The organism is Parabacteroides sp. AF39-10AC (assembly GCF_003635405.1).
In the GTDB taxonomy this organism is placed as follows: Bacteria; Bacteroidota; Bacteroidia; order Bacteroidales; family Tannerellaceae; genus Parabacteroides; species Parabacteroides distasonis.
The window spans coordinates 57,672-115,342 of sequence record NZ_QTLP01000010.1 but is presented as its reverse complement, the minus strand read 5'-3'; the positions used below and the strand labels follow the sequence as shown (position 1 = coordinate 115,342).

The 57,671-nt window shown below is 46.1% G+C and carries 43 protein-coding genes, 6 tRNA genes and 1 riboswitch (2 of these 50 cut by a window edge); of the genes, 15 read left to right on the top strand and 34 right to left on the bottom strand.

Features of this window, described 5'->3' with window-relative positions:
- A protein-coding gene (locus tag DW033_RS11095; protein WP_005867250.1) for an N-acetylornithine carbamoyltransferase crosses the window boundary here: on the top strand, positions 1-914 show its 3' portion. Its footprint begins 49 nt before the window's first position; the window shows 914 of its 963 coding nt (coding positions 50-963); its start codon lies off the left edge, out of view; its stop codon occupies positions 912-914.
- Positions 915-1,113: 199 nt separating this feature from the next.
- On the opposite strand, the gene DW033_RS11090 is transcribed toward DW033_RS11095, so the two are convergent.
- From DW033_RS11090 to DW033_RS10985, 22 genes are all read right to left on the bottom strand, one after another.
- Positions 1,114-1,428: a DUF3467 domain-containing protein gene (locus DW033_RS11090; protein ID WP_005854225.1), complete on the bottom strand. Its 315-nt coding sequence runs from the start codon at positions 1,426-1,428 to the stop codon at positions 1,114-1,116.
- Between the two features lie 362 nt (positions 1,429-1,790).
- Positions 1,791-2,675, bottom strand: coding sequence for an AraC family transcriptional regulator (locus DW033_RS11085; RefSeq protein WP_005854224.1), 885 nt, complete (start codon positions 2,673-2,675; stop codon positions 1,791-1,793).
- A gap of 15 nt (positions 2,676-2,690) precedes the next feature.
- Positions 2,691-3,554 carry an endonuclease/exonuclease/phosphatase family protein gene (locus tag DW033_RS11080; protein WP_057326326.1) on the bottom strand — a complete coding sequence of 288 codons (864 nt, stop codon included), beginning with the start codon at positions 3,552-3,554 and terminating at the stop codon, positions 2,691-2,693.
- Between the two features lie 160 nt (positions 3,555-3,714).
- Positions 3,715-8,010: a DNA-directed RNA polymerase subunit beta' gene (rpoC, locus tag DW033_RS11075; protein ID WP_048927529.1), complete on the bottom strand. Its 4,296-nt coding sequence runs from the start codon at positions 8,008-8,010 to the stop codon at positions 3,715-3,717.
- Positions 8,011-8,086: 76 nt separating this feature from the next.
- Positions 8,087-11,899, bottom strand: coding sequence for a DNA-directed RNA polymerase subunit beta (gene rpoB / locus DW033_RS11070; RefSeq protein ID WP_122382753.1), 3,813 nt, complete (start codon positions 11,897-11,899; stop codon positions 8,087-8,089).
- Positions 11,900-12,006: 107 nt separating this feature from the next.
- Entirely contained in the window at positions 12,007-12,384 is a 378-nt protein-coding gene (gene rplL, locus DW033_RS11065) for a 50S ribosomal protein L7/L12 (RefSeq protein WP_005854220.1), read from the bottom strand.
- Positions 12,385-12,434: 50 nt separating this feature from the next.
- Positions 12,435-12,965: a 50S ribosomal protein L10 gene (gene rplJ / locus DW033_RS11060; RefSeq protein WP_005867245.1), complete on the bottom strand. Its 531-nt coding sequence runs from the start codon at positions 12,963-12,965 to the stop codon at positions 12,435-12,437.
- Between the two features lie 14 nt (positions 12,966-12,979).
- A complete protein-coding gene (rplA, locus tag DW033_RS11055; RefSeq protein ID WP_122382752.1) occupies positions 12,980-13,678 on the bottom strand; it encodes a 50S ribosomal protein L1 in 699 nt (232 codons plus the stop codon).
- A 15-nt stretch (positions 13,679-13,693) separates the two neighbouring features.
- Positions 13,694-14,137, bottom strand: a complete 444-nt coding sequence (rplK, locus tag DW033_RS11050; RefSeq protein ID WP_005867244.1) for a 50S ribosomal protein L11 — start codon at positions 14,135-14,137, stop codon at positions 13,694-13,696.
- A 67-nt stretch (positions 14,138-14,204) separates the two neighbouring features.
- Positions 14,205-14,747 carry a transcription termination/antitermination protein NusG gene (gene nusG, locus DW033_RS11045; protein WP_005854213.1) on the bottom strand — a complete coding sequence of 181 codons (543 nt, stop codon included), beginning with the start codon at positions 14,745-14,747 and terminating at the stop codon, positions 14,205-14,207.
- 11 nt (positions 14,748-14,758) lie between these two features.
- Positions 14,759-14,953 carry a preprotein translocase subunit SecE gene (gene secE / locus DW033_RS11040; protein WP_122382751.1) on the bottom strand — a complete coding sequence of 65 codons (195 nt, stop codon included), beginning with the start codon at positions 14,951-14,953 and terminating at the stop codon, positions 14,759-14,761.
- Between the two features lie 18 nt (positions 14,954-14,971).
- A tRNA-Trp gene (locus DW033_RS11035) sits at positions 14,972-15,044 on the bottom strand.
- 52 nt (positions 15,045-15,096) lie between these two features.
- Entirely contained in the window at positions 15,097-16,284 is a 1,188-nt protein-coding gene (gene tuf / locus DW033_RS11030) for an elongation factor Tu (RefSeq protein WP_005854209.1), read from the bottom strand.
- A 49-nt stretch (positions 16,285-16,333) separates the two neighbouring features.
- Positions 16,334-16,405: transfer RNA gene (locus DW033_RS11025), tRNA-Thr, on the bottom strand.
- Between the two features lie 10 nt (positions 16,406-16,415).
- Positions 16,416-16,488: transfer RNA gene (locus DW033_RS11020), tRNA-Gly, on the bottom strand.
- A 44-nt stretch (positions 16,489-16,532) separates the two neighbouring features.
- A tRNA-Tyr gene (locus tag DW033_RS11015) sits at positions 16,533-16,614 on the bottom strand.
- Between the two features lie 20 nt (positions 16,615-16,634).
- Positions 16,635-16,708, bottom strand: a tRNA-Thr gene (locus DW033_RS11010).
- Positions 16,709-16,801: 93 nt separating this feature from the next.
- Positions 16,802-17,101 (bottom strand): ribosome hibernation-promoting factor, HPF/YfiA family, encoded by a 300-nt coding sequence (gene hpf / locus DW033_RS11005; RefSeq protein WP_008778704.1) that lies wholly within the window; start codon positions 17,099-17,101, stop codon positions 16,802-16,804.
- Entirely contained in the window at positions 17,091-17,999 is a 909-nt protein-coding gene (locus DW033_RS11000; protein ID WP_122382750.1) for a tyrosine-type recombinase/integrase, read from the bottom strand. The genes hpf and DW033_RS11000 overlap by 11 nt, the downstream gene beginning before the upstream one ends.
- 73 nt (positions 18,000-18,072) lie before the next feature.
- Positions 18,073-18,264 carry a 30S ribosomal protein S21 gene (rpsU, locus tag DW033_RS10995; RefSeq protein WP_005854174.1) on the bottom strand — a complete coding sequence of 64 codons (192 nt, stop codon included), beginning with the start codon at positions 18,262-18,264 and terminating at the stop codon, positions 18,073-18,075.
- An 84-nt stretch (positions 18,265-18,348) separates the two neighbouring features.
- Positions 18,349-19,386, bottom strand: a complete 1,038-nt coding sequence (mtnA, locus tag DW033_RS10990; RefSeq protein ID WP_122145479.1) for an S-methyl-5-thioribose-1-phosphate isomerase — start codon at positions 19,384-19,386, stop codon at positions 18,349-18,351.
- A 14-nt stretch (positions 19,387-19,400) separates the two neighbouring features.
- The gene (locus DW033_RS10985; protein ID WP_122382749.1) at positions 19,401-20,258 is read right to left on the bottom strand and encodes a hypothetical protein; all 858 of its coding nucleotides are present in this window, start codon (positions 20,256-20,258) and stop codon (positions 19,401-19,403) included.
- A 401-nt stretch (positions 20,259-20,659) separates the two neighbouring features.
- On the opposite strand from DW033_RS10985, the gene DW033_RS10980 reads away from it, so the two are divergent.
- The 6 genes from DW033_RS10980 to DW033_RS10955 all read left to right on the top strand — a co-directional run bounded on the left by DW033_RS10980 (position 20,660) and on the right by DW033_RS10955 (position 27,590).
- Positions 20,660-21,295: an HU family DNA-binding protein gene (locus DW033_RS10980; RefSeq protein WP_005867237.1), complete on the top strand. Its 636-nt coding sequence runs from the start codon at positions 20,660-20,662 to the stop codon at positions 21,293-21,295.
- Between the two features lie 44 nt (positions 21,296-21,339).
- Positions 21,340-23,127 carry an aminopeptidase P family protein gene (locus DW033_RS10975; RefSeq protein ID WP_005867236.1) on the top strand — a complete coding sequence of 596 codons (1,788 nt, stop codon included), beginning with the start codon at positions 21,340-21,342 and terminating at the stop codon, positions 23,125-23,127.
- Between the two features lie 10 nt (positions 23,128-23,137).
- Positions 23,138-23,653: a gamma carbonic anhydrase family protein gene (locus tag DW033_RS10970; protein WP_005854163.1), complete on the top strand. Its 516-nt coding sequence runs from the start codon at positions 23,138-23,140 to the stop codon at positions 23,651-23,653.
- Between the two features lie 157 nt (positions 23,654-23,810).
- Positions 23,811-25,004, top strand: a complete 1,194-nt coding sequence (locus tag DW033_RS10965; protein WP_087342498.1) for a serine hydrolase — start codon at positions 23,811-23,813, stop codon at positions 25,002-25,004.
- A 36-nt stretch (positions 25,005-25,040) separates the two neighbouring features.
- Positions 25,041-26,159 carry a carbohydrate-binding family 9-like protein gene (locus DW033_RS10960; RefSeq protein WP_057326322.1) on the top strand — a complete coding sequence of 373 codons (1,119 nt, stop codon included), beginning with the start codon at positions 25,041-25,043 and terminating at the stop codon, positions 26,157-26,159.
- A 27-nt stretch (positions 26,160-26,186) separates the two neighbouring features.
- Entirely contained in the window at positions 26,187-27,590 is a 1,404-nt protein-coding gene (locus DW033_RS10955) for a C1 family peptidase (RefSeq protein ID WP_057317395.1), read from the top strand.
- 134 nt (positions 27,591-27,724) lie between these two features.
- Here the strand turns inward: DW033_RS10955 and DW033_RS10950 are convergent, their stop codons facing one another.
- Complete coding sequence (locus DW033_RS10950) at positions 27,725-28,960, bottom strand: 3-deoxy-D-manno-octulosonic acid transferase (RefSeq protein WP_008778706.1); 1,236 nt, start codon at positions 28,958-28,960, stop codon at positions 27,725-27,727.
- A 2-nt stretch (positions 28,961-28,962) separates the two neighbouring features.
- Positions 28,963-30,480, bottom strand: a complete 1,518-nt coding sequence (gene gltX, locus DW033_RS10945; protein ID WP_122382748.1) for a glutamate--tRNA ligase — start codon at positions 30,478-30,480, stop codon at positions 28,963-28,965.
- A 95-nt stretch (positions 30,481-30,575) separates the two neighbouring features.
- On the opposite strand from gltX, the gene DW033_RS10940 reads away from it, so the two are divergent.
- Positions 30,576-32,615, top strand: a complete 2,040-nt coding sequence (locus DW033_RS10940; protein ID WP_122382747.1) for an HD family phosphohydrolase — start codon at positions 30,576-30,578, stop codon at positions 32,613-32,615.
- A gap of 106 nt (positions 32,616-32,721) precedes the next feature.
- Here the strand turns inward: DW033_RS10940 and DW033_RS10935 are convergent, their stop codons facing one another.
- The 6 genes from DW033_RS10935 to mutA form a co-directional block, all read right to left on the bottom strand.
- Entirely contained in the window at positions 32,722-33,213 is a 492-nt protein-coding gene (locus DW033_RS10935) for a low molecular weight protein-tyrosine-phosphatase (RefSeq protein WP_005867226.1), read from the bottom strand.
- Positions 33,214-33,272: 59 nt separating this feature from the next.
- Positions 33,273-35,735 (bottom strand): primosomal protein N', encoded by a 2,463-nt coding sequence (gene priA, locus DW033_RS10930; RefSeq protein WP_005867224.1) that lies wholly within the window; start codon positions 35,733-35,735, stop codon positions 33,273-33,275.
- An 87-nt stretch (positions 35,736-35,822) separates the two neighbouring features.
- A complete protein-coding gene (locus tag DW033_RS10925; protein ID WP_005867222.1) occupies positions 35,823-36,431 on the bottom strand; it encodes a porin family protein in 609 nt (202 codons plus the stop codon).
- A 291-nt stretch (positions 36,432-36,722) separates the two neighbouring features.
- A riboswitch (cobalamin riboswitch) is annotated at positions 36,723-36,926 on the bottom strand.
- A gap of 19 nt (positions 36,927-36,945) precedes the next feature.
- Positions 36,946-37,800, bottom strand: a complete 855-nt coding sequence (gene coaW / locus DW033_RS10920) for a type II pantothenate kinase (RefSeq protein ID WP_005867220.1) — start codon at positions 37,798-37,800, stop codon at positions 36,946-36,948.
- Between the two features lie 129 nt (positions 37,801-37,929).
- The gene (gene scpA / locus DW033_RS10915; protein WP_005854126.1) at positions 37,930-40,077 is read right to left on the bottom strand and encodes a methylmalonyl-CoA mutase; all 2,148 of its coding nucleotides are present in this window, start codon (positions 40,075-40,077) and stop codon (positions 37,930-37,932) included.
- A 12-nt stretch (positions 40,078-40,089) separates the two neighbouring features.
- Positions 40,090-41,949 carry a methylmalonyl-CoA mutase small subunit gene (gene mutA / locus DW033_RS10910; RefSeq protein WP_005867218.1) on the bottom strand — a complete coding sequence of 620 codons (1,860 nt, stop codon included), beginning with the start codon at positions 41,947-41,949 and terminating at the stop codon, positions 40,090-40,092.
- A gap of 271 nt (positions 41,950-42,220) precedes the next feature.
- Here mutA and DW033_RS10905 point away from each other — a divergent pair.
- From DW033_RS10905 to DW033_RS10890, 4 genes are all read left to right on the top strand, one after another.
- A tRNA-Glu gene (locus DW033_RS10905) sits at positions 42,221-42,292 on the top strand.
- Between the two features lie 94 nt (positions 42,293-42,386).
- Positions 42,387-43,880, top strand: a complete 1,494-nt coding sequence (locus DW033_RS10900; protein WP_005867216.1) for an NAD(P)-dependent oxidoreductase — start codon at positions 42,387-42,389, stop codon at positions 43,878-43,880.
- Positions 43,881-44,006: 126 nt separating this feature from the next.
- On the top strand, positions 44,007-44,222 hold the full coding sequence (locus DW033_RS10895; RefSeq protein ID WP_005854120.1) for a winged helix-turn-helix domain-containing protein: 216 nt from the start codon (positions 44,007-44,009) through the stop codon (positions 44,220-44,222).
- 105 nt (positions 44,223-44,327) lie between these two features.
- Positions 44,328-45,176, top strand: coding sequence for a sugar phosphate isomerase/epimerase (locus DW033_RS10890; RefSeq protein WP_122382746.1), 849 nt, complete (start codon positions 44,328-44,330; stop codon positions 45,174-45,176).
- Between the two features lie 84 nt (positions 45,177-45,260).
- Here DW033_RS10890 and DW033_RS10885 read toward each other — a convergent pair whose 3' ends face one another.
- Both DW033_RS10885 and DW033_RS10880 read right to left on the bottom strand, forming a co-directional pair.
- A complete protein-coding gene (locus DW033_RS10885; RefSeq protein WP_122382745.1) occupies positions 45,261-46,466 on the bottom strand; it encodes an ectonucleotide pyrophosphatase/phosphodiesterase in 1,206 nt (401 codons plus the stop codon).
- Positions 46,467-46,547: 81 nt separating this feature from the next.
- On the bottom strand, positions 46,548-49,901 hold the full coding sequence (locus DW033_RS10880) for a TonB-dependent receptor domain-containing protein (protein WP_005867209.1): 3,354 nt from the start codon (positions 49,899-49,901) through the stop codon (positions 46,548-46,550).
- 436 nt (positions 49,902-50,337) lie between these two features.
- Between DW033_RS10880 and DW033_RS10875 the strand changes: the two genes are divergently transcribed.
- The gene (locus DW033_RS10875) at positions 50,338-53,628 is read left to right on the top strand and encodes a carboxypeptidase regulatory-like domain-containing protein (protein WP_008779970.1); all 3,291 of its coding nucleotides are present in this window, start codon (positions 50,338-50,340) and stop codon (positions 53,626-53,628) included.
- A gap of 60 nt (positions 53,629-53,688) precedes the next feature.
- Here the strand turns inward: DW033_RS10875 and DW033_RS10870 are convergent, their stop codons facing one another.
- A complete protein-coding gene (locus DW033_RS10870) occupies positions 53,689-55,692 on the bottom strand; it encodes a tetratricopeptide repeat protein (RefSeq protein ID WP_122382744.1) in 2,004 nt (667 codons plus the stop codon).
- A 135-nt stretch (positions 55,693-55,827) separates the two neighbouring features.
- Between DW033_RS10870 and DW033_RS10865 the strand changes: the two genes are divergently transcribed.
- Entirely contained in the window at positions 55,828-56,778 is a 951-nt protein-coding gene (locus DW033_RS10865) for an SPFH domain-containing protein (RefSeq protein WP_057326318.1), read from the top strand.
- 28 nt (positions 56,779-56,806) lie between these two features.
- The gene (locus tag DW033_RS10860; protein ID WP_005854106.1) at positions 56,807-57,007 is read left to right on the top strand and encodes an Arc family DNA-binding protein; all 201 of its coding nucleotides are present in this window, start codon (positions 56,807-56,809) and stop codon (positions 57,005-57,007) included.
- Positions 57,008-57,039: 32 nt separating this feature from the next.
- On the opposite strand, the gene DW033_RS10855 is transcribed toward DW033_RS10860, so the two are convergent.
- Positions 57,040-57,671, bottom strand: the 3' portion of a protein-coding gene (locus DW033_RS10855) for an SPOR domain-containing protein (RefSeq protein ID WP_122382743.1). Its footprint extends 412 nt past the window's final position; only the last 632 of its 1,044 coding nucleotides appear in the window; the start codon falls outside the window, past its right edge; its stop codon occupies positions 57,040-57,042.

Genomic DNA, 57,671 nt, shown 5'->3' with positions numbered 1-57,671 from the left:
TTAATGAAGCTTTCGAGATCAAGAAAGATCGTTTCCAGTTTAGTGAACTGGGAAAAAACAAGACGTTGTTGATGATATTTTTCAACTCAAGCCTACGTACCCGCTTAAGCACCCAAAAGGCTGCCATGAACTTAGGTATGAACACGATCGTTTTGGACGTTAACCAAGGTGCATGGAAGCTGGAAACAGAGCGAGGTGTTATCATGGATGGTGATAAACCGGAGCATTTGCTGGAAGCTGTTCCTGTAATGGGCTGTTACTGCGATGTGATCGGGGTCCGTTCTTTCGCACGCTTTGAGAATAAAGAAGATGATTATAACGAAAAGATATTGAGTCAGTTCATCGAGCATTCCGGCCGGCCGGTATTTAGCATGGAAGCGGCGACACGCCATCCGTTGCAAAGTTTCGCCGACTTGATCACGATAGAGGAATATAAGAAAACAGCTCGTCCGAAGGTAGTCATGACTTGGGCTCCTCATCCGAAATCATTGCCGCAAGCCGTACCAAACAGCTTTGCCGAATGGATGAACGCTACAGATTATGAGTTTGTTATCACTCATCCGGAAGGTTATGAGCTTGATCCTAGATTCGTAGGCAACGCTAAAGTGGAATACGATCAGAAGAAGGCTTTTGAAGGAGCGGATTTCATTTACGCAAAGAACTGGTCCGCTTATAAAGATCCGAATTACGGACAAGTAATCAGCACAGATCGTAGCTGGACCGTAGACGCAGAGAAAATGGCGCTTACGAATAACGCTTATTTCATGCATTGCTTGCCGGTTCGCCGCAATATGATCGTTACCGATGATGTGATAGAGAGCCCGCAAAGTATCGTAATCCCCGAGGCGGCAAACCGTGAGATCTCCGCACAAACCGTATTGAAGAAAATATTGATGGGATTATCTAATCTTTAGGATAGAGAGATAGGGTATTCTTTACGATGGGCATTCTTAGGTGTTTATAACAGGCATTCTTAACACCTAAGAATGCCCATTGTAAGCATCTAAGAATAGGCATCAAGGTTTTTCAATGTAAACGAGCCATCCCAACAATAAAAGAGTACTCCCCTACTCTTGTAGAAAAGTACTCTTTCTATGGCTGAAAACAAATCTATTAAGCCTCTCCTGTCGGACCTGCGAAGTCCTCAAAATTAGCTGTTTTGTTATTATTATTTCCTGCTTGAAGTTGCTCCCCAAATTTCTTGATATTGTCTTGCAAAGCGAATAACAAACGTTGAGCGTTATCCGGAGTTAAGATTACGCGACTTTTCACTTGTGCCTTAGGAGCTCCCGGAACCACCCGGATGAAATCTAGGATAAATTCAGAGCTTGAATGAGATATAATAGCCAAATTGGCGTAAGTTCCTTGTGCCATCTCTTCAGATAACTCGATCTGAATCTCGTTATTGGCAGGTTTGTTGTTTTCCATACTTTCTTCTTTTAAATTTATGGTGATTAAAAATTGCGAAGACAAATATACATATTTATTCCGGGTTACAAAGGGGTTGAAGACTATAAATGCAAAAACGACTACCTTCTCAGGCAGTCGTTTTCTAGTTGTGTTTTTAATTCTCAATTCTTTAGACCAATGTAAAAATACCTTTTGTGTTTGATATAATTGGTTTTGGCGTTTTAGTTAAGGTTTGTTTTGTCTAAGTGCTAATCTCTTTCACTTGAACTTTACAAAAGTAAGGGCTTTAGCAAAGACCACCAAATACTATATGTGCAATAAATAATACTATATCATCAACACTTGACACAAATCAATGTAAACATGCTTTAAATCATGTTTTAAATTATAAACCTCGAACGGGAATATTTTTCCCTGTACTCTGTAGGGGTACTCCCCCTACGCCGTTTGAATACCCGGTTGAAATTCGATAGATTATTAAAACCGCACCTGTAACATATTTCAGAAATACTGTCACTTGTATCGGTCAAACGGCATACCGCCTCGGCTACCCGGATCTCGTTCAAGTTATCGATAAATGTCTTTCCCGTCCACTTCTTCAAGAAACGCATCAATGAGGCATCGCTCATATTTGTTAACTTAGCCACTTCCGACAAGGTGATACGTTTTTGATAATTTTCGTGTAAATATAACATGATACTATCTAAACGATCGGTATCGTTATTATTATAGTTCTTTACCGTGTTCACGGCATTCAACCTACGGGCTGCTTTATCCAAAGATAGAATCTTAAGAATCTCGACCAAACGCAACAGGTTCTTGAAAGAATCCGGCTTGTTATCGTTCGACAACATTCTTAATTTATCTTGAATGCCAAGTATCATTTCCCGGCTGAAAACAAGACCACTGGAAGCGTTATCAAACATATCCTTCATGGTCTTGAAATGCCGTCTATTGATTAAGCTATCAAATAACGATTTATGAAATTGTATCGTTATCTCAAAGATCCCATTACACGGACACTTATGGTTCGAGTAAGCATGCTTCGTTCCTCCCGCGATCAACACCAAATCCAGATCATCGATTTCCTCGACCGAATCGCCAACTATCCGGATAGCACCAGCGGCATTCTCCAGATAGTTCAACTCAAACTCCATGTGTACATGTAACGGAAAATTAAACCCCGATTTCGGGCGTTGCATGACCAAGAAGCAATCTTCTGATGAAAGCGGGGTAGTTTCCTTCAATACGTCTACTTTCCCCATACACACAAAGCTTTTTTATTCGAGTATCAACGTACTGATTACCGGGCAATGGTCGGATGGGAACAGGTTATTCAACGTTTCAGTCAATACACCATGACGCAATACCTTGATATTCCCTTTCACGAAGATATAATCAATCCATTCACGCTTGTCGTAAGGGATCTTTCCAAAATCATGGAATGTCCATTCCGGGCCGTAAGTAAACCCTGCGATCGTGCGGGAATGAGTCAAATGACGAGGATCACTCGGATTAGTCAATACTTGTATCGGCTCATCAGAAGGCACGGCATTGAAATCGCCAGTCACGATTATAGGCAAATTCTCGGATAATTTCTTCGCTTGCTCCAGCACCAAAGAAGCTCCTTCATGACGAGCCACTTTCCCCATATGATCCAAGTGCGTATTCAAGAAAAAGAATTTCTTTCCCGTATTCTTATCTTTCAAGATCGCCCAAGTAGCAACACGCTCGCATGCGGCGTCCCAACCTTTCTTACCAACGGCATTTATATCTTCGGCTAACCAGAAATTACCGCTTTTCTCAACGGAGAAACGATCCTTACGATAGAAAATCGGAGTGTACTCCCCTTTCGTCTTGCCATCCTCACGACCAACACCCACATAAGCGTATTCCGGTAAACGATCAAGCAAATCATTCAGCTGATTATTCAAGACCTCTTGCGCACCGAACACATCCGCCTCATGGAATTTCACTAAATCAGCAGCGAAATCTCTTCTGAATTTCCATTGATTATCCTTATCACCCGAATTATCGTAACGGATGTTATAAGACATTACATTCATTTTCTCATCGTTGTTTTTAGCGAATAAGCAGCCAGTGGCAAATAAAGCCACCATTAAACAAAGTAAAATTCTCTTCATGATATTGATTATTATATGTTTCTTATATGTCTCAGTATTTATCTATGGTCTTTGTTACCTCGCAAAAATAAAGTTTATCCATTTATTAAGCAAATAAGGAAGAACAAAAAAGGCCGACAGATTGCTCTGCCGGCCTTTCTTTATAGTTTATTAAACGTTCCTATTCTTCATCATCTTTGTCCATGGCATTGAAATCAACCACGTTCTTGCGATTAGCGAAGATACGATCGAACTCATCCTTTGCGCCTACGATCAGCTTATCAAACTCACGCTGACCGGTACCAGCAGGAATCAAGTGACCACAGATAACGTTCTCTTTCAAACCTTCCAAACGGTCTACCTTTCCGTTGATAGCAGCCTCGTTCAATACTTTCGTCGTCTCTTGGAAAGATGCGGCGGACATAAAGCTGTTCGTCTGCAAAGCGGCACGTGTGATACCTTGAAGGATCTGGTTGGCTGTAGCCGGAATAGCGTCACGTACCTCGACCAACTTAAGGTCACGGCGTTTCAACATACTATTCTCATCTCTCAACTTACGTGCAGTCACGATCTGTCCGGCCTGCAATGTCTGAGAATCTCCCGGATCGGTAACAACTTTCTTGCCCCAGATACGATCGTTCTCGTCCATTACCTCCAACTTATCAACAATCTGCTGCTCCAAGAAGCGAGTATCTCCCGGATCAACCACCTCTACCTTACGCATCATCTGACGAACGATAACCTCGAAGTGCTTATCGTTGATCTTCACACCCTGTAGACGGTATACATCCTGAACCTCATTCACGATATATTCCTGTACAGCCGTCGGACCTTTGATCGCCAAGATATCCGAAGGAGTGGTAGCACCGTCTGATAGCGGCATACCCGCACGGATATAGTCGTTCTCCTGAACCAATAATTGTTTAGACAGAGGAACCATATATTTCTTAACCTCACCCAACTTAGACGTTACGGTGATCTCACGGTTACCACGTTTGATCTTACCGAATCCTACCTCTCCGTCGATCTCAGATACGACAGCAGGGTTAGACGGGTTACGAGCCTCGAACAACTCGGTTACACGAGGAAGACCACCGGTGATATCACCGGCCTTACCTACGGCACGAGGGATCTTAACCAAAACCTCACCAGCTTTCACTACATCACCATTGTCTTTCACGACGTGAGCGCCCAATGGCAAAGAGTAGTTCTTCAAGTAATTACCATTCTCATCCACGATATGAGCGGCCGGAGCCTTCGTCTTATCCTTAGACTCGATGATGATCTTCTCCTTCAAACCGGTAGTCTCATCACTCTCAACCTTGTAAGTTACGTTCTCTACCAAACTCTCGAACTCGATCTTACCGGAAACCTCTGATACGATTACGGCATTGAACGGGTCCCACTCGATGATCACGTCACCCTTCTTAATTGAGTCACCGTTGTTGAAGAACAACTTAGAACCATAAGGTATATTATGAGTCAACAACACGATCTTCGTGTTCGGATCAACAATGCGCATTTCAGCCAAACGGCTTACTACTACCAAATGTTTCTTTCCGCTCACCTCGTCTACCGCCTCAACAGCACGAAGCTCGTCGATCTCTAAAATACCATCATATTTAGATGTAATACTATTCTCTGTTGCGATGTTGGATGCGATACCACCGACGTGGAATGTACGCAACGTCAACTGTGTACCCGGCTCACCGATAGACTGCGCGGCGATTACACCGACAACCTCACCCTTCTGAACCATGCGGTTCGTAGCCAAGTTACGTCCATAGCACTTAGCGCAGACACCCTTCTTAGACTCACAAGTCAATACGGAACGAATCTCGACGCTCTCGATCGGAGAGTCTTGGATTGCCTTAGCGGCATCCTCACGGATTTCCTCACCGGAACGAACGATAACCTCGCCCGTAATCGGATGGATCACATCGTGAACAGATACACGACCTAAGATTCTCTCATACAAGGAAGCGATCACCTCCTCGTTATTCTTCAATTCCGTACAAACCAAGCCACGCAATGTACCACAGTCTTCCTCGTTTACGATCACGTCGTGAGAGACGTCAACCAAACGACGAGTCAAGTAACCGGCATCGGCAGTCTTCAAAGCGGTATCGGCCAAACCTTTACGAGCACCGTGAGTAGAGATAAAGTACTCCAACACGGACAAACCTTCCTTAAAGTTAGAAAGGATCGGGTTCTCGATAATCTGACCACCTTCTGCACCACTCTTCTGCGGTTTCGCCATCAAACCACGCATACCGGACAACTGACGAATCTGCTCCTTAGAACCACGGGCACCGGAATCCATCATCATGTAGATTGAGTTGAATCCATCGTTATCCGCCGTCAATTGCTTAATCAAGATATTAGACAAGTTACTATTAACGTGTGTCCAAGTATCGATAATCTGGTTATAACGCTCGTTGTTGGTAATGAAACCCATATTATAGTTAGCCATGATCTGCTCAACCTCCTCATATCCCTTCTGAACCAACGCGTCTTTTTCAGCAGGAATAAGCACATCAGCCAAGTTGAAAGACAGACCACCCTTAAATGCCATATAGTAACCCAAGTTCTTGATATCATCCAAGAACTGAGCGGTACGAGCTACGCCACAAGCCTTGATTACCCGACCGATGATGTCGCGAAGAGACTTCTTACCCAACACCTCGTTTACATAACCAATCTCTTTCGGCACGAACTCGTTGACCATCAAACGTCCAACAGAAGTCTCAACCATCGTCTTCACCAAGTTACCGTTCTCATCCAAATCCTCCACGTAAACATGGATCGGAGCATGGATATCCAACTTCTTCTCATTGTAAGCGATCGTAGCCTCTTCCGGACCATAGAAAGTCAAACCTTCGCCTTGTGTACCCTTGCGCAACTTGGTAATATAATACAAACCAAGCACCATATCCTGAGAAGGTACGGTAATAGGAGCACCATTCGCAGGGTTCAAGATATTGTGTGAAGCCAACATCAACATTTGAGCTTCCAAAACAGCCTCATTACCTAACGGCAAGTGAACAGCCATCTGGTCACCGTCGAAGTCGGCGTTGAATGCCGTACATGCCAACGGGTGCAACTGGATAGCCTTACCCTCGATCAATTTCGGCTGGAACGCTTGGATACCCAAACGGTGCAATGTCGGGGCACGGTTCAATAATACCGGGTGACCTTTCATTACGTACTCCAAAATATCCCAAACAACCGGTTCCTTACGGTCAACGATCTTCTTGGCAGATTTCACCGTCTTCACGATACCGCGTTCGATCAATTTACGGATAACGAAAGGCTTATAAAGCTCGGCAGCCATATTCTTCGGCAAACCGCACTCGTGCATCTTTAATTCCGGACCTACGACAATAACCGAACGAGCGGAGTAGTCTACACGCTTACCCAACAAGTTCTGACGGAAACGACCTTGTTTACCTTTCAAACTGTCGGACAAGGACTTCAACGGACGATTGGCGTCTGTCTTAACCGCGCTCGATTTACGAGAGTTGTCAAACAAAGAGTCCACGGCCTCCTGAAGCATACGTTTCTCATTACGTAAGATCACTTCCGGAGCCTTAATATCGATCAATCGTTTCAAACGGTTATTACGGATAATAACACGACGATATAAATCATTCAAGTCAGAAGTAGCGAAACGGCCACCGTCCAGCGGAACCAACGGACGCAGTTCAGGAGGGATCACCGGGATCACCTTCATGATCATCCATTCCGGTTTGTTACGACCTCTGGACGCACGAAAAGACTCAACCACCTGAAGGCGTTTCAAGGCCTCGTTCTTTCTCTGTTGAGATGTGTCCGTGTTCGCACGGTGACGCAACTCATAAGAAAGAGAATCCAAGTCCAAGCGAGCCAACAGATCATAAACAGCCTCAGCGCCGATCTTAGCGATGAACTTATTCGGATCCGTATCCTCTAGCAATTGATTTTCTCTTGGAAGGCTATCCAAAATATCCAGATATTCCTCCTCAGATAATAGGTCTAACTCACCGACCGTGTCTACGCAACCCGGCTGGATCACGACGTAGCGTTCGTAATAGATGATGGAATCCAGTTTCTTGGTAGGAAGACCTAGCAAGTAACCGATTTTATTAGGCAAAGAACGGAAATACCAAATATGGGCAACAGGAACCACCAAATGGATGTGTCCCATACGTTCACGACGAACTTTCTTTTCCGTAACTTCCACTCCACAACGATCGCAGACAATACCTTTGTAACGGATACGCTTGTACTTACCGCAATGGCACTCATAGTCCTTGATCGGACCAAAGATACGCTCACAGAACAAACCGTCACGCTCAGGCTTATACGTACGATAGTTAATTGTTTCCGGTTTCAAAACCTCACCGCTGGAGTTCTCTAGGATCTCCTCAGGGGATGCCAGACCGATGGTTATTTTTGAAAAGTTACTCTTTATCTTGTTTTCTTTTCTAAAGGCCATATTATTTATTTATAAAGAGTTATCAATAGATAAAGTAGACGGGCCGTAGCCCACCTACTTCTTTATTGTTATTGAATTAATCCAGAGTGAAACTCAAACCAAGTCCTCTCAACTCGTGCAATAATACATTCAGAGATTCAGGAATACCCGGCTGTGGCATCGGATCACCCTTCACGATCGCCTCATAAGCCTTCGAACGTCCTACAACGTCATCAGACTTAATCGTAAGAATTTCCTGAAGAACATGAGCGGCACCGAAGGCTTCCAGTGCCCAAACCTCCATCTCTCCGAAACGCTGACCACCGAACTGTGCCTTACCACCTAACGGCTGTTGCGTAATCAAAGAGTACGGACCGATTGAACGGGCATGCATCTTATCGTCAACCATGTGGCCCAACTTCAAGAAGTAAGTCACACCCACCGTAGCAGGTTGGTCGAAACGCTCACCAGTACCACCATCATACAAGTAAGACTTACCGTAGCGAGGAATACCAGCTTTGTCTGTCCATTCGTTCAAATCATCCAAAGTCGCGCCATCGAAGATCGGAGTAGCGAACTTAACGTCCAGCTCACGTCCGGCCCAACCCAACACGGCCTCAAAAATCTGTCCCAAGTTCATACGAGAAGGCACACCCAGCGGGTTCAAGCAGATATCCACCGGAGTACCGTCTTCCAAGAACGGCATATCCTCCTGACGAACGATCTTTGATACGATACCCTTGTTACCGTGGCGACCGGCCATCTTATCACCTACCTGAATCTTACGTTTCTTGGCGATATAAACCTTAGCCATCTGTACGATACCTGTCGGCAGCTCATCACCGATCGTCAAGTCGAACTTCTTACGTCTCAACTCAGCGTCAAGCTCCTTGTACTTCTTCAAATAATTCAAGATAACCTGTTTGATCAACTCATTCTTCTGAGCGTCTGCCGTCCACTTGCTTACTTGGATGGAGTTATAATCCAATTCTTCCAGAGATTTGCGGGTAAACTTAGCACCCTTAGCGATAATCTCCGTATTCATATAGTCTTTAACACCTTGAGAAACCTTGCCGTTTGTAAGCACTAACAACTTATCAACTAACAAAGTCTTCAAGCTAGCCATCTTTTCTTCGTATTCCTCGTCCAACTTCGGCAAGATCGCCTTATCAGTCAATCTGGATTTACGTTTCTTGACAGCCTTCGAGAACAAAGCGGTCTCGATAACCACACCGCGCAAAGACGGAGTAGCCTTCAAGGAAGCATCCTTCACATCACCCGCCTTATCACCGAAGATAGCACGCAACAACTTTTCCTCCGGAGATGGATCAGACTCACCTTTCGGAGTGATCTTACCAATCAAGATATCACCCGGCTCGATGCGAGCACCTACACGAACGATACCTCTCTCATCCAAATCCTTGGTAGCCTCTTCGCTGACGTTAGGGATATCGGAAGTCAATTCCTCCATACCACGCTTTGTCTCACGTACCTCAAGGATGTATTCGTCAACGTGGACAGACGTAAAGAAGTCCTCACGAACCATACGCTCGTTCAACACGATAGCATCCTCATAGTTATAACCCTTCCAAGGCATGTAAGCCACCTTCACGTTACGTCCCAAAGCAAGCTCGCCTTTCTGGGTTGAGTAACCCTCGGTAAGGATATCGCCGGCTTTCACACGTTGTCCGCGATGACAGGTCGGTTTCAAATCGACTGTCGTACTTTGGTTGGTCTTACGCCATTTCGGGATATTATATGTCTTAACCGCATCCTCGAAGCTAACGAATTCCTCGTCCTCCGTGCGGTCATATTTAATCTTGATACAAGTAGCATCAACGAACACAACCTCGCCCTCACGCTCAGCCATAATCTGAGTACGGGAGTCACGGGCAACCTGCGCCTCAATACCGGTACCAACAATCGGAGCGTCCGTACGCAACAAAGGAACTGCCTGACGCATCATGTTAGATCCCATCAACGCACGGTTAGCGTCATCGTGTTCCAAGAATGGGATCAAAGAAGCTGCGATAGAAGCGATCTGCTGCGGAGCCACGTCCATCAAGTCAAGCTCAGAAGGAGGAACAACCGGAAAGTCAGCCTCGAAACGAGCCTTCACCTTATCACGAATAAACTTACCGTTATCATCCAATGGAGCGTTACCTTGAGCGATTGTCAACTCTTCCTCTTCCTCCGCCGTGTAGTATTGCAAGCCTTCCTCAGAGAAGTCGACCTTTCCATCTGCCACCTTACGGTACGGAGTCGAGATGAAACCAAGATCGTTGATCTTAGCGTATACACATAAAGAAGAGATCAAACCGATGTTCGGACCTTCCGGGGTCTCAATCGGACAAAGACGACCATAGTGCGTATAGTGAACATCACGAACCTCGAATCCGGCACGCTCTCTAGACAAACCTCCCGGACCTAGGGCTGATAAACGACGCTTGTGCGTGATCTCCGCCAACGGGTTCGTCTGGTCCATGAACTGAGACAAGGCATTCGTTCCGAAGAAAGAGTTAACCACGGAAGAAATCGTCTTCGCATTGATCAAATCAATCGGAGTAAACACCTCATTATCGCGAACGTTCATACGTTCACGAACTGTACGTGACATACGAGCCAAACCAATACCGAACTGGTTATACAATTGCTCGCCAACCGTACGTACACGACGGTTGCTTAAGTGGTCGATATCATCCACGATAGCCTTCGAGTTGATCAACTCGATCAGGTACTTGATGATCTCGATAATATCTTCTTTAGTCAAAACCTTAACATCAGCGCTTGTAGTAAGGCCTAACTTCTTGTTGATCCTGTAACGTCCCACCTCACCCAGATCATAACGTTTCTCTGAGAAGAACAGGTTCGTGATAACCTCGCGTGCGCTAGCCTCATCAGCCGGTTCCGCATTTCTCAACTGTCTGTAGATATACAACACAGCTTCCTTCTCGGAGTTACTCAGGTCTTTCTGGAGCGTATTATATATGATAGCATAGTCAGACAGATTCTGGTCCTCACGATGCAACAAGATATTTTGCGTGCCTGAATCCAAGATAGCCTCGATATTGTCGCTATCCAGTACAGACTCACGGTCGATGATAACATCGTTACGTTCAATAGAAACCACCTCACCGGTATCCTCATCTACGAAATCCTCCACCCAAGTCTTCAAAACACGAGCGGCCAGCTTACGTCCGATAAACTTCTTCAGGTTTGCTTTCGTTACCTTAACCTCTTCCGCAAGGTTGAAGATTTCAAGAATATCTCTATCGCTTTCAAAACCAATAGCTCTCAAAAGAGTAGTTACAGGCAATTTCTTTTTACGGTCGATGTAAGCGTACATCACATTGTTGATGTCCGTAGCGAACTCGATCCATGACCCCTTGAACGGGATAATACGTGCGGAGTACAACTTCGTTCCGTTTGCGTGCGTGCTTTGTCCGAAGAATACGCCCGGAGAACGGTGCAGCTGAGACACGACAACACGCTCGGCGCCGTTGATCACGAAAGTACCTCTGTCCGTCATATACGGAATCGGACCCAAGTATACATCTTGGATCACCGTATCGAAGTCCTCATGATCCGGGTCCGTACAGTACAGTTTTAACTTCGCTTTTAAAGGCACGCTATAGGTTAACCCGCGAGCGATACACTCATCGATACAGTAACGAGGCGGATCTATATAGTAATCTAAGAACTCCAACACAAAATTGTTACGGGTATCCGCAATCGGGAAATTCTCGGCAAATACCTTATACAATCCCTCCTTCTTTCTCTTTTCAGGAGGAGTGTCAAGTTGAAGAAAGTCTTGGAACGACTTCAATTGAACTTCGAGAAAGTCCGGATACGGGAACTGATTCTTTATCGAAGCAAAATTAACTCTTTGGTTTTCAGCTGTTGAAGACATCTAGTAAGGAATTTATTGAACTTATTGAAATTATAGACACAAAAAGGTTAAGAGTCTTCGTAGTCGGAGACTCTTAACCAAATCACCTGGAAACCAGGTTATAAATACTATTTAAGCTCAACTTCAGCTCCAGCCTCTTCCAACTGTTTCTTCAATGCCTCAGCATCAGCTTTAGCGATACCTTCCTTGATTGCACTAGGAGCGCTATCTACCATATCCTTAGCCTCTTTCAAGCCAAGACCTGTTAATTCTTTAACTAACTTAACGATAGCTAATTTATTAGCACCAGCTGCTTTCAATACAACATCGAAAGAAGTCTTCTCTTCTGCAGCGGCAGCAGCACCACCAGCAGCAGGACCAGCAACAGCAACAGCTGCAGCAGCAGGTTCGATACCGTACTCTTCTTTAAGGATAGTAGCTAATTCGCTAACTTCTTTAACGGTCAAGTTTACTAATTGTTCTGCAAAAGCTTTCAAATCTGCCATTTTTGTATGATTTAAATGATTATTTATCTGTGTAATGTTTTAATGAAAAATTATCTTTCTTCCAAAGTCTTCAACAGACCATGGATAGTTTGTCCTGATGACTGAAGAGCAGAGATAACGTTCTTCGCCGGAGATTCCAACAATGCGATAACATCGGCAATAAGTTCGTTTTTGCTCTTGATATTTACTAATGCCTCAAGATTCTCAGCACCTACATAGAAGCTTTCTTGTACGTAAGCAGCCTTCAAAGCCGGTTTAACGACTACACCTTTTTTAGCGTCCTTAGTAAAATCCTTAATCAGGCGAGCGGGAGCATTAGCGACTTGTGAGAACATCACAGCCGTATTGCCTTTCAAAGCCACGTTAAGATCAGAGAAGTCACCTTCAATGTTCTCCAACGCTTTCTTAAGCAAGTTATTCTTTACAACGACTAACTTAACCTCACGCTTGAAACACTCTCTTCTCAATTTGCTGGTTTTCTCAGCGTCCAACGCCTCGATATCCGTCAAATAGAAATTAGGATATTCCTTTAATGTTTCAGTTAATTGACCTATAACAGTTCCTTTATCTTCCTTTCTCATTGTTCAATTGTTTTTTAGTTTTCTTCAACTGATTTGGGGTCAATTTTAATACCCGCACTCATAGTACTAGAAAGATAAATACTCTTTATATACGCACCTTTAGCCGCAGTAGGTTTCAACTTGATCAAAGTTGAAATAAACTCCTTAGCATTGTCACGAATCTGTTCCGGAGTGAAAGACACCTTACCAACAGATGTGTGAACGATACCGCTCTTATCTACCTTAAAGTCGATCTTACCTTGCTTAACCTCCTTCACCGCGTTTCCGATCTCATTGGTAACCGTACCGCTCTTTGGATTAGGCATCAAACCACGAGGGCCTAATACGCGACCAAGAGCACCGATCTTACCCATGATAGAAGGCATAGTGATGATAACATCAATGTCAGTCCAACCGCCTTTAATCTTATTAATATACTCATCCAATCCAACATAGTCAGCTCCAGCGGCAGTAGCTTCAGCTTCCTTGTCCGGAGTACATAATGCGAGAACCCTAACCTGCTTACCAATTCCGTGAGGCAATGAAACCACGCCTCTCACCATTTGATTGGCCTTACGGGGGTCAACACCTAAACGGACATCAACATCTACGGATGCGTCAAACTTAGTTGTAGTAATTTCCTTCACTAAAGCTGAAGCTTCTTTCAATGTATATGCTTTCCCAGCTTCAATCTTGCCCAAAGCCAACTTTTGATTCTTTGTAAGTTTACTCATCTCAATTGAAGTTTATTAATTATTACCCGGGAATGTCCCTTTAACAGTGATACCCATACTTCTGGCTGTTCCCGCAACCATTCTCATGGCTGACTCGACAGTAAAGCAGTTTAGATCGACTAATTTGTCTTCAGCGATAGCTTTCACCTGCTCCCATGTGATCTCAGCGATCTTAGCACGGTTAGGTTGAGCGGAACCGCTCTTCTTCTTAGTAGCTTCCAACAACTGGATTGCCACAGGAGGAGTTTTAACGACAAAGTCGAAAGACTTATCGGCATAGTAAGTAATTACAACAGGTAATATCTTACCAGCCTTGTCTTGGGTCTTGGCATTAAATTGCTTGCAAAACTCCATAATGTTAATACCCTTAGAACCCAAAGCAGGTCCTACTGGGGGAGAAGGGTTTGCTGCTCCTCCTTTAATCTGCAATTTGATTTGTCCAGCAACTTCTTTAGCCATTGTTTCTAAAATTTTTTAGATATATAACATCAATAACAGAAAGGTAGCACTTTTCGTAACCAGAGTACTATTCTTTCTCAACTTGCATATAACCCAACTCAAGGGGAGTCTTGCGTCCGAAGACCTTAACCATCACCTTAAGTTTCTTTTTCTCGGCGTTGACCTCTTCGATTATACCCGTGAAACCGCTGAACGGTCCAAAAGTAATCTTCACACTCTCGCCAACATAGAACTGGATATCCAGATCCTCTTGTTGTTCCTGCAACTCGTCAACCGTACCTAAGATACGATTCACTTCCGCAGGACGTAATGGCACGGGGGTATCAGAACCACCCAAGAAACCAATCACGTTCGGAATGTTCCGCAATCGATGAGCAACCTCACCGACCAAAGCGGCCTCAACCAGTACATAACCCGGCAAGTAAGCTCTTTCTTTCATGACCTTCTTACCGTTTCGTACCGTAAAGGTTTTCTCGGTCGGAATCAAGACTTGAGATACATATTCTCCCAGATCCGTATTCTTCAGCTCAGCCTCTAGATATTCCCGTACCTTGTTCTCCTTGCCACTGATGGCACGCAGAACATAAAATTTCTTTTGGATATCAGACATACCTTAACTGATTAGAAAATTTGGTTGTAGAAGAAACGCATAACACCCTCGAAGGCCCCGTCAACAACAAAGATCAATGCGGCGATGATAAGGGAAGCAAACATAACAACAACCGCACTATTGGAAAGCTCTGCTCTCGTAGGCCAAGAAACTTTATAAACAAGTTCGTTATAAGATTCCTTAATATAAGTAATTATCTTTTTCATCGAATCTATAGATTTTAGCACGGAAGGAGAGGCTCGAACTCCCGACACCTGGTTTTGGAGACCAGTGCTCTACCAACTGAGCTACTTCCGTAGAAATAGCCAGCCCTTAAAAAGACTGGCTATAACATTATCTAATGCTTGAATTAGTTCTCTAATTCTGTGATCTGGCCTGCACCTACTGTACGTCCACCCTCGCGGATAGCGAAACGAAGACCTACGCTACATGCTACCGGATAGATCAACTCAACCTCGATCGTTACGTTATCACCCGGCATTACCATTTCAGTTCCTTCCGGCAAAGTGATCTCACCAGTTACATCCAATGTACGGATGTAGAACTGAGGACGATATTTGTTGTGGAACGGAGTGTGACGACCACCTTCCTCTTTCTTCAAGATATAAACCTCAGCCTTGAACTTAGAATGCTCTTTAACCTGACCCGGGTGGCAGATTACCATACCACGCTTGATCTCATTTTTATCGATACCGCGAAGCAACAAACCAACGTTGTCACCAGCCTCACCTTGATCCAATAACTTACGGAACATCTCAACACCTGTAACAACAGATTTCTTACCAGCAGCGCCAAGACCGATGATCTGAACTTCCTCACCTACCTTAACGATACCTGTCTCGATACGACCTGTAGCAACAGTACCACGACCCGTGATTGAGAATACGTCCTCAACCGGCATCAAGAACGGCTTGTCGATTTCGCGCGGAGGCAGAGGAATCCAAGTATCACAAGCTTCCATCAACTCCATTACTTTATCTTCCCATTGAGCATCACCGTTCAATGCACCAAGAGCAGAACCACGGATGATCGGAGTGTTGTCACCGTCGAATTGATAGAATGAAAGCAACTCTCTCATCTCCATCTCAACCAATTCCAACATTTCCTCGTCGTCAACCATGTCACACTTGTTCATGAATACAACCAATCTCGGAACGTTTACCTGACGAGCCAAAAGGATGTGCTCGCGAGTTTGAGGCATAGGACCATCAGTAGCAGCAACTACGATGATAGCACCGTCCATCTGAGCAGCACCAGTTACCATGTTCTTTACGTAGTCGGCGTGACCCGGACAGTCTACGTGAGCATAGTGACGGTTTGCAGTCTGATACTCTACGTGAGAAGTGTTGATTGTGATACCTCTCTCTTTTTCTTCAGGAGCGTTGTCGATAGAATCGAATGAACGCAACTCTGAAAGACCTTTCTTTGCCAATACTGTTGTGATAGCAGCTGTCAAAGTTGTTTTACCGTGGTCAACGTGACCAATCGTACCAATGTTCACATGTGGTTTCGATCTGTCAAATTTCTCTTTTGCCATAACTTAATTGTTCTTTATTTGATTAATGATCATGTTCAATTTTCAATTGAGCCGGTGCCGAGACTTGAACTCGGGACCTCTTCCTTACCAAGGAAGTGCTCTACCGCTGAGCTACACAGGCAACTTATAAGAGCGGAAGACGGGGCTCAAACCCGCGACCCTCAGCTTGGAAGGCTAATGCTCTATCAACTGAGCTACTTCCGCAAGACCGAATGAACCAACCGATTCTCTCCTTTGTTTCATTCGTGTGGGCAGTGATGGATTCGAACCACCGAAGGCGAAAGCCAGCTGAGTTACAGTCAGCCCCATTTGGCCACTCTGGTAACTGCCAATTCCAATACATTTTTTTGAGCCTCTTGTCGGATTCGAACCAACGACCCCGAGATTACAAATCACGTGCTCTGGCCAACTGAGCTAAAGAGGCGATACTTCTAAAAGCAGCCGTTTCGTCACCACGGCGAAACGGCTGCAAATTTAGATATTATTTCTTACATACCAAATTTATCTACCGTTTTTTTTATTTGGCTCTGATTTTTTCTTTGAATTTAACCAGTTGCTTCTCCAAAGCCTCAACACAATCGTCTATCGCCCCTTCGAAAGTATCGTTTATTTTATCAGCGAAACATTCCCCGTTCTTCACGGACAACATTATACTGGCTTGCTTGTTCTTCACCGTCTCAGGCTTAACCACCTTCAATGTAACCTCTGCCAATATAATACCATCGAAGTATTGCTCCAATTTAGAAACTTTCTTCTGAATAAACGCCTCCAACTGTGCAGTTGCGTCGAAATGAATTGCTTGAATTCTAACGTCCATAATAACCTCCTTCTTTTTTTGCTCTTGGATGAGCATGATACACTTTTTTTAATTCCTCAAAGGTTGTATGCGTGTAAACACTGGTAGACGCTAAACTGCTATGACCTAATAAATCTTTCACAGCGTTCAGCTCGGCTCCGTTGTTTAACATACTCGTTGCAAATGAATGTCGTAACACGTGTGGACTTCGTTTCGCCAGCATGGGTATCTCCGACAATTGCTTTTTTACTATATTATAAACAATCCCCGTCGACAACTGGTTCCCGTTCTTTCGAACGAAAAACCATTCACCGGCTGCCTCAACCTCACGATCACGGACTTCCGTGTATGCAAGCATTAAGTTTTTTAAACCCTCCGCAAAAGGAATCAACCGCTGCTTGTTCCGCTTTCCGGTTACCTTGACCTGCATCGCCTCATAATCCACATCCACGTTTCGTATGCCGATTAACTCTGAGCGGCGCATCCCGGTATCGTATAGCATCTCAATGACCAACCGATTCCTCACACCTTCAAAATCCTCATCAAATCCGTCCCCGTCCAACAACGCCTCCAACTCGCTATCCTTAATAAAATAAGGTAAGGGTTTCTTCGTTTTCGGACCGCTCACCAATCTCAACGGATTCGCGGAGACAATCCCCCGTTTCATGAGAAACTTAAAAAAAGATTTCAAAGAACTTAATTTCCGGTTTACCGATACGGGAGAAAGCTTCTCGTCCATCAAACTGACGATCCAGCTTCTCACGAAATCCGAGTCGATTTCCCCGGGGTTGAATGCACCTTCTCGATGCTCTCTTACATACCTCTGGAATTGGTCCAAATCTTTCGAATAGGCACCAATCGTATAATTGGAATAGTTCCGCTCATACCTGAGATAGTTTAGAAAGTCATCGATCAGCATATTCTCGTTGCATCAACATTCATGCAACGAAAATAGGAATAAGAATTCAATAAAACAAGCCCGGAAGCTATAATTATTCTTCTACTTGTTGCAAATGCTGTACGTAGATAGCACGCATAGTCTGCTTTCTCTTCGTAACAGACGGTTTCTCGAAAGCCTGACGGCCTCTCAATTCCTTGACTACACCTGTTTTCTCGAACTTTCTCTTGAATTTCTTAAGCGCCTTCTCGATGTTTTCGCCTTCTTTTAATGGAACTACGATCATAATTTAAATTGTTATATTGTTTAATTATTTATATCCTCAAATTGAGCGGCAAAATTACTGATTGTTTCGGGATTAGCAAAACTTTCAGCGATTATTTTTATAAAAGATGCCTTTCTCCGTAATTATAGCCGTGATTAGCTCGTGGGGAGTAATGTCGAAGGCGGGGTTGTAGACTTTTACGTCTTTCGGGGCCATACGCCTTGAATACCACATCTCGGTGACCTCATCGGGGTTACGTTCCTCTATTACAATGGAATCGCCGTCCGGGCACGAGCTATCGATGGTGGATGTCGGGCCTAATACATAGAAGGGGATCTTGTAATGCCGGGCCAAGATAGCCACCCCGGACGTGCCGATCTTATTCGCCACGTCACCATTGGCGGCTACACGGTCGCAACCTACGACCACGGCTTGCACCCAGCCTTTCCGCATGACGATAGAGGCCATATTATCGCAAATCAGCGTCACGTCCACGCCGGCCCTGCTTAGCTCATAGGCCGTGAGCCGGGCGCCTTGCAACAAAGGACGGGTCTCGTCGGCGAAGACCTTGAAACCATAGCCTCTCTCCTGCCCCAGATAAATCGGCGCCAAGGCGGTGCCATACTCCGAGACCGCCAGATGTCCGGCGTTGCAATGCGTAAGGATTCCCATCCCGGGACGGAGTAGCTCCAGACAGTTCTCGCCGATCTGCCGGCAAGCGGCGGCGTCTTCCTCCCGGATCGCAATCGCTTCCTTATATAATAGCTCTTTCCATTCCGGGACAGACAAGGTTGGATGAGCGACCAATACCCGCTCCATCCGGTTCAGCGCCGCCACCAGATTCACCGCCGTCGGACGGGAACCGGCCAAATACTCCTTGATCTTCCGAAACTCATTCACGAAAACGGATTTCTCCACCGTATCGATCCGACGGGCGCAGACATAGATACCATAAGCGGCCGCTATCCCGATAGCAGGTGCTCCACGTACCTTTAATTTATAGATGGCATCCCATATCTCCTCGGCAGTGGTAAGGGTCAGATACGCTTCCTTACCCGGCAGCAGAGTTTGGTCCAAAATGATCACACCGTCCGCTTGCTCGTTGAAACGCACGGTCTTTAAATCAGATAGAGTTTGTATCATTCGATATGAATATATTAATAGTTCACGGGACCCAGCGTAGCTTCTATCGCCACCCCTGCGGCGGTAACCGCTATCGCCCCTACGACAAGGCCTGCCGTAGCCCCATGAGTCTCTTTCACGTAAAAGAAATCGCCGGATTGCTGCTGTCCCTCATCGAAATACCGGGGAGCCACGTCGCCGACCTTGATCAATTTCGCCAGATAGAAGTTCCGCTCAAAAGAGGAATGCTTCAAGGGCTTCCCATTGGTCCCCCCGGCGAACAACGTCAGGTAGCTACGGAATCTCAGCGGAGAATCTTCTTCCGTAAAATCCTTCACTCGGATATTTACGGTGGTGTTTGCTTTCGTTGTCATTTGCTCCTTTACATACTCTTCCTTCGGGATCTCGTTAAACGGGAAGTTGGCTAATTGCAAAGGCGTATTGACTAATTTGGAATGCGGCGGGATAAACTCAACGCCCTTCGGCAAACTCACATCACCGGAGAAGGAACCTTCCGAGTAGCTCCACCCGCTGCTGCTCCTATCGCTCCAATGAAAGGAGCTACCGGATGCCACGCTAGAGCTCTCGCCTCTCACCGAGGCCACTTTCGGATCGTAGGAGGTAGCCACGTCATCGATAATCAGCGCCGACCGCCCCCAATCCACATACAAGGGTTCATCCAATTTATTATAAATGGTAATAGTAACCGGGGCGTTCTCTCCCCAGAAACGATAAGAGATACGTACCGTATCGTTTTCCTGCACAAAATCACCTCTCTCATTCTTCTCCCCAACGGGGTCATTCGAGTTCAACATCGAATAATAATAAGAAGAACATGCGCTCAAGCCGAGAAGCAGAGCCGCAAAGACAAAAAGATAAAGCAGATTCCTCATGGCACTTCTTATTTGTTTCTACAAAGCTAGCAAATTATTCCTTGATATCTATTGGGTGCCTTATCTTTAACTTGATTTAAAGGGATCGGTTCACAAGGTTGTGGACCACAAGGCTGTGAGCCCATACACGTTTATCATAACCTTTAGCTCTTTTATCCGGAATCCTTACCCTTTTCTCTTTTATATATTGTACCTTTGAAGCTGAAGTATTCATCATCTACCATCTGTTGGACAATCATCCAACAGATGGTAGATGATCGTCCAACAGTTGGTGCATGATCATGCAACGGCTGTTGAAAGATGAATTCTTCTTGAAGAAACCGCTAAGCTCGCCTATAAAAACGAGTAAGCGATCTAGAAAAATCGGACAAAAGATCTATAACCATTTAAACACAGCACAGATGTCAGCAAATTACAAGTTAGTCAGAAATCCCAACCCGAATCCAGAGGAATCCGGGAAGTCATTACCCCTACATCCTCGTTTGGTCTCTTGCGGGACGATACATACGGATGAGTTCATCAGCAGAGCGAAGTCCCGGTCTTCTTTCTCTCCCGCGGATATGAAAGGGATCTTGCAGCTTTTCCAAGACATGATGGTGGACTTCCTCATGTTCGGTTATAACGTGGAGCTAGAGGGGATCGGTACTTTCAGCGTCTCACTGAAAAGCCGGCCCGTGATGGAAAAGAATGAGATCCGGGCGGAATCCATCCATTTCAAGGACGTGAAGTTCAGATCGTCCAAGGAACTAAGAGACCGGCTGAAGACCATGCCGGTGTTTCGTGACGAGTACACGGTTAGCGATCCCGCATATCCCTCCGCCAAGGAATGCGAGCAAGAGGTATTCCGTTATCTGGAGACGAACCCTTTTATCCACCAGAAGAAGTATATGTCGCTCTGCGGATGCTCCAGAAGTAAGGCTTCCCTCGACTTGCGGCGGCTGGTAGAGGAAGGGAAACTGCGGTGGGAAAAGCTGGGTACTTCCCATCTATATTATAAGGTAGAAGAGCCGGTTTCCGGCGAGACAAATCCAAAATAATTCATTAACTTTGCGAGTATTAATGTTGACTAAAATAAAATGCGATGAAAACAAACATTCCTGAACGTATCGCCGCCCTACGGGAGGCTATGAGGCAACAGAAGGTTGACGCTTACATCATACCCAGTTCCGACCCGCATCTAAGCGAGTATCCGGCCGATCGCTGGAAATCGAGAGAATGGATATCCGGCTTCACCGGCTCGGCGGGAACGATCGTGGTCACCGCGGACAAGGCGGGCTTATGGACTGATTCCCGGTATTTCCTGCAAGCGGCCAGCCAGCTGGAAGGTTCCGGTATCGAACTCTATAAGTTGGCGCTTCCGGAGACACCGTCTATCACGGAATTCCTCTTGCATGAGTTACACGCCGGACAGGCCGTAGGGCTGGACGGGCAAACCTATAGCGCCGCCGAAGCGAGTGCCTTGGCAAATAAACTAAGCCGTAAAGAAATCAAGCTGGATACCTCAGCCGACCTGATCGAGGGTATCTGGAAGGACCGTCCCGCCGTTCCCGGAAACCCGATATTCGAGATGCCGGAAGCATTAAGCGGAGCCTCCGTGCACGAGAAACTAGACCTAATCAATAACCAGTTGCGGAGCGAGGGCGCCGACTGCTTGATCCTCGCCGCCTTAGACGAGATCGCGTGGACATTCAATATCCGGGGTACGGACGTGACCTATAACCCGGTCGTAGTCAGCTACGCCTTCGTATCGGAGGATGAGAGCGTGCTTTTCATCAAGCCGGAGAAGCTGACCGCCGAGATCACCGAGCATTTGAAGAAAGAAGGGGTTACGCTGGCCGAATACTCCATGATCCAGAGGTATCTGTCCCGCCTACCGGAAAATAGCCGGGTATTCGTGGATATGAACAAGACGAACGTCTCCTTATACGACGCGATCCCGGGAAGCTGTACGATCGTGGAAGGGATCTCCCCCGCCAACCACTTGAAGAGCATCAAGAACGAGACCGAGATCAAGGGATTCCAAAACGCCGTGGTAAAAGATGGTGTCGCCTTGACAAAATTCTATATCTGGCTGGAGAAACAAATGGCGGAAGGAGCCCAAGTTACAGAGATCAGCGCCGCCGAGAAGCTGACAGCCTTACGTGCGGAACAACCGCAATACATCATGGATAGCTTCGGCACGATCTGCGGCTACGCCGAGCATGGAGCGATCGTTCATTACTCCGCTACGCCGGAGACGGACGCGACCTTGAAACCGGAAGGATTGCTTTTGATCGATTCCGGCGCACAATATCTGGACGGTACGACGGATATCACCCGCACGATCGCCCTTGGAGAGCCGACGGAGCAGATGAAAAAGGATTTCACCCGTGTGTTGAAAGGTACGATCAGCTTGGCGAAAAGCAAGTTTCCCGCCGGAACACGAGGTTCCCAGATCGATATCCTTGCCCGTAAAGCGCTATGGGATTCCGGAATCAATTACTTGCACGGAACCGGTCACGGTATCGGCCATTGCCTAAACGTACACGAAGGCCCCCAAAGCATCCGCATGGAGGAGAACCCGGTGACCTTGAAGCCCGGAATGGTGATCAGCGACGAGCCGGCCATGTATCGTACCGGCGAATACGGTATCCGTACGGAGAACATGATCTTGGTACGTGAGGACAGCGAGACGGAATTCGGGAAATTCCTAGGATTCGATACGCTGACGCTTTGTTTCATCGACACGAGCTTGATTATCATCCCCATGCTCTCTGTCCGTGAGCACGCTTGGCTGAACAAGTACCACCAAATGGTCTACGACAAGATCAGCCCGTTCTTGAACGAGGAGGAGAAAGCTTGGCTGAAAGAGAAAACAACAGAAATTTAAACAACTAAAAATGGCATTAATTAAATCCGTTCGTGGCTTTACCCCGAAGATCGGTAAAGACACTTTTTTAGCAGACAACGCCACGATTATAGGTGACGTAGAGATCGGTGAAGGTTGCAGTATCTGGTTTGGCACCGTGCTTCGCGGCGACGTGAACTCGATTCGCATCGGCAACGGCGTAAACGTACAGGATGGTTCCGTCCTTCACACCTTATATGAGAAATCGACGATCGAGATCGGCGATGATGTATCCATCGGCCATAACGTAACGATCCACGGGGCGAAGATTTGCAATGGCGCCTTGATCGGAATGGGCTCCGTGGTATTGGATCACGCCGTAGTAGGCGAGGGAGCGATCATCGCCGCAGGTTCCGTAGTACTAAGCAAGACGATCGTCGAGCCGGGCAGTATCTACGCCGGAGTTCCCGCTAAGTTCGTCAAGAAGGTTGATCCCGAGCAAGCGAAGGAGATCAACCAAAAGATAGCCAAGAACTATCATATGTATTCTTCTTGGTATAAAGAATAATAGCATGTATTTGATTATTTGAATTATAAACCATATATTTGTATCTATGAAAAAAGGGACAATAATATGGAGTTAGTAATCTTTCTTGGAGTTGTCGGGATTATTTGCCTAATAGGCTTAATTTACACGTATACCCCTTCAGGCAAAAAGTGGTTACATGAAAAATAATTCAAATAAAGGAATTCAAAACAATAAACACTATTTGTCTCGAAGCGTGAGATGGATAGTGTTTATTTTTATAGTAGGAATCGGAGGGTATCTAGCGTTACCCTCCAATTATTATTTGCGCAGAGCGCTTACTCATTTATTACCCAAGATCGATCAATATCCGATTTTCGAGAACCGGGTCGTACAGGCAGGTTCGCCCCGCCCTTGGGAACTATCGGAAGCTTACAATACGAAAAGTATTCCAGAGCGTTATCTTCCCCGGTTTGAGGAACTGGGTACGGTTGCCTATGTAATCATCCAAGACAATCGACTGCTATTCGAGCAATATTGGGAAGATTATTCCCCGGAATCGCATAGCAATTCCTTCTCGATGGCGAAAAGCATCGTCTCGTTAGCGATCGGCTGTGCTATCGACGATGGATTTATCCGCAATGTCGATCAACCGGTAAGCGACTTTTTCCCGGAATTCAAGGGATACGACGGAAAAGCCCTAACGCTTCGCCATTTGCTGACCATGAGCGCCGGCGTGGATTTCGACGAGGCTTACAGCTCTCCTTTCTCTCCTACCACCCAGTTGTATTATGGCGATGACCTACAGGAAATCGCCTTCGGGATGAAAGAGATCGACGAGCCCGGCGTAAACTTTATCTACCAAAGCGGCGTGACACAACTGCTGGGCTTTATCGTGGAGAAGGCTACCGGGGAGAAACTCAGCGATTATGTATCCCGCAAACTATGGACTCCGATGCACGCCGAGGAAAGCGCCCTTTGGAGCCTCGACCGGAAGGACGGCATGGAAAAAGCCTATTGCTGTTTCAACAGTAACGCCCGTGATTTCGCCCGCTTCGGACAATTATTACTCAACAACGGTCAATGGGATGGCCAGCAATTGATCTCTCCCGCTTATCTGGCGGAAGCGACAAGCCCCGATACCCGTCTTGTCTATAAGGATCTCGGCAAACCCAACCATTGTTACGGATTCCAATACTGGATTCTCGATTACAAAGGGATGAAGATCCCTTATATGAGAGGAATCTTGGGGCAATACGTCTTCACGCTCCCGGAAAAGAACGCCGTGATCGTAAGACTCGGGCACAAACGCAGCGATACTTATACCGCCGACCAACATTATCCGGACGATATAAATACATGGTTGGACGCGGCGATGGACTTACTTCAATAAGAATCTATTTATCAAACGATCTAAAAATAAACGCACATGAGAAAAACGATTTTAACGACAGCGCCATTGGCGGCACTCTTATTGCTTTCTTGCGCACAGAAACCCAGTACGCAAAAACCGGACATCACGTATATGCCGCAACCACCGTTCAATCCGCCGACGTATGTTTGCTACAAGGCCCCCGCTCCTATCAAGATCGACGGAAAGCTTTCTCCCGGGGAATGGGACGCAATACCTTGGACCAGCGACTTCGTGGATATCGAAGGAGACAAACGCCCGGCCCCTCACTTCCAGACCCGGGCCAAGATGACTTACGATGATAACGGAATGTACTTCGCCGTCCTTATGGAGGAGCCGCACGTATGGGCGACCATCACGGAACACGACGCCGTGATCTTCCATGACAACGACTTCGAGATCTTCCTGAATCCTACGAACGACACCCATAATTATCTAGAGTACGAGGTGAACGCCTTGGGTACGGAATGGGACTTGTTCTTAACCCGCCCCTACCGGGATAATCCGCAAGTATTGAATAACTGGGAGTTCGCCGGAATGAAATCCGCTGTTTATGTGGACGGTACGCTGAATAACCCGAAAGACACGGATAAATCATGGAGCGTAGAGGTGTTCATTCCTTGGACTTCCGTATTCCAAATGGACAGAGGAAAAGAAAAGCCGGAAATCGGCGAGCAGATCCGTGTGAACTTCTCCCGTGTGGAATGGACAACGGACGTGAAAGACGGTAAATACGTGAAAGTCCCTATCCAAGGAGAGGATAAGATTCGCGAGTACAACTGGGTATGGGCTCCTACCGGGGTAATCAATATCCATATGCCCGAATACTGGGGTTATGTTCAAATATCGGATAAGATTGCGGGAGAAGGTGAGACTCCTTTCGTAAAACATCCTTCGGAGGAGACGAAATGGATCTTGCGTAATTTATATTACCGTCAGAATGAGTTCGCCGCGACCTTCGGGCATTATGCCAATAACATCAACGACTTGAAGGCAAACGAGCTATGCCCGCAAGAGATCGCCAATCAACTGGAAATACATACGACACCTTCTATGTACGAGATATCGCTACCCACATCGGACGGTACGGTATGGAATATCCGGCAAGACGGTCTGGTATGGCCTAAAAAGAAATAACATAATTTATTAATCAACTTACATATCATGAAACAAAACAATTTATGGATAGCGGCCTTGGCTTTAGGCATCACGCTATCGGCTCACGGACAACAAAGCGGTGGAGGCATCTCACCCACGATGTTGCAGCAAATCAAACAGTCTTATCAAGGAACGCCGACCGATAAGGCGATCCGTAACGCGATCACCAATAACGATATCAACAAGCTTGCCGTTAATGGGGAGAGCAAGAACAATTTGGATACTTACTTCTCCAATAAGGTAGAGAGCAAAGGGATCTCCAACCAACGTTCCTCGGGCCGTTGCTGGCTTTTCACGGGATTGAACGTATTCCGTGCGCAGGCGATCCATAAATACGACATGGGTGAATTCCAATTCTCCCAGAATTATTCTTTCTTCTGGGATCAATTGGAGAAAGCGAACCTTTTCTTACAGGGCATCATCGATACTCGTCTGAAACCGATGGACGACAAGATGGTGGAATGGTTATTCAAGAACCCGATCGGAGACGGAGGGCAGTTCACGGGTGTCTCCGATATCTTGACCAAGTATGGCGTGGTTCCCGCCGAGGTCATGGTAGAGACCAACAGTAGCAACAGTACCGGACGCATGAGCAACCTGATCGGATTAAAGCTGAAAGAATACGGCTTGCAACTTCGCGACCTGTCTACGACCAAAGGCACGACCGTAGCGGATCTGGAGAAAAAGAAAACAGAGATGCTAGGTACGATTTACCGTATGCTCGTATTGAACTTGGGAGAGCCGCCTACGAAATTCACGTGGACTCGCAAAGACGCTAAAGGGAATCCGGTAGAGACGAAGGAATATACGCCTCAGTCCTTCTTCCAAGAATATATCGGGGACGATTTGAAAAACAACTATGTCATGTTGATGAACGATCCGAGCCGCGATTATTATAAGCTGTATGAGATCGATTACGACCGCCACGCTTACGATGGCAAGAACTGGACGTACGTAAACCTTCCGATCGAGGATATCAAACAAATGGCTATCGCTTCCATCAAGGACAGCACCATGATGTATTTCTCTTGCGACGTGGGCAAGTTCTTCGATCGTGACAGAGGTATTCTGGATGTAAACTTCTACGATTACGGTTCACTGATGGGTACGACTTTCGGCATGGATAAGAAACAACGTATCCAAACATTCGCCAGCGGTTCCTCACACGCCATGACCTTGATGGCTGTTGACCTCGACGCAAATGGAAAGCCGAAGAAATGGATGGTTGAGAATAGTTGGGGCCCCGGAGCGAACGCCGGCCACCTCATCATGACAGACCAATGGTTTAATGAGTATATGTTCCGTCTGGTAGTCAACAAGAAGTACATCACGGATCAAGTAAAAGAGATCTTGAAACAAACACCGACTCGCCTTCCCGCTTGGGACCCGATGTTCGCTGAAGAGGATTAAAATAAAATACGGATGAGATAGACAACGCGAATCGTTCAATTACCAATCCGTACATCTATCTCATCCGTATTCCATTGCTATATCAAAAGAGTCTGGGCATACAATCACTCGAATAGCAAACCCGGCTTTATCTATTAACGGATATGGATTTGCCGCAAGATTTGATCCGTCGCTCCTACACTGTTTTTCACAAAATCACCGGCAGCTTGCCCGGAGGTTTCCAAGGCTGTCGGGTCGGTCAATAACTCGTCCATCTTCGTTCGGAAAGAGGAATCGTCTGTGATGGAGAAACCACCACCTACGGCGATCAGATCCTTCGCCTCCTTAAACTTATGGTATCTCGGGCCGAATAAGACCGGCATCCCATAAACGGCGGCTTCCAACGTGTTGTGGATACCCGCTCCGAAACCACCACCGATATAAGCGATCTGTCCATAGCGATAAATGGAAGATAAGAGTCCGAAACTGTCGATGATCAAGCAATCCTTATCGGCCAGATCATCCTCATGCGCCTCCGATAGACGGACGGACGGACGTTTTAGCATCGCCTCGATAGAAAGGAGATGTTCCCGGTGAATCTCATGCGGGGCGATAATCAACTTCATCTCCGGATGCTCATGGAAATAAGGGATAAAGATCGCCTCGTCTTGAGGCCATGAACTGCCGGCCACCATCACGATCGGCCTCTTACCCTCCTTGCTTTCCAAGAAACGTTTGATAAACGGAAGCTCACGAGCTTGCTTACGGACATCCAACACCCGATCAAAACGGGTATCGCCGGTCACCGTCACATTCGTGATACCGAACTCGTTCAAGAGTTTCATCGAACGCTCGTCCTGAACAAAAAGATGATTAAAATAAGATAGCATCTTCCGGTACGGCTTTCCGAACCATTGGAAAAATAGCTGGTCGGGGCGGAATATAGCGGAAATGATATAAACCGGTATTCCCCGCTTCCGCAACTCACGCAAATAGTTCCCCCAAAACTCGTACTTGATAAATATGGCGATCGCCGGGTTCGCCAAATTCAGGAACTTCTTCACCCGGAAAGGCGTATCGAAAGGAAGGTAGCAGATCACGTCCGCTCCCTTGTAATTCTTCCGTACCTCATAGCCAGAGGGAGAAAAGAAAGTCAGCAACACCTTATACTCCGGATGTTCCGCCTTGATCTTCTCGATCATAGGGCGCCCTTGCTCGAACTCGCCCAGCGAGGAGGCATGGAACCAGATGTATTTAGCGTTCCGGTCGATCTTCTCACGAAGTATGGAATTTGTTTTCCATTGCCCGAATCGCATCAGTCTCGCCTTTTTATGGAAAGGCGAGATCAAAGCGACTACAAAAGCGTAGAGATGTATTGCTAAACTGTACATGATTATTTTAATATCTCGATAGCCCGTTGGATACGGCGGATAGACTCCTCTTTACCCAAAGCCTCGGTGATATCAAAGATACCGGGGCCCTTACCCTCGCCAACCAAGGCCAGACGGGCGGCGTTCATGATATTCCCCAAATGATATCCCTTGCTCTCGATCCAAGCCTTGCACTCGTTCTCGGTACCTTCTACGTCGAACGGCTCACGGGCACGCAGTTGTTCGATAAACTCACCCAATTGAACAGCGGAATCCTCTTTCCAGCGTTTCTTGCGGGTTTTCTCATCGTACTCCGTCGGGGCGATAAAGAAGAAAGAGCAAAGATCCCATAACTCACTCACGAAATTGACACGGCCTTTCATCATACCGACTACTTTCTCTACATAAGCATGGGTAGTCTGGATACCATGGCTTTCCACGATCGGCAAGAATAGGTCTGCGATCTCCACATTACTCTTCTCCAGCAAATAGTGGTGGTTAAACCATCTGCCTTTCTCATAATCGAACTTAGCACCGCTCTTGCTGCAACGAGACAGGTCGAACAAACGGATCAAATCATCCATGCTCATCACCTCTTGATCATTACCCGGATTCCAGCCCAGCAAAGCGAGGAAGTTTACGACAGCCTCGGGGAAGTAGCCACTCTCACGATAGCCCGATGAGACATCACCCGTCTTCGGATCGTGCCATTCCAAGGGGAATACAGGGAAGCCCAGACGATCGCCGTCACGCTTGCTCAACTTACCATTACCTTCCGGTTTCAACAGCAACGACAGGTGGGCGAAACTAGGCATCGTATCTTCCCAACCGAAGAAACGATATAATAATACGTGAAGCGGCGCGCTCGGCAACCACTCCTCACCACGGATCACATGGGTAACCTCCATTAAATGGTCGTCAACGATATTCGCCAAGTGGTAAGTAGGCAATTGGTCAGCCGATTTATATAATACTTTATCATCCAAGATAGAGGAGTTGATAACGACCTCGCCACGGATCAAGTCATTCACATGGATATCCTCATTCGGCTCGATCTTAGCACGAACCACATACTGATGACTGGACTCGATTAGGTTCTGAACCTCTTCAGGGGAAAGTGTCAACGAGTTGCGCATTAGCGAACGGGTAGAGGCGTCGTATTGGAAATTGGCGATCTCCTTCCGTTTCTCCTCCAACTCGGCAGGCGTATCGAACGCTATATAAGCATGGCCATCGTTCAGCAATTGATCGACATACTTCTTGTAGATCTCACGACGCTCGCTCTGGCGATACGGGCCGTAGTTGCCGCCGAAGCTCACGCCCTCGTCGAACTTGATACCTAGCCAAGTCAAGGCCTCGATGATATAGTCTTCCGCCCCGGGAACGAAGCGTTGGGAATCCGTATCCTCGATACGGAGAATCATATCACCGCCATTCTGTTTAGCGAATAAATAGTTGTATAAAGCCGTGCGGACACCTCCGATATGCAGCGCCCCCGTAGGACTAGGCGCAAAGCGTACTCTTACTTTTCTTTGAGTCATAATACTTACATTCTATAATAATGCGGCAAAAGTACGCCTTTTTTTCCGCTTAGTGAAGTTTTTTACGTATATTTCGGACGCTAAAAGGAATCTATATGAAACAAAAGAATTACAATATACCGACCGTGGTCTACTTCGTGGTGACCGCGTTACTTATCGCCTACTTCTTCCCCCGGGAGGGAAAATTCCGTTATCAGTTCTATGAAGGCAAGCCTTGGAGGTACGGATTGCTCACCGCCCCGAGCGATTTCCCGATCTACAAGACCGACGACGAGGTAAAAGCGGAGAAAGACAGCGTACTCCGTAAGTTCGAGCCTTATTACCGCATGAACCCCGGCATCCAGAAGGAAGAGGTCGAGAAACTGCGCACCAACTACAATAACGACAATAGCCTGCGAAGCAAAGTATCCCCCGCTTACATGCAGTACATCGAGAGCAGTCTAATTAACTTATACAAGAACGGTATCATCTCATCGCAGGATCTGGACGAGCTACGGAAAGAGGAATACTCACGTGTCAACCTCTTGGAGAACGCCGTCGCACAGCCCCGCTACGTGAGCGACTTCTTCACCGTGCGCACCGCCTACGAGTTCATTATCAACAACTGCCCGTCACGGCTGGACAAATCCATCCTGCAATCGTGTGACATCAATAACTACCTCACCGAGAACATATCCTATGCCGCTGACATGTCCGACAAGATCAAGGAGGATATGCTACAGGGCGTATCGATCGCCAACGGCATGGTACAAGCCGGAGAACGTATCGTAGACCGGGGCGAGATCATCGACAACCATACCTACAACGTGCTCCGTTCCCTAAAGGCCATACACGAGGCCAAGACCGGGGGCACGCAGACGCAAGGCATCATATTGGCCGGACAATTCGTGCTCGTCTTCGGGCTAATGTTCTGTTTCTGGCTCTACCTATGGTCTTTCCGCTTGAAGATATTCCACAACCGGAAGAACGTACTATTCTTGATCCTCTGCATATTCGTGAGTTGCATCCTTACGGAACTATGTGTTACCTACGCATTATTCAACGTATATATATTGCCGTTCGCCATCGTACCGATCGTAGTACGTACCTTCTTCGATTCCCGGACGGCGCTTTTCACGCACCTTATCATCGTGCTGATCTGCTCGTTGATGGTACCTTTCCCGCATGAGTTCCTGTTGCTACAAACCATAGCGGGCATGGTCGTGACGTTCAGCCTGAGAAACCTGAGCGAACGTTCGCAACTGATCCGGTGCGCATTCTTCATCTTCCTCTCGTACGCCATCTGCTACATGAGCCTCACGTTGTTCCAAGAGGCGAACCTGAATAAGATCAACTGGATGATGATGCTCTATTTCGGCATCAACTTCATCCTCGTCATGTTCACCTACGTATTGGTATATATGCTGGAGAAGACGTTCGGCTACGTATCGGACATCACCTTGGTGGAACTGTCCAACATCAACAACCCGATCTTGAAAAAGCTTAGCGAGACTTGCCCGGGCACGTTCCAGCACTCCTTGCAGGTATCCATCCTCGCTTCCGAGGCGGCCGCCAAGATCGGCGCCAACGCCCAACTGGTACGTACCGGCGCCCTTTATCACGACATCGGGAAGATGAGCAACCCCGTCTTCTTCACCGAGAACCAATCGAGCGTGAACCCGCATAACCAGTTATCGTTCGACCAAAGCGCGCAGATCATCATCAGCCACGTCACCAAGGGCGTGAAGATCGCCGAGAAGGCCCTGTTACCCAAGGCGGTTATCAGCTTCATCCGTACGCACCACGGGCGTGGCAAGGCGAAGTATTTTTACAACTCTTTCAAGAACCAATACCCGGACAAGCCGATTAACGACGAGCTATTCACCTACCCCGGCCCGAATCCCTTCTCGAAGGAGACCGCCGTACTGATGATGGCCGATTCCGTGGAAGCCGCCTCCCGCAGCTTGAAGGAACATACCGAAGAGAGTATCAGCGCCTTGGTGAACAAGATCATCGACGGGCAGATCGCCGACGGCTTGCTAAAGAGCGCTCCGCTGACCTTCAAGGACGTGGAGACCATAAAGAGCGTATTCGTAGACAAACTGAAAACCATGTTCCATACCCGAATCAGCTATCCGGACTTGAAAAAACAATAATTATCAAGCAGATAGGCATACAGCCATCGGCACAGAACCATAATGCCTATTGTAAGGTTCTTATAATCGCAGTTATAAGCATCTTACAATGGGCATTCTAGCAACCTTACGATGGGCATCGTAATAATCGGCAATATTCCAACAACCCGGCGCAAGCGTCTTCCAATAGATCCAAGACCAGCTCGAAGCCCTCGGCACCGCTATAATAAGGATCCGGGACGTGATCGTACAACTTATTCCGGGAGAACTCGGTCATCCGATGTATCTTAGCGACGGATTCCAGATCGGGAGCCATCCGTTTCAAATCCGTTATATTTTGGTCGTCCATGCCGATAATCAAATCGAAGTCATGGAAGTCCCACTGACGTACCGGACGGGAGATCGAATCCAACGAATATCCCCTGCGAGCCGCATGCGCCCGCATCCTTGAATCTGCCCGGTCTCCCTCATGATAGCCGGTGATCCCGGCGGAATCGATCTCGATCCGAGCTTCCAGCCCCGCATCCTTCACCAACTTCTTCATTACCGCCTCCGCCGAAGGGGAACGGCATATATTTCCCAAACACACAAACAACAACCGTATCTTTTCCTCCTTCATCCCTAAGCTCCTTTCCTTTAATTTTCAATTTTCAATTCTCAATTCTCCATTTTCAATTCTCAAGCCGGGTCCACATCATAATGAACCAACAACTGCTTAAATAGCGCATATCCCTGCATCTCCGCATGAATCCCCTCCAATATCTCACGAAGCGGAGCGATCCCGGCGGATATCTCGATCTTCAAGACGATCTTCTTGATATGAAGCGTCTGTACCCGAGTGATAGGCGGCGTAACCGGCCCCAACACCCGCTCACCCAAACGAGCACGAAGTTTCTCGGCGTATAAAGCAGACATTTCCTGCAAAGCCTCCTCATTCCGACTTCGAAGGATCAAGACGATCAAACGGTAGTAAGGCGGGTAACGGAACATACTACGCTCGCTCAATTGCAAGCTCACCATTTCCTTATAAGCAAAATGCTGCACCATACGGATCAAAGGATGCTCCGGCTGAGTAGTCTGCAAGATCACCGTACCCCGCTTATCCCGTCGTCCGGCACGTCCGCTAACCTGTACCATCAATTGATAAGCCCGCTCGTGCGCCCGGAAGTCAGGGAAATTCATCAGGCTATCGGCACTCAGGATTCCGACCACGCTGACATTCCCGAAATCCAATCCCTTCGACAACATCTGGGTACCAATCAAGATTTGTGTCTTCCCCTTCTCGAAATCCGAGATGATCCGCTCGTAAGCCGTGCGGGTACGGGCCGTATCGAAATCCAGCCGCTCCACCTTCGCCGCTGGGAATTGCCCAGCGATCTCCTCCTCTACCTTCTCCGTACCGAAGCCTTGCATCTTGAACTCCGTCCCCTTACACTCGGGACATACCTGCGGCAAGCGGTAGGTATAACCGCAATAATGGCAAACCAGCTGATTATGCGCCTTGTGGTAGGTAAGGCTAACGTCGCAATTCACGCAACGAGGCACCCACCCGCACCCTCGGCACTCGATCATCGGGGCGAATCCCCGGCGGTTCTGGAATAGGATCGCCTGCTCGCCCCGGGATAGGGCCTCCCGCACCTTCTCCACCAACAGAGGGGAGAAAAGGGTATCTTTCATGATCTTCTTGCGCTTTAGCTCCTTCACGTCCACCGTAATAATCTCCGGCATCAAGCAATCACCGTAGCGGGTAGATAACTCAACCAGACCGTATTTCCCCGCCGTAGCGTTGAAATAAGAATCGATGGAGGGAGTGGCGGAACCCAATAAGGTCTTACCGCCGTGCATACCCGCCAAGACGATGGCAGCGTTACGGGCATGGTAACGGGGTGCCGGGTCCTGCTGCTTATACGTATTCTCATGCTCCTCGTCCACGATAATCAAGCCCAAGTCCTTAAACGGAAGGAAGAGGGACGAACGGACCCCCAATACCAGCATAGGCTCGTCGTTATGCAATAGCTTATTCCAAACTTCCACCCGCTCGTTATCCGAGAACTTAGAGTGGTAGACCAATAGCTTATCCCCGAATAATTTCGCCAGCCGTTCCGTGATCTGGGTCGTGATAGCGATCTCCGGCAACATATATAAAACCTGCCGCCCCAGCCGCAAGACCTCATGGATCAAACGGACGTATATCTCGGTCTTACCACTGGAAGTCACGCCATGAAGCAAGCAGACCTCTTTCGTCTTGAAAGCCTCATGGATCTCTCCATAGGCTTTCTCTTGCGCCGGACTGAGCGGATTCGGCTCTTGCAAGCGGCAGACAGATACTTGCAAACGACCCACCTCTTTCTCGTAACTCTCCAAGATACCCCGTTTCAGCAGCCCCTCCAATACCGCAGAGGTATAACCACTGCGTTCCAATAGCTCTTTCTTGGAAAGCTCCTTCGATAAAGCGGGATTCAAGGTATGGCTTAAATCCAAGAAGCTGACCAGCAGAAGCTCTTGCTTCTTCGCTCGTTTCAAATCCTCGAACACCGCCTGTAATTTCGTCTCATCCCGGTAAGCCTCGGCCAAACGGATAAACGCCTGTGTCTTGGGAACGAATCCTCGCTTTAGCTCCTCGCTCACCTCGACCGCCCCTTTCACCATCAAGGAAGAGACGATCGGGACAACATTTCGAAGACCGGTCTTCTTCTCCAACTCCGAGATCGTCAATTTCAAAACCCCGCTAAAAGCATCCAGTACCGCTTGCTCGTTCGGGCGCAAGGGGGCGGTGGCCTCGAAATCCTCATTATAAGTAACCGCCGTCTCGCTTTCCAACTTTAAGCCGGAAGGCAAGGCCGCCTTATACACGTCGCCCAGCTTACATATATAATAAGAAGATATCCATTTCCAGAAACGGAGTTGCGGACGGCGGAGCACCGGCGTGGCATCCAGCAAAGCGTAGATCTCCTTCGTCTCAAAATCGGATACCGGTTCCCGGTCGTGTACCTCCATGACGATAGCCGTATAATATCGTTTCTTCCCGAAATGCACGATCACCCGGCAACCGGGAGTCACGGCTCTCTCCAGATCTTCGGGTATCCGATAGGTATAGCTATTCTCCAAAGGAAGGGGAAGTATGACGTCCGCGTATTTCATTCAAACAGGTGTTTCATTACGAGCCCAAAAATAACAAAAAAGGCCGGACTTCTAAAGCCCAGCCTCTCTCATTTTATTTTCACCTATTTAGAACAAGATCGCTGCCGTGATAGACCATCCACGGTTCTTTCCGGCACCGTCGGAGAGGTTCACCTTCTCAATACTATAGTTATCAGTCAGTCCCAGACCATAATTGAAACCCACCTGCAAGTGGCTGATCAGTTCCACGCCGGCACCGAAGTTAAGACCTGCGCTGAAATTCTTCGCCTTCACCTGATCCGCTACGGAACCCGGGATATCCCAAAACTTATCACCGCCTACACGGAAACCGATATACGGACCGGCTGCCAGATACGCCTTGACGATCGGTAAGCCGAATTTCCATTTCAAGTTGACCGGAACATCGATATAATCCGTCTTCATCGAAGTCTTCACCCCGCCAGCCGAGGTCGTTTCCAAACCCTTTTGCGAATACAACACTGCCGCATCGATCCCGACACCCACCAACGGTAAGGTCGTCTCGATCATCGGACCCACTTGGAAGCCGGTTACGTTATCCGCTTTCAACACGTCCGAGTTGAAATGAACAGACGATATATTCACACCTCCCTTGATACCGAATTTAAGCTGAGCGTTCGCCGGAAGCGCCATCAACGCTAGCAAGGCAACCATAACAAGTCCCACAATTTTCTTCATATTCATACTTCTTTTGTTAATTACTCGTTGCAAATAAACGCACTTTTCTAATAATAAACAAATATTCTCTATAGAGTGTTCACGGAATACCCCAGTCCTTTAAACGCAAAGAAAGCATGCATCTTACACACGGAGCTCATCCCGTCGGTCAGATTCATGCTTCTTTCCCTAATTATTATGGCAAAATAATTATCCGAAACCATGAGACGACTTGATAAGAAAACCTTGGATAAAGAATAGTAAAAACCGGATACGGTTCTTGCGTTCTCTTCCGGCCTTTCCTCGAAGCCGTCGAAAATATACACGCCTTGCAGGTCTTCTGACTTACTTCCGGTCTTAAGCGCCTTCCCATTCACTTGAATGAACAGTGGCAACAGTATTGCTCAACCCGTTTATGAAGCTTACAGCAGCGGGACTGTCCGGGATTCTCACCCGATTCCCTTTTAATCCCTATCCGGCGATTGCCGAAAGGGAACAAAGCATGTAGCAAAGATACATAAAGTTTTGATGTAGCCTAACACTTTCCACAAAAAATATCCTTATATTCCCGGTTCCTGATATAGCATAAAGCCGCCCCGATAGCCGTGCGATACTCGGCATACTCCGGTATCTTGAAATGGACATCGCACATCTCCTCCAGACGGGGGAAAATATCCGGGCATTGTGGCAAGCGAGTTAGGTTACCGATCAATACGATATTCTTGATATCGCCATTTAACGAGGCGAAAACAGCTCCTTGCCCGATGGTCTGCAAGACCATATGAACGATACCGAGAGCGATATCCTCAACCTTAGCGTTCGCGTCCACTTTTCCGAAAATAGAGGCTGTCACGTCCAGCGGCAGGCCGGGTAACGGATGCGGCGTAATATCCCGGATATGCAAGTCGATATCATTCAAGGAACCGTGCTCGGCCAAAGACGCTATTTGGTGAAAGTCATGCGTTTTCAATAATAGCTTAGACAAGCCGAGGATGGTTCCGCCACCGATACCCAATCCCCCGATATGCTCGATCGTGGAGCCTTGTACCTTGACAAAGGAGGTACCCGTTCCCATGCTGACCACCAATAGACTGTCCAGTCCCGTATTATATTGCGCCCCTAGCCCATTCGCAAGGAACTCATCCGTCTTCGCAGTTGGTAAGCCATATAAAGGTTGATCGATATAAGCACTACCTACACCTGTCAAGATCACTTTCTCTATATTCGAGAGCGAGATGTTATTATCATAAATATATTTACCGAAGGCCCCGAATAAAGAGGTTACCGGATCGGTAGCTTTCACGAACATCGGGTTCTTGATCTTCTTATCCTCCACGCCGACGATCTTGGTCGTGCTACCTCCCACATCTATACCTATAACGATTCCCATGATTCTTTCCCTTTTTAATTGAATAATCGCTACAAAAGTACATAAACCCGCATACAATACTAAAAAAGGCCGGACAAAATCAATTGTCCAGCCTCTCTTTATTTAAAAACCGTAAGGCCTAAACTCTATTTATTCGCCTAACAAGATCTCAAGGATCTGGCAAGCTGCCTTCGATACGGAAGTACCCGGGCCAAAGATAGCGGCAACGCCAGCCTTATACAAGAAATCATAGTCTTGAGCCGGGATTACACCTCCAGCAATAACGATGATGTCCTCGCGACCTAGTTTCTTCAACTCCTCGATAACCTGCGGAACCAACGTCTTATGACCAGCGGCCAAAGAAGAAACGCCCATTACGTGAACGTCGTTCTCCACAGCTTGACGGGCAGCCTCGGCCGGAGTCTGGAACAACGGTCCCATATCTACGTCGAAACCACAGTCCGCATAACCAGTAGCGACAACCTTAGCGCCACGGTCGTGTCCGTCCTGACCCATCTTAGCGATCATGATACGAGGCTGACGGCCTTCTTTCTTAGCGAATTGCTCGCAAAGCTCGCAAGCTTTCTGGAAGTCTGCGTCTTTCTTAGTTTCTGATGAATACACGCCTGAAATAGTTCTAATGATTGCTTTATAACGACCTACAACCACCTCGCAAGCATCGGAGATCTCTCCCAATGACGCACGCAAGCCGGCAGCCTTAACAGCCAACTCTAATAAGTTGCCCTTCTTCGTCTTCACGCACTCCGTGATATCAGCCAAAGCTTTTTGAACAGCGGCTTCGTCACGGTTAGCACGCAACTCCTTCAAAGCGGCGATCTGCTCGTTACGTACGGCTGTATTATCGATCTCTAGGATATCGATCGGATCTTCCTTCGGCAAACGATATTTGTTAACACCAACGATGGTCTGAACACCAGAGTCGATACGAGCCTGTGTACGAGCGGCAGCTTCCTCGATACGCATCTTAGGAAGACCTGTCTCGATGGCTTTCGCCATACCACCCATGCTCTCGATCTCTTGGATCAATGCCCAACCTTTATGTACCAACTCATTCGTCAAAGACTCTACATAGTAAGAACCAGCCCACGGGTCGATCTCCTTACAGATCTTAGTCTCTTCCTGAATGTAAATCTGTGTATTACGAGCGATACGAGCAGAGAAGTCGGTCGGCAAAGCGATCGCCTCATCCAATGCGTTCGTATGCAAAGATTGTGTATGTCCTAATGTAGCGGCCATAGCCTCGATACAAGTACGTCCTACGTTATTGAACGGATCTTGCTCGGTCAATGACCAACCGGAAGTCTGGCTATGTGTACGCAATGCCAATGATTTCGGGTTCTTAGCGCCGAAGCTCTTCACGATCTTCGCCCACAACATACGAGCCGCACGCATCTTGGCGATCTCCATGAAGTGATTTACACCGATAGCCCAGAAGAATGACAAACGGGGAGCGAACGCATCCACATCGATACCGGCGTTGATACCGGCACGAAGATATTCCATACCGTCGCACAACGTATAAGCCATCTCGATATCAGCCGTAGCACCAGCCTCCTGCATATGATAACCGGAGATAGAGATAGAGTTGAACTTCGGCATCTTCTGAGAGGTGTACTCGAAGATATCAGCGATAATCTTCATGGAGAACTCAGGCGGATAGATATAGGTATTACGTACCATGAACTCTTTCAAGATATCGTTCTGGATCGTACCGGCCATTTCCTCCAACTTAGCACCTTGCTCCAAACCTGCGTTGATATAGAATGCCAATACCGGAAGCACACCACCATTCATGGTCATGGAAACAGACATCTTGTTCAAAGGAATACCATCGAACAACACTTTCATGTTCTCCAAGGAACAGATAGATACACCCGCTTTACCTACATCACCAACCACACGTTCGTTGTCGGCATCGTAACCACGGTGAGTCGGAAGGTCGAACGCAACGGACAAACCTTTCTGACCGGAAGCCAAGTTACGGCGATAGAAAGCGTTAGACTCCTCAGCGGTAGAGAAACCTGCGTACTGACGGATTGTCCAAGGACGCATAGCGTACATACCGCTGTACGGGCCACGTAGATAAGGAGGCAAACCAGAAGCATAGTTCAAGTGCTCCATACCCTCCAAGTCTTCTTTTGTATATACAGGTTTCACCTCGATATGCTCGGGTGTTTTCCAATTGGGCTCGATACCATTGGCTTTTGCCCATTCGGCAGCGTTTGTAGCTGCGAATCCGGCATTCTTTATATCTATGTTTTTAAAATTTGGTCTCATAATTGTTTATACTTAAGCGATTCCTAATTTAGCGTTGAATGCTTTCAATGTCTCAAGCACATTGCTCTTTACATTTACGAACTGGTCGATACCTTGAGCCTTCAAGTCGTCCGCGCAAGCAGGAGCTCCGGCTACAACGAATTCGGCACGTCCGGCCAAAGCCTTGTAAGCGGCAGGAGCGAATTCAGCATACTCGTCATCACTAGAGCAAAGAACCACGATCTCGGCACCAGCCTTGACAGCAGCCTCAACACCAGCCTCAACCGTATCGAAGCCTAAGTTATCAATTATCTTATATCCGGCACAACCGAAGAAGTTAGCGGAGAACTGTGAACGAGCCAAACGCATCGCCAAGTTACCTATCGTCAACATAAATACCTTCGGAGTCTTGCCACTCTTCTCTGTCGTCATACGCAAAGCCTCGAATTCAGAAGCGCCGCGAGAGAAATCTAGAGCCGGGATCGTTGCCTCACCGCAATGACCACCGCCACAACAGCAAGAACCTTTTTCTTGAATCTTATCGGCAGCTACTTCCGTGAAGTTAGGATACTGGTTAGAACCCAACAATATCTCACGACGGGTAGCAACCGCTTTCTTACGAGCTACATTCGAAGCGTTAACGGCATTCTGGATCTCACCTGCGTTCACGGCAACGGAGAATCCTCCTTTTTCCTCAACCTCCAAGAACAACTTCCAAGCGACATCAGCCAAGGAATTCGTCAATACCTCTACATAATAAGAACCGGCAGACGGGTCAACGACCTTATCCAAGTGGCACTCTTCCTTCAATAATAATTGTTGGTTACGTGCGATACGCTCGGAGAAATCGTCTGGAGTCTGGTAAATCTTATCAAACGGGCGAACCGTGATAGAGTCTACGCCGGCAAGAGCGGCAGACATAGCCTCAGTTTGAGAACGAAGCAAGTTTACGTGAGCATCGTAAACCGTCATGTTCCACTCTGAAGTCTGTGCGTGAGCAACCATCTTGCAAGCGCATTCGCAGGCCGGCTTATAAGCGGCTACGATCTCGGCCCACAACCAACGAGCCGCACGGAACTTAGCGATTTCCATGAAGTAGTTAGAGCTGATACCTAAATTGAATTTGATTTTCTTGGCAACCTCGTCAGCGGTGAAACCAGCCTCGGTAAGTTTTGCCATCAATTCGTTACCCCAAGCCAAGGCGTAACCTAATTCCTGAGAAATGTAAGCGCCAGCATTGTTGAAAAGGAACGCATTTACAGCCAATACACGGTAGTTAGGCAAAGCCTGTCCAGCTTTGAGCACAGCTGCGGCACCTTCTACCCACTCACTGTTTTCTTTACCTTTTACTAAAGGTTTCTTGAAAGCGTCATAGTTTACAGAACCGTAGCACTTCTCTGCGTCGACACCCTTGCCTTTGAAGTAGTCAGCCAAGATACCGATCAACTTCTCCGCTTTGCAGTTGCAAGTGTTGAAGTTCAATTCTACGGAAGCCGGACAAATACCTTCTAATAAAGTAGCTATATTCTCCTCGTTCACCTCATCACCTTTGATGATGAACCCAAGAGAAGTAACACCTTTCGTCAAAAGGTCAAGTGCTTTCTCGTTAGCACCCTTGAAGCAGCAAACTTCAATGTTCTGGCGTACCTTCCAATCGTTGTCTTTCTTCGTTCCACGAACATAAGGGAATTCACCGGGAAGAGACTCTGTAGTCTTTAAACCCTCGATGTCTTCTGCACGATAGAAAGGATTTACATTAAATCCTTCGCCTGTCTTCCAAACAAGCTTTTTCTCAAACGGTACCCCTTTCAGGTCGGCCGTTATCTTCGCCATCCACTCTTCAGTAGACACAGGAGCGAATTCTGAGAAAAGTTTTTCTTTAAGTTCTGCCATAATATTAGTTGTTTATTAAACTGGTATTAGTAATGTTCAATACTATTTTGTTCAATTACAGATGGCAAAGGTAGAATAAATAAACAGTACCGACAATGAAAAAACAATGAAATCGCAACTACTTTTAACGCCTTTTAGTGGTATTCTCCCCGTTTTCTTGGCATTTTGATAAAAAACACACTTTTTCTTCAAAAAAACTCGGTTCAACTATTGCAGAATTAAAAAATATATCTACCTTTGCATCGTCAAACAAAAACAATGACACCTAAATGGTGGATTCGTCTAACGGTTAGGACACATGCCTCTCACGCATGTAATACGAGTTCGATTCTCGTATCCACTACAAAAGCTCTCAATCTATTGGTTGGGAGTTTTTTTTTATATACCTTCGCTACCCGATAGTATCCTAAGTCTTTTATTATACACTAAATTATATCATGAAAAGTAAAAAGACCGTCTTTCTGACCGGAGCCACCGGGACGATGGGGCATGCCGGATTGGTCGAGTTGTCCAAGCGGCTAGATCGTTTTAATATAACACTTTTGGCTCGTCCAAGCAAAATCAATAAAGAGAAATTAGCCGCATATGAGGCCATGGCAGGGATCCGTATCGTTTGGGGAGACTTGACAAATTATCAAGATGTCTTAAATGGAGTAATGGGGGCGGACTACGTATTGCATGTAGGTGGAATGGTTTCCCCGGCAGCGGATTATTTCCCTAAAAAAACCTTGAAAGTAAACACGACCGCCGCCCAATATATCGTGGATGCCGTAAAAGCACAACCGAACTCTGACCGGATCAAGGTAGTCTATATCGGCTCCGTGGCGCAAACCGGCCACCGTAACGCACCTGTTCATTGGGGACGTACGGGAGATCCGATCAATATAAGTGTCTATGATCATTATGCCATCTCAAAGACAATAGCCGAACGTATTTTCGTGGAGTCGGGTATTAAACATTGGGCGTGCCTTCGCCAAACCGGTATCTTATGCCCCGAATTATTATTCAAAGGTTCGGACCCAATCACATTCCACGTACCGCTAGACGGCGTGCTGGAATGGGCTACCGCCGAGGATTCCGGTCGCTTACTAGCGAATGTATGCGAGGAGGAGGTGCCGGATGAGTTTTGGAACCGTTTCTATAATATTAGTAGCGGCCCGTCTTTCCGCCTGACGAATTATGAGTTTGAGAGTAAATTGTTAAAAGCGATTGGCTGTCCCGCCCCAGAGAAAATATTCGAACCGAACTGGTTCGCTATCCGTAATTTCCACGGACAATGGTATACCGATTCAGATCTATTGGAAGGATATCTGCATTTCCGCAGTAACCAAACTTGCGACGATTATTTTAAATGGATGGCCAGCCAAGTCCCTTGGTATTTCCACCTAGCAAAGATCGTCCCTCCTATCTTCATAAAACTGGGTATGGGAGCCATCGCTAAAAAGCCGGGACTGGGAACTCGTAACTGGATCAAGAACAGACACCAAGATCGTATATCCGCATATTTTGGCTCGTATGAGGATTGGCAAGCAATCCCGGGTTGGGATAAGATCCGGACAGAACGCCCCTCCGAAACACCCGTCTTTCTGGATCATGGTTATGATGAAAGTAAGCCTAAATCGGAATGGGATATCGAGGATATGCGTAAAGCCGCAGAATTCAGGGGAGGAAAATGCTTGTCACCGGCCATGACAAAAGGAGATTTATCGACTCCACTCGATTGGGAGTGCCAATTCGGTCACCGTTTTAAGGCCTCTCCCACATTAGTATTATTAGGAGGCCATTGGTGCCCGGAATGTTTACCTCTCCCTTGGAATTACGACGAGATCGCTAAAGGAAATCCGTTCTTTGCCCAAGTATGGTATCCATTCCACGATAAAAAGGAACACAATGTATACGATGAATCCATATTCACTGACTTCAAGGAATAAAATTCAACGCATCAAGAGATTTTTGTTTTTTAGATTATTTATCTCAACGCAACATACTTTTACCGGATATTATCTGTTATAACAATATAAGCACTATATACCATAAACATAAAAACAGATTTTATCATGACAAAAGGATCGATCGGATTAAATGCAGGAGCTATCTGGAATTTGCTTTCAGATGGCCAACATTGGAGTTTTGAGGCGTTGAGAGCAAAATCCGCTCTAACAGATGCGGATCTATGGTCCGCTATCGGTTGGCTCGCTAGAGAAAATAAGATTGAAATTGATAATACCAGCAGCCACCCTATCTTCTGTCCGGGTACCAACTTTTATTTTTAAATGACATTTATGATATTTCATTGCGAAGGATTTCACTTTCTTCGCAATGAAATCTTCAAAAAAACACTTACTTTGTAACCCTAACGAAATAAAAACAATACGATTATGAATCCTACTTTCGGAGCTTCCATTCTTTCTTGGATACCACCTATGTGGACACCAGAAGCCGGTCTTTTCGCTATCCAGCAAGCATCTGCCGCCGGTTTTGATTTACTGGAAATTTTGTTGCCTCCTTCCATGGAGTTCGATGCTCCAATCGTAAAGCGACAATTGAAACAACACGGATTGAAGGCTACTTGTTCTCTCAATCTTCCCAAAGAAGCGCATATTCCTTTTTATCCCAAGAAAGCGACTTGTCTGATCAAGGAGGCGCTGGATAAAGCGAGCGAACTGGAGGTTGATTACTTGGGAGGTGTCTTACATTCCGGCATCGGGGTCTTTTCCGGCAAACAGCGAACACAAGAAGAAGAAAATACACTTTGTGAGGTATGGGCAGAGGTTGCCGAATACGCCGCACGATCTGGAATCACGATCGGCATCGAGCCGATCAATCGCTATGAAAGTTATATGTGTACCTCTGCGGAGGAAGTCCTGCGCTTTATCAAACGCGTAAACGCACCGAATTTGTCTTTGCATCTGGATACTTTCCATATGAATATAGAAGAGACGAGTTTTTATGAACCGGTTATTGCGGCTGGCAGCCGGCTTCGCCATATTCACATGACTGAAAGTGACCGGGGAATGCTGGGTGAGGGAAACGTACGCTGGGATGATTTGTTCCGGGGACTACAGGAAATCGATTTCAATGGTAATTTAGTTTTGGAGAATTTCTCCAATTCTGTTCCCGGTATGGCGGAAGCCGTATCTTTGTGGCGTCCGTCTAAATACAATGCCGATGCCTTAGCCAAAGGCAGTCTCGCCTTCATGCGTAAGATGACATGCGCACATCAATAAGGCATCAATTACTGCAACCGGCCTTGCAGTAGTACTGCAAGGCCCGTGCAGTAAATCTCCATTTAGAAAGTAGGCAAAGTCCTATCATTTAAATAACCGCTGAACGACAGCGCTATCCCCGTCATTCGGAGCAGGTTGTATATTCAATAAACGGGCAATCATCAAGTAAAGGTTCACGTTCGCCATTTGCGGGACCTCCGCATGTCTCTTGAACGAGGGACCTGCCGCATAGAATATGGCCTCCATCTCCGGCGTAAAATTATCGTAACCATGTGTCGCCGCATAACGGGGAGATGATTTCTCTCGGAATTCTACATACGTTCCAATATGTGGAGAAACAACTAAGTCACTAACTCGAGGATTCTTTCCGTAAACAAATTTCTCAGGAATCTCGTTTTTCTTCCATACGGTTATATTCGGCACTTTCTGTAAAATCGCATAGGCAGTATCCACATAGGTTTTCTTGGGATATAATAATGTAGGAACGCCATCAAAAACACAATCGAAACTATCCCGGGGTAGATAATCATTCAAGTTCACATATTTCTCGGGATAATAGGTGGCCATTCCATGATCCGAAAGAACGATAAAATCGATCTTATCGAAAATATCCAACTGACGGGCTTCCGTGAAGAAATGATTCAAGACTTTATCCAAGTTCTCCACCACATCCAAGGTCGCCGACGAATCCGGGGTAGCGGAATGACCTATCGCATCCGGTTCTTCCATATACCACATAATCAAATGAGGACGCACATCTTCCGGCAACTTCAGCCAAGATATCACGGAATCAGCACGATCTGAAAAAGGAACCGATTTATCAAACGGCTTCCATATTGAAGGCTGGCCACTCTCTAAAGGCACCTCACTACCTACCCAATAGAACGAGGCGGTACGAACCCCTTGGCGTTCCGCCGTATTCCAAATAGGTTCTCCACCATAAAATTGCGGATCAAGATTTCCCATCCGGTATGAGCTGTCAAGCTCCGCGTCATAAAAGAAATTATTTACCAAACCATGGTGATCCGGATGCAATCCGGTAGCCATGCTATAATGATTCGGGAAAGTCACGCTGGGATAACACGGGCGAAACGTGGAGCGAACCCCCACATTCGCCAAAGAATCCAACGTCGGAGTATGAGCACGTGACGGATAATCAGAGCGGAAACCGTCCATTGATAAAACTACGACATAACGATCCGATTGTTTTTTCGTTTGGCAACCGGTAAAAGCCAATGAACAAATACAAAAGAAACTAACGAGTAAGAACTCAATACGATTATTCCACATATCATTAAATTAAAAAAGAGGTCCACAAAGATAGTGAACCTCTTCTAATTATTAAATTTTATCTAATGAAAGATTTTTCTTTTAGAAGATATACTTGATACCGAATTGCATCTGCCAACGAGACACATCGTTCAAATTATCCTTGAAGGTTTCGTCCAAATCTTTCGCCATCGTATACTTCAACGTATAGTTGTTCGCCGCACTCGGGCCTTGTCCTTTCGGGATCGTCAAGAACTGATATTGCTGATTACCCAAAACGGTTGTTTGTACCACACCCCAATTACGATTCAACAAATTCAAGAAGTTAGCGATATTGAAACTAAAGCGCAAAGTATGTGAGCGACCATTCTTCTGGTAAATCTTTATATCATGAGAAACGCTCAAATCCAATTGATTCGCAAACGGAGCGACAGCACCGTTACGTTCGGCATACTCACCTCTATGTTTGCTCAAATAAGGATCTTGCTCGATAAAGGCATTCATCGCTTTCCATGCATCTTCTTGGCTATCGAAATCGCCCGGTAACAAATGATCTTTTACCTCGTCAAAATTCGCGGGGATATACATCAAGTCATTGGAGAACTGAGAATCGCCATTCGCGTCACCATTATAACAATAAGAATAACGGAACGGACGATAACGCTGATAAATCAAACCAAAACTTGTTGCCGCATATTTACTCCAGTTAGCCGTGTAAGAAGCGGACAATAACAAACGACCATCAAAAGAACCTGCCGTATAACCTACTTCTTCCGCATTTCCGTCCAAGGCCGCACGGTACTTCCAAGCGGAAGTCGCCACAGACGATGTTCCGTCTGTTACACCTCTAGACTGCCCGAAAGAGTAAGATCCATTCAAATACAATCCCTTCAGGATTCCATCAACAAAGTTTTTCTGCAACTGGAAGGTCGTATAAAGCGAATGTCCTTTGCTGGTATTACGCAGCATCACGACATGATTCGCAGCCTTTTGATTTCCTTCTCTATCGCTATAATAGCCATTATAATATGGACGTGCATTACCCGCTCCACCGTCATTTACAAATTGCTCGGTCCGATACAATCCGATATTGTCATGATAAATAGCGTTAATGTCTTTTGAATACAGCAACTCTACGGTAGCGACCCAACCATCACCAAACTTATAATCGGCAGCGATATTACTTTTCCATAAGCTCGGATATTTAAAGTCCGGATCCGTAATCGCTATATCCGAACGTGTAGCGCTACCTTCAGCCGGTTTATAAGTATCCATATTTCCGGTGAAACCTAGTGAAGGTCTGCCGTCGCTAATGATATTGTCATTTTTATCCTTTACCGCCCGAACATTTAGGTCACCAAACAGAACACCATTATTGCCGGCTTGATTACTGATCCATACATAAGGAGGAGTACCCGTGAAGAGTCCCGTACCACCACGTATCTGTAAGCTTCCATTCTCATCGTCAAACGGTTTGTAGTTAAAACCGAATCGAGGAGAAAACTGAGGTTTGGCGTTCGGATATTTAGAAACATCGATCTTGATGCCATCCCGATAGGTCTCGGCGGCGACTTTATCATTCGACTGCAAATCAGTCATAAAGAACGGAACATCGATACGTAAACCTAACGTCAAGTTCAATTTATCACTTACCGTCCACTTATCTTGGGCATACAAACCTAACTGGAATACATTTATCTCAGCGAATGGAAAATCATCCGTCATCGAATATCTTTGCGCATAGTATTGATACCCCGTAGAAGAAGAGTTCGTTATACCCGTCACATTGGAACCAAATCCAAAATCTTTCGGATTAAACTCACGGATATCAAATCCTTGTACACTTCCGTTATGAGCGGCCATGTATTGTTTTGTAGCCAATACGTTGAACTTGAAATCATCGACAGAATTAAACACCCAAGAACCCGGATAGTTTTGAGCGAAACCATTCTTAAAGGCACGATAGTCACTTTGCGTTCCAACCGTAATCTGATGTTTGCCAAAATTCATCAAGAAGTTATCCTGTATCTGCCAGATATCAGTGTTCAACTGGTTATTATAGGAGTTTGCCTCGGTTCCGAAAGTTGTATAAGCATTGTTACCACCATCCAAGATATCCACTTGCGGGAAGTAACCGCCATCCATATCGCGATAATCACGCAAACGGGAATAACCGATCTTCAAATAGTTAGACATACGGTCATTAATGGTCGTATTCAAGTCGGCCATCCAAATATTGAAGTTATTATTCGTCCGGTAGAAAGAAGAAGAGAACGGAATAGCGAACGCATTCGGTCCACGTCCGTTATTCGGCGCACCGGAAGTAGAAGGGTTATTCGTATTAAACGATTTCAAATAATAATATTTTAAGCTCAACACATTATTTGAGTTGATATTCCAGTCTAAACGAGCCGTGATTCGATCCGCTTGAGTATTTGTCTTATTCACGTCGAATTTACCCGGATTATACCCAAGCTCATCACCTAAGAAATCAGATAAACCCTGCAAGACTGTCGCATCCGCCGCAGAATTAGCGGTCGTATAAGAAATCGGTTCCTCCTGGCGATCCATCTCACCATTGATGAAGAAGAATAACTTATTCTTAATGATCGGACCGGATAAACTGATACCGTATTGGTGATTAGAGAACTCTGAAACACCAATCGTCTCATCCTTCACACGATATCCCATCATAGACGGACTCTTCGTGTACATATATACAGAAGCATGAAACTCATTCGAACCGGATTTCGTTACGGAGTTAATACCCGCACCCGTGAATCCTCCATTTCGAACATCAAAAGGAGCGATCATCACCTGTACCTGCTCGAGCGCCTCCAAAGAAATCGGTTCCGTACCGGAAGCTCCAAGAGCAGAAGCCAGACCAAACGAGTTATTAAAGGAGGCACCGTCCACCGTTACATTATTAAAACGGTAAGAGACACCGCCAAAATTCTTACCGCTACTCATCGGAGTTAATTTCACGAAATCGTCCAAAGAACGGTTAATCGTAGGCAGCTTATCCATCTTCTCACGAGTGATGATTTCCTGCGCACCTGTACGGCTTCCTGAAATAATGGGGTTCTTATCCGCAACCACGACTACCTCGTCGAGAGCTTGGGTATCTTCCCGCATTACTACATTCAGTTTCAGATCCTCACCCAAAACCAAGTTTATTCCTGTCCGGCTCTCCGTATTGTATCCAATATAAGAGAACTCTACCACATAAGGGCCTCCGATACGAAGGTTGTTAAAAGAATAAGAACCATTCGGCTGGGTAATCGTGTAGTATTCGGTACCCGTTGGCGTATGCGTAGCCTTGATATTCACTCCGATCATCGCTTCCGATGATGTATCCGTGACTTTACCACTCATACTCGCCGTCGTCACCTGAGCATGTATGGATATTCCCACGCACAACAAAAGTAACGTTAAAAGTAGATAAGTTTTCCTCATACAAGAAGTATTTATATTTAAAATAATTATAACATTTTTGTATATCGCCGCAAAGATAGGGATTAGATATCTCTTTTTGTCACAAACTATATATAATATTCATAGCATTAACATTCCTCACACAGATCTCCAGATTATTATTTTCAACCAATCACATCCATAATCCAACAATATGCAGGAAAAGCGTCTATAATTCTTTTAAATCACCGCCCAACAGGGAATGTTAGTTAAGAATCATCAAATTAAAAATTTCATAAAGAACCTTCTTGTTTTGCCAATACAAGCCATCCATCTCCGAATAAGGACATTACTCAATTCCGCCCCGTCACAGCAACTTCATGAATATGAAACAAGTATTAAATAAGAAACATACAATGATATTAAAAAATAACCCATAACTTTGCGAAAGTTTTTATTACATTAACTATTTTAAATTATGAGCAGACATTTACAGACGCTATTCCTTTTAGCTGTACTGAGTTTCTTGTTTGTCATCCCGACACAAGCGCAGGTAACAACAGCCAGTATGAGTGGAACAGTTATGTTTCAAGATGAACCCGTTATTGGTGCGACCGTTTTGGCGGTTCACGAACCTTCTGGGACAAATTATGGTACGATCACGAACGTTGACGGACGCTTTTCCTTACAAGGTATGCGTACAGGAGGTCCATACAAAGTTACGATCTCTTACGTTGGTTATCAATCTGCCGTTTATTCCGGCATTACCCTGCAATTGGGAGAGAACTACAACTTGAATGTTAAGTTGAAAGAATCTTCCGAGACCTTGGACGAGATCGTAATCACAGCGGCGAAAACGAAGTTCAATACGGAAAAGACGGGTGCGACAACCAATATCTCCTCGTCACAGATCACCTCTTTACCCACCATTAACCGTAGTATCTCCGATATCGCACGCCTTTCTCCTTATGCCTCCGACATGAGTTTTGCCGGTGGCGATGGCCGTTCCACGAACTTTACGGTAGATGGAGCGAACTTTAATAACAACTTCGGCCTTTCGGATAATCTTCCCGGAGGCGGTAACCCGATCTCTATGGACGCTATCGAGGAAGTACAAGTGGTAATCGCCCCGTTCGATGTCCGCCAGACAAACTTCATTGGTGGCGGTATCAACGCTATCACCAAATCCGGAACAAACACATTCAAAGGTTCCGCTTACACTTACTTCCAGAACCAGAATATGCGAGGAAACTCAATCGATGGAGAAGACTTGGGCGCACGTGCTAAGGAATCCAAAACGATTTACGGAGCTACGTTCGGCGGTCCAATCATCAAGAATAAATTATTCTTCTTCGCCAATGTAGAAGTGGAAAAACAACCGCAACAAGTGATCAAATGGAGAGCTCGTACTGAAGGAGAGCAACCGGACGAGAATAACTACATATCTCGCACTACACTCTCCGACATGCAAAAGGTATCCGATTTCTTAAGAGATAAATATGGTTATGATACAGGATCAGCCACGAACTTCCCCGCAGACGAAAAGAATTTGAAATTGCTAGGTCGTATCGACTGGAATATCACGAATGGCCATAAATTGAGCGTACGGTACAACTATACAAAGAATACCGCATGGAACGCTCCCAACGCTAACTCTATGGATGGTGGTTCCGGCTCTCGTCTGTATAATACAAGCCGTGTAGGTTACCAATCCATGTCTTTTGCCAACAGCATGTATTCCCAAGACAATAAAGTGTCTTCCGTATCCGCTGATTTGAACAGTCGCTTCTCTGATAAGATTTCCAATCAGTTACTTTTCACTTATACGGATATCGAGGATATGCGCGGAACCAACTCTTCCCCTTTCCCCTTCATTGATATCTTGGCAGGTAAAGATGCGGAAGGTAACCAAATCATGGAGCCTTATATGAGTGCCGGATATGAATTATTTACTTACAACAACGGCGTGAAGAACAAGATCACAAGTGTTATCGATAACTTCACTTACTTTGCCGGCGACCATAAGATCACAGCTGGTATCAGTTTCGAGCACCAACTTGCTAGCAATGCTTATATGCGCAACGGCACGGGATATTATCGTTACAGCAGCTTAGATGATTTCTTGAACGGTGCCGCTCCTGAAACGTTCGCATGGACATACGGTTACAACGGTGTTTCCGACCCGAAAGCTCAGGTTACTTTTAACCAGATCGGATTCTACGCACAGGATGAGTGGAACATTCGCCCGAACGTGAAGTTAACTTATGGTATACGTTTCGATGATTTAATTTTCGACAATAGCGATCTTCAAAGAAACGACGCAATCTACGATCTTGATTTCGGAGGCAAACATATCGACACCGGCAAATGGCCTAAGTCTAGAATGCAAATATCCCCTCGTGTAGGTTTCGTTTGGGATGTGTTCAAGGATAATTCCTTAAAAGTACGTGGTGGTACAGGTATATTTACCGGACGTTTACCCTTGGTATTCTTTACGAATATGCCGACAAACTCGAATATGGTACAAAATGCCGTAGTATTCGGCACAAAATATGAGAATGGAATTGCGGTAAGTCATGATTCCCGTCTGGATCAACTGGCTGGCGGCATGATTACGAATGTAGACGATGCGATCAAGAAATTCGGCCTTCCTACCACGATAGAGAATCCGGTTGCCGGTTCTAAGATCTCTGGCGTAAAGGACAACTTCAAGATGCCACAAATATGGAAAACCTCCTTGGCTGTAGATTATCAGCTCCCAACTTCCTTCCCATTATCCGTAACCGGCGAGTTCATCTATAACAAGAACATCAATGCCGTAACCCTTGAGAATATCAACATCAAGGACCCGTCTAATTGGGAACATTTTAACGGAGCGGATAACCGTTTGATTTATCCATCTGATTATACGTATGTATCCGGTAAGAATGCGGTTGTATTAACTAACACATCCAAAGGACATGGTTATACCGCCAATGTTACGATTAACGCTCAACCCGTAGAGGATTTGAACATGATGTTGGCTTATACGCACACGGAATCCAAAGAAATTTCCGGTCTTCCGGGTAGCGACCCTGTATCTACATGGCAGGGAATGTTAACGATAGACGGACCGAATTTCGCGACCGTACAACGTTCACGGTATGTAGTGCCCGACAAGGTAATCGCAGCGGTCAATTATAATCTGCCCTTCCGCCATAAAGGTCTGCTCAGAAAAACAAGCTTAAATCTGTTCTATTCCGGTTATTCCGCTTCCGGATATAGCTTCGCTTATACAAATGATATGAATGGTGACGGTATCAATAATGATATGATGTATATCCCGAAAGATGATAGTGAAATCAAATTCAAGAATGAAGCAGATAGAACCGCTTTCTGGAACTTCGTAGACCAAGATTCTTATTTAAAGAATCACAAGGGAGAATACGCTGAGGCTTATGCCGCACGTGCACCTTGGGTACATCGTTTCGACCTTCGTATAACGGAAGATTTCTCATTCAAGGCAGGTAAAACCGAACATCATTTCCAATTGAGCCTTGATTTCATGAATATCGGTAATATGATCAACTCGAAATGGGGTGTAATGAAGAACGCATCTTCTTCCAACGGTTGCCGTATCTTGAAATATGAAGGTATGGATGATAACAAGACTCCAATTTTCTCCATGTATAAGATCAATGGTGAATATCCGACCGAGACTTATTCTTATAACCGTATCTATACTGAATGCTGGAAAATGCAGGTTGGTATCCGTTACATCTTTAATTAATCAAGAGATATAACTCCATAAAAAAGGCGGGGAACAAATTTTCCCGCCTTTTCTATTTCATCATATATCCTCTCCTCCTCGCAAGGCATCCGCTATATCTTGATGCCGCTGGGCTAATTCGTCCTCTCCGATCGCCCGGAAACCCTCCGCCAGATATTCGTGGGAAGCCGCATGTTTAGGTTTGATACTTACCGCCTGCTGGAAATCCAGAATAGCTTCATCGTAATATTTGAGCTTCAATAGGCATTTTCCACGGTTATAGCGGGCCTTAAAAGATTTCGGACTTAATTTTACCGCTTTGTTTAAACAAACCTGAGCGTCGTAGTCCTCACCTATATCCAATAAAGTAACCCCTTTGCGTACCCAAGCTTCCACATAATTCGGATTCAAATTCAAGGCTTTATCAAAACAACGAATAGCGGCATTCGCGTCATGGGCCTTCGTTATGCACTCGTTACCCATCAAGTAATATTCATGCGCATACTCTTTCTGGGTCTCACGAAGCGAATGCAATTCTTCCCTCAGAGCCTTAATCTGTGCCTTTTGACTATTCAAGGCTTGCAATTTCAAACGAAGCAGCCGTTGTACCATCGGATTATCCAATTCATTCCGTTTAGATACGGCGGCGGCAAAAGCCTCGACCGCCTCTTTCATATTACCCTGCCGAAAACCCTGAGCCGCCCGACCATATTGCAATTCCGCCTCGCTCTCTTTGATACTTTTCTCTATTAATGCTTGGTTATTGAATATTTGGCTGAATTCTACGATCTCTTTCCGGATAAAGATATCCCGGGAAGAGATCTTGCTTTTTAGCACCAATCCTTCCAATGAAGTACAACGACTCAACGCCACATAGGTTTGTCCCCCGGCGAATACCCCTCCGGTCAAATCAACTACCACCCGGCTAAAAGTCAAGCCTTGACTCTTATGCACCGTGATCGCCCAAGCCAAACGAATCGGCAATTGTTCGAACGTACCGACAATCTCTTCCTCGATCCGTTTCTCTTTCTCGTTATATTTGTATTTATAATTTCGCCATGAGGTAGGTTCGACCAAATACTCTACACCGCTCTCCATCAAGACATAAACATTTCCATTCTCATCGATACCCGATACCATACCGATCGTCCCGTTCACCCAACGACGCTCATAATCATTATCGATAAAAATAACCTGCGCCTGTTCCTTGATGGATAAATTCAGCTGGGTAGGTAGTGAGGATTCCGGAAAATCCCCCTCGATCTTTCCCACGGAGACGTACTCTTCTCCGGGAAGCTCGGCCAACTTCTTCTCATTGATAAAATCAACCTGATCCCGGCGAGTGGCCAACGTGATATACATATCCTCATTCTGAGGCTCGAAAGACGGAAAATAACGACCGTTCAACGTATCCAACTCCTGTTTTCTAGCGGCATTATTACGAATCCGATCCAATATATTGATAAAAACAGAATCGGTCTGGCGATACACTTTTTGCAACTCGATCGGCACTAAATTAATGTCCTTGAACACACGAGCCGAGAAAAAGAAAGGGCTCGCATAGAACAAACTCAATATCTCTTTTTGATCCGACGGAACAACCGGTTCCAACTGGAAGACATCTCCCACGAACAATAGCTGCTTTCCGCCAAAAGGCAATCGCATATTACCGGAATAGACCCTCAAGATACGATCTACACAATCAATAATATCCGCCCTCACCATCGATATCTCGTCAATGATGACCAAATCGACCTCCGCGATAATTTTCCGTTTCTCCTTCGGATACTTAAAAAACTCAAAGATACGACCATGAGACAAACTTAAATCCGGATCATCCGGCAACATCGGCCGAAAAGGGAGCTTGAAAAAGGAATGCAAGGTAACGCCGCCCGCATTTATGGCCGCTATTCCGGTAGGAGCCAGCACCACATACTTTTTCTTCGTATGATTGCAAATATACTTCAAAAAAGTAGACTTGCCGGTCCCTGCTTTCCCTGTCAGGAAAACAGACTGGCGAGTGTGGGTGATCAGTTGCAAGGCATCCTGAAACTCCTTATTGTTCGTGTCTAACTGAAAGTCCAAGTATATAATTTTTAGATGAGACAAAGCTATGAAAATATTTACAGATCACTCTAATAATATCCCTCAAAATATTTGGCAGTCTCCATAAAAATCACTTATTTTGTGATATCAAATTAATATCAAAAACAAATCATCATGAAAGCAACCGAAAAGACATTCAACGGACTGAGAATCTCGGGGTTTATTGCCCTTTTTCTCCTATTAGCTCTATCGGGTCTCTGCTGCTATTTAATCGCAGGCACCAACGAGACTTGGAGCGTAATCACCGGCATCGTCGGACTCTGCCTGTTAGTGGTTTGTTTATTGGGATTCATGGAAATCGAGCCCAACAATGCCCGAGTAATGCTCTTTTTCGGAAAATATAAAGGGACAATTACTGATAACGGATTTTTCTGGGTCAATCCACTTTACAGCAAAAAGAAAATCACGTTACGTGCCCGTAACTTAGATGTCCCTCCTATCAAGGTTAACGATAAGGTCGGTAATCCGGTTATGATCGGGGCCGTGATGGTATGGAAAGTCAAGGATACTTATAAAGCGATGTTCGACATCGATTCTTCGTCCATTAGTATCTCCTCGAATAAATCATTCATATCACTGGGAGAATCCTCTGAATTATCCCAACGAATGCAGAATTATGAGAATTTCGTGCAGATACAAAGTGACGCCGCCATCCGTAAGATAGCTGGCATGTATGCCTATGATTATAACGAGAGCAAAGATCCCGTCACCTTACGATCCGATGACGGGGAGGTCGCTCAAAAACTGGAGGAGGAATTAAACAGCCGTTTGGCGATAGCAGGCATTGAGGTATTGGAAGCTCGTATCAATTACTTAGCGTATGCTTCCGAGATCGCCGGAGTCATGTTACGCCGCCAGCAAGCGGAAGCCATTATCGCCGCAAGAGAACGGATCGTGGAGGGAGCGGTCAGCATGGTTCGACTCGCCTTGAACAAACTGGATCAAGACAATGTTGTGGAATTGGATGAGGAACGGAAGGCTGCGATGGTTAGCAACCTGTTGGTAGTCCTTTGCGCTGACGAGGCAGCGCAACCTGTCGTAAATACCGGGACCCTACATCATTAATGTAAGAATTTAATATTAATACTAGTATATGGCCAAAAAAGATAATACTGTCAAAAGCTTCATCCTTCGGGTGGACGCTGATATGATGGAAGCTATCGAAGCTTGGGCTGCGGACGAATTTCGCAGCACCAATGGCCAAATCCAGTACATTCTGGACCAAGCCTTACGAAAGGCAGGACGGTTGAAGAAGAAAAGACTGCCCCGGCCACAAAACGACGACAAGTCATAAAAAAAGCCTGATCTTTCGATCAGGCTTTTTTATTAACGGCTAATGAACAGCCAAGCATCTTTATACTTTTCTATTTTTCGAAGTGTCGCCATGTAGCTCTCGGCATCCGCCCGGTTATTAAACTTATCCGCATAAATACGATATTTACCATCACGAACCACCTTGCTTACATTCTTACATTGCGTGCGGTCTACACCGGATATATACTCATTCGCCTGCTCCTCTGTCGGGAAACTCGCTATTACGATATGATACATCTTTTTCGTCGCCACGAGTTCCGCTTTCGGAGCGGGGACAGCGACTTCTTTCCTTACCTCAGGGGCAGAAGGCGCTTTGGCAATCTCAGTCTCCTTAGTCGCTTCTATTTTGGGAGTTACCTCCGCTACCATCTCGTCCACTTGAGATATTTGAATTTCCTCCGGCTGAGAAATAGGTTCCTCGAACCTATAATTTATCATCTCCGTAGGAACAAAACTAGCTGTATAAGCGGACAGGTTTACTTCTTTCACCGGAGTCGAAACCACAAAGAATAATGCGACAGCAGCAGCTGATGCCGCGACAACCCGGATCAACTTACGACTAACCGGGATATAGAACACATCTTTCTTTTTCTTACCCGCAAGTAAAGTAACCTCTTCCCGCTCTTCCTCCAACGATCGCAAAA

What these genes read in the sequence shown, in the direction of transcription:
- DW033_RS11090 (WP_005854225.1), bottom strand. Translation starts at nt 1,428, where the DNA reads ATGGAAAACAACAAACCTGCCAATAACGAGATTCAGATCGAGTTATCT.
- DW033_RS11085 (WP_005854224.1), bottom strand. Translation starts at nt 2,675, where the DNA reads ATGGGGAAAGTAGACGTATTGAAGGAAACTACCCCGCTTTCATCAGAA.
- DW033_RS11080 (WP_057326326.1), bottom strand. Translation starts at nt 3,554, where the DNA reads ATGAAGAGAATTTTACTTTGTTTAATGGTGGCTTTATTTGCCACTGGC.
- rpoC (WP_048927529.1), bottom strand. Translation starts at nt 8,010, where the DNA reads ATGGCCTTTAGAAAAGAAAACAAGATAAAGAGTAACTTTTCAAAAATA.
- rpoB (WP_122382753.1), bottom strand. Translation starts at nt 11,899, where the DNA reads ATGTCTTCAACAGCTGAAAACCAAAGAGTTAATTTTGCTTCGATAAAG.
- rplL (WP_005854220.1), bottom strand. Translation starts at nt 12,384, where the DNA reads ATGGCAGATTTGAAAGCTTTTGCAGAACAATTAGTAAACTTGACCGTT.
- rplJ (WP_005867245.1), bottom strand. Translation starts at nt 12,965, where the DNA reads ATGAGAAAGGAAGATAAAGGAACTGTTATAGGTCAATTAACTGAAACA.
- rplA (WP_122382752.1), bottom strand. Translation starts at nt 13,678, where the DNA reads ATGAGTAAACTTACAAAGAATCAAAAGTTGGCTTTGGGCAAGATTGAA.
- rplK (WP_005867244.1), bottom strand. Translation starts at nt 14,137, where the DNA reads ATGGCTAAAGAAGTTGCTGGACAAATCAAATTGCAGATTAAAGGAGGA.
- nusG (WP_005854213.1), bottom strand. Translation starts at nt 14,747, where the DNA reads ATGTCTGATATCCAAAAGAAATTTTATGTTCTGCGTGCCATCAGTGGC.
- secE (WP_122382751.1), bottom strand. Translation starts at nt 14,953, where the DNA reads ATGAAAAAGATAATTACTTATATTAAGGAATCTTATAACGAACTTGTT.
- tuf (WP_005854209.1), bottom strand. Translation starts at nt 16,284, where the DNA reads ATGGCAAAAGAGAAATTTGACAGATCGAAACCACATGTGAACATTGGT.
- hpf (WP_008778704.1), bottom strand. Translation starts at nt 17,101, where the DNA reads ATGGACGTTAGAATTCAAGCAATTCATTTCGACGCAACTGCACAGTTG.
- DW033_RS11000 (WP_122382750.1), bottom strand. Translation starts at nt 17,999, where the DNA reads ATGCTGATCGATGACTTTCTAAACTATCTCAGGTATGAGCGGAACTAT.
- rpsU (WP_005854174.1), bottom strand. Translation starts at nt 18,264, where the DNA reads ATGATCGTAGTTCCATTAAAAGAAGGCGAAAACATCGAGAAGGCGCTT.
- mtnA (WP_122145479.1), bottom strand. Translation starts at nt 19,386, where the DNA reads ATGATACAAACTCTATCTGATTTAAAGACCGTGCGTTTCAACGAGCAA.
- DW033_RS10985 (WP_122382749.1), bottom strand. Translation starts at nt 20,258, where the DNA reads ATGAGGAATCTGCTTTATCTTTTTGTCTTTGCGGCTCTGCTTCTCGGC.
- DW033_RS10980 (WP_005867237.1), top strand. Translation starts at nt 20,660, where the DNA reads ATGTCAGCAAATTACAAGTTAGTCAGAAATCCCAACCCGAATCCAGAG.
- DW033_RS10975 (WP_005867236.1), top strand. Translation starts at nt 21,340, where the DNA reads ATGAAAACAAACATTCCTGAACGTATCGCCGCCCTACGGGAGGCTATG.
- DW033_RS10970 (WP_005854163.1), top strand. Translation starts at nt 23,138, where the DNA reads ATGGCATTAATTAAATCCGTTCGTGGCTTTACCCCGAAGATCGGTAAA.
- DW033_RS10965 (WP_087342498.1), top strand. Translation starts at nt 23,811, where the DNA reads ATGAAAAATAATTCAAATAAAGGAATTCAAAACAATAAACACTATTTG.
- DW033_RS10960 (WP_057326322.1), top strand. Translation starts at nt 25,041, where the DNA reads ATGAGAAAAACGATTTTAACGACAGCGCCATTGGCGGCACTCTTATTG.
- DW033_RS10955 (WP_057317395.1), top strand. Translation starts at nt 26,187, where the DNA reads ATGAAACAAAACAATTTATGGATAGCGGCCTTGGCTTTAGGCATCACG.
- DW033_RS10950 (WP_008778706.1), bottom strand. Translation starts at nt 28,960, where the DNA reads ATGTACAGTTTAGCAATACATCTCTACGCTTTTGTAGTCGCTTTGATC.
- gltX (WP_122382748.1), bottom strand. Translation starts at nt 30,480, where the DNA reads ATGACTCAAAGAAAAGTAAGAGTACGCTTTGCGCCTAGTCCTACGGGG.
- DW033_RS10940 (WP_122382747.1), top strand. Translation starts at nt 30,576, where the DNA reads ATGAAACAAAAGAATTACAATATACCGACCGTGGTCTACTTCGTGGTG.
- DW033_RS10935 (WP_005867226.1), bottom strand. Translation starts at nt 33,213, where the DNA reads ATGAAGGAGGAAAAGATACGGTTGTTGTTTGTGTGTTTGGGAAATATA.
- priA (WP_005867224.1), bottom strand. Translation starts at nt 35,735, where the DNA reads ATGAAATACGCGGACGTCATACTTCCCCTTCCTTTGGAGAATAGCTAT.
- DW033_RS10925 (WP_005867222.1), bottom strand. Translation starts at nt 36,431, where the DNA reads ATGAAGAAAATTGTGGGACTTGTTATGGTTGCCTTGCTAGCGTTGATG.
- coaW (WP_005867220.1), bottom strand. Translation starts at nt 37,800, where the DNA reads ATGGGAATCGTTATAGGTATAGATGTGGGAGGTAGCACGACCAAGATC.
- scpA (WP_005854126.1), bottom strand. Translation starts at nt 40,077, where the DNA reads ATGAGACCAAATTTTAAAAACATAGATATAAAGAATGCCGGATTCGCA.
- mutA (WP_005867218.1), bottom strand. Translation starts at nt 41,949, where the DNA reads ATGGCAGAACTTAAAGAAAAACTTTTCTCAGAATTCGCTCCTGTGTCT.
- DW033_RS10900 (WP_005867216.1), top strand. Translation starts at nt 42,387, where the DNA reads ATGAAAAGTAAAAAGACCGTCTTTCTGACCGGAGCCACCGGGACGATG.
- DW033_RS10895 (WP_005854120.1), top strand. Translation starts at nt 44,007, where the DNA reads ATGACAAAAGGATCGATCGGATTAAATGCAGGAGCTATCTGGAATTTG.
- DW033_RS10890 (WP_122382746.1), top strand. Translation starts at nt 44,328, where the DNA reads ATGAATCCTACTTTCGGAGCTTCCATTCTTTCTTGGATACCACCTATG.
- DW033_RS10885 (WP_122382745.1), bottom strand. Translation starts at nt 46,466, where the DNA reads ATGTGGAATAATCGTATTGAGTTCTTACTCGTTAGTTTCTTTTGTATT.
- DW033_RS10880 (WP_005867209.1), bottom strand. Translation starts at nt 49,901, where the DNA reads ATGAGGAAAACTTATCTACTTTTAACGTTACTTTTGTTGTGCGTGGGA.
- DW033_RS10875 (WP_008779970.1), top strand. Translation starts at nt 50,338, where the DNA reads ATGAGCAGACATTTACAGACGCTATTCCTTTTAGCTGTACTGAGTTTC.
- DW033_RS10865 (WP_057326318.1), top strand. Translation starts at nt 55,828, where the DNA reads ATGAAAGCAACCGAAAAGACATTCAACGGACTGAGAATCTCGGGGTTT.
- DW033_RS10860 (WP_005854106.1), top strand. Translation starts at nt 56,807, where the DNA reads ATGGCCAAAAAAGATAATACTGTCAAAAGCTTCATCCTTCGGGTGGAC.